The 49,982-nt window shown below is 66.9% G+C and carries 47 protein-coding genes; 17 read left to right on the top strand and 30 right to left on the bottom strand.

Going from position 1 to position 49,982, the window contains the following annotated elements:
- Window positions 1–468 precede the first annotated feature (468 nt).
- The 8 genes from ACESMO_RS07770 to ACESMO_RS07735 all read right to left on the bottom strand — a co-directional run bounded on the left by ACESMO_RS07770 (window position 469) and on the right by ACESMO_RS07735 (window position 8,614).
- Entirely contained in the window at window positions 469–951 is a 483-nt protein-coding gene (locus ACESMO_RS07770) for a DoxX family protein (protein WP_372707591.1), read from the bottom strand.
- A gap of 163 nt (window positions 952–1,114) precedes the next feature.
- On the bottom strand, window positions 1,115–2,677 hold the full coding sequence (locus ACESMO_RS07765; protein ID WP_372707590.1) for a protein adenylyltransferase SelO family protein: 1,563 nt from the start codon (window positions 2,675–2,677) through the stop codon (window positions 1,115–1,117).
- Window positions 2,678–2,679: 2 nt separating this feature from the next.
- Entirely contained in the window at window positions 2,680–3,102 is a 423-nt protein-coding gene (locus ACESMO_RS07760; RefSeq protein ID WP_372707589.1) for a Na+/H+ antiporter subunit G, read from the bottom strand.
- Window positions 3,099–3,380 (bottom strand): K+/H+ antiporter subunit F, encoded by a 282-nt coding sequence (locus ACESMO_RS07755; protein WP_372707588.1) that lies wholly within the window; start codon window positions 3,378–3,380, stop codon window positions 3,099–3,101. Before ACESMO_RS07755 ends, ACESMO_RS07760 begins: the two co-directional genes overlap by 4 nt.
- On the bottom strand, window positions 3,377–3,868 hold the full coding sequence (locus ACESMO_RS07750; RefSeq protein WP_372707587.1) for a Na+/H+ antiporter subunit E: 492 nt from the start codon (window positions 3,866–3,868) through the stop codon (window positions 3,377–3,379). The genes ACESMO_RS07755 and ACESMO_RS07750 overlap by 4 nt, the downstream gene beginning before the upstream one ends.
- Window positions 3,865–5,406 (bottom strand): monovalent cation/H+ antiporter subunit D, encoded by a 1,542-nt coding sequence (locus ACESMO_RS07745; protein WP_372707586.1) that lies wholly within the window; start codon window positions 5,404–5,406, stop codon window positions 3,865–3,867. The genes ACESMO_RS07750 and ACESMO_RS07745 overlap by 4 nt, the downstream gene beginning before the upstream one ends.
- Window positions 5,403–5,744 carry a Na+/H+ antiporter subunit C gene (locus ACESMO_RS07740; RefSeq protein ID WP_372707592.1) on the bottom strand — a complete coding sequence of 114 codons (342 nt, stop codon included), beginning with the start codon at window positions 5,742–5,744 and terminating at the stop codon, window positions 5,403–5,405. The genes ACESMO_RS07745 and ACESMO_RS07740 overlap by 4 nt, the downstream gene beginning before the upstream one ends.
- 2 nt (window positions 5,745–5,746) lie before the next feature.
- Window positions 5,747–8,614, bottom strand: a complete 2,868-nt coding sequence (locus ACESMO_RS07735; protein ID WP_372707585.1) for a monovalent cation/H+ antiporter subunit A — start codon at window positions 8,612–8,614, stop codon at window positions 5,747–5,749.
- Window positions 8,615–9,051: 437 nt separating this feature from the next.
- Between ACESMO_RS07735 and ACESMO_RS07730 the strand changes: the two genes are divergently transcribed.
- The 4 genes from ACESMO_RS07730 (at window position 9,052) to ACESMO_RS07715 (ending at window position 15,131) form a co-directional block, all read left to right on the top strand.
- Entirely contained in the window at window positions 9,052–11,682 is a 2,631-nt protein-coding gene (locus tag ACESMO_RS07730) for a TonB-dependent receptor (protein ID WP_372707584.1), read from the top strand.
- 582 nt (window positions 11,683–12,264) lie between these two features.
- Window positions 12,265–13,323: an NAD(P)-dependent alcohol dehydrogenase gene (locus ACESMO_RS07725; RefSeq protein ID WP_372707583.1), complete on the top strand. Its 1,059-nt coding sequence runs from the start codon at window positions 12,265–12,267 to the stop codon at window positions 13,321–13,323.
- A 230-nt stretch (window positions 13,324–13,553) separates the two neighbouring features.
- On the top strand, window positions 13,554–14,279 hold the full coding sequence (gene phbB / locus ACESMO_RS07720; RefSeq protein WP_372707581.1) for an acetoacetyl-CoA reductase: 726 nt from the start codon (window positions 13,554–13,556) through the stop codon (window positions 14,277–14,279).
- Window positions 14,280–14,378: 99 nt separating this feature from the next.
- Window positions 14,379–15,131: a DUF4908 domain-containing protein gene (locus ACESMO_RS07715; RefSeq protein WP_372707580.1), complete on the top strand. Its 753-nt coding sequence runs from the start codon at window positions 14,379–14,381 to the stop codon at window positions 15,129–15,131.
- Window positions 15,132–15,134: 3 nt separating this feature from the next.
- Here the strand turns inward: ACESMO_RS07715 and gloB are convergent, their stop codons facing one another.
- Window positions 15,135–15,863, bottom strand: a complete 729-nt coding sequence (gene gloB / locus ACESMO_RS07710; RefSeq protein WP_372707579.1) for a hydroxyacylglutathione hydrolase — start codon at window positions 15,861–15,863, stop codon at window positions 15,135–15,137.
- A gap of 45 nt (window positions 15,864–15,908) precedes the next feature.
- On the opposite strand from gloB, the gene ACESMO_RS07705 reads away from it, so the two are divergent.
- From ACESMO_RS07705 to ACESMO_RS07685, 5 genes are all read left to right on the top strand, one after another.
- Window positions 15,909–16,670 carry a class I SAM-dependent methyltransferase gene (locus ACESMO_RS07705; protein WP_372707578.1) on the top strand — a complete coding sequence of 254 codons (762 nt, stop codon included), beginning with the start codon at window positions 15,909–15,911 and terminating at the stop codon, window positions 16,668–16,670.
- A 92-nt stretch (window positions 16,671–16,762) separates the two neighbouring features.
- Complete coding sequence (locus ACESMO_RS07700) at window positions 16,763–17,263, top strand: histidine phosphatase family protein (protein WP_372707577.1); 501 nt, start codon at window positions 16,763–16,765, stop codon at window positions 17,261–17,263.
- Window positions 17,260–17,610, top strand: coding sequence for a DUF952 domain-containing protein (locus ACESMO_RS07695; RefSeq protein WP_372707576.1), 351 nt, complete (start codon window positions 17,260–17,262; stop codon window positions 17,608–17,610). Before ACESMO_RS07700 ends, ACESMO_RS07695 begins: the two co-directional genes overlap by 4 nt.
- Complete coding sequence (locus ACESMO_RS07690) at window positions 17,601–18,638, top strand: quinone-dependent dihydroorotate dehydrogenase (protein WP_372707575.1); 1,038 nt, start codon at window positions 17,601–17,603, stop codon at window positions 18,636–18,638. Before ACESMO_RS07695 ends, ACESMO_RS07690 begins: the two co-directional genes overlap by 10 nt.
- A gap of 67 nt (window positions 18,639–18,705) precedes the next feature.
- Entirely contained in the window at window positions 18,706–20,673 is a 1,968-nt protein-coding gene (locus ACESMO_RS07685) for an ATP-binding protein (protein ID WP_372707574.1), read from the top strand.
- On the opposite strand, the gene ACESMO_RS07680 is transcribed toward ACESMO_RS07685, so the two are convergent.
- Window positions 20,670–21,155 carry a peroxiredoxin gene (locus tag ACESMO_RS07680; protein WP_372707573.1) on the bottom strand — a complete coding sequence of 162 codons (486 nt, stop codon included), beginning with the start codon at window positions 21,153–21,155 and terminating at the stop codon, window positions 20,670–20,672. The genes ACESMO_RS07685 and ACESMO_RS07680 overlap by 4 nt on opposite strands.
- A 115-nt stretch (window positions 21,156–21,270) precedes the next feature.
- Between ACESMO_RS07680 and ACESMO_RS07675 the strand changes: the two genes are divergently transcribed.
- Entirely contained in the window at window positions 21,271–21,840 is a 570-nt protein-coding gene (locus ACESMO_RS07675; protein WP_372707572.1) for a YqgE/AlgH family protein, read from the top strand.
- Window positions 21,841–22,035: 195 nt separating this feature from the next.
- Window positions 22,036–23,019: a calcium/sodium antiporter gene (locus ACESMO_RS07670; RefSeq protein WP_372707571.1), complete on the top strand. Its 984-nt coding sequence runs from the start codon at window positions 22,036–22,038 to the stop codon at window positions 23,017–23,019.
- Between the two features lie 272 nt (window positions 23,020–23,291).
- Here the strand turns inward: ACESMO_RS07670 and ACESMO_RS07665 are convergent, their stop codons facing one another.
- The 3 genes from ACESMO_RS07665 to ACESMO_RS07655 are packed head-to-tail and all read right to left on the bottom strand — an operon-like array spanning window position 23,292 to window position 25,842.
- A complete protein-coding gene (locus ACESMO_RS07665) occupies window positions 23,292–24,770 on the bottom strand; it encodes an NAD(P)-binding protein (RefSeq protein ID WP_372707570.1) in 1,479 nt (492 codons plus the stop codon).
- On the bottom strand, window positions 24,767–25,522 hold the full coding sequence (gene mddA, locus ACESMO_RS07660; protein WP_372707569.1) for a methanethiol S-methyltransferase: 756 nt from the start codon (window positions 25,520–25,522) through the stop codon (window positions 24,767–24,769). The genes ACESMO_RS07665 and mddA overlap by 4 nt, the downstream gene beginning before the upstream one ends.
- A 35-nt stretch (window positions 25,523–25,557) precedes the next feature.
- Entirely contained in the window at window positions 25,558–25,842 is a 285-nt protein-coding gene (locus ACESMO_RS07655) for a DUF4242 domain-containing protein (protein WP_372707568.1), read from the bottom strand.
- Between the two features lie 100 nt (window positions 25,843–25,942).
- On the opposite strand from ACESMO_RS07655, the gene ACESMO_RS07650 reads away from it, so the two are divergent.
- Entirely contained in the window at window positions 25,943–26,899 is a 957-nt protein-coding gene (locus ACESMO_RS07650) for a LysR family transcriptional regulator (RefSeq protein WP_372707567.1), read from the top strand.
- A gap of 124 nt (window positions 26,900–27,023) precedes the next feature.
- Here the strand turns inward: ACESMO_RS07650 and ACESMO_RS07645 are convergent, their stop codons facing one another.
- The 11 genes from ACESMO_RS07645 to coxB all read right to left on the bottom strand — a co-directional run bounded on the left by ACESMO_RS07645 (window position 27,024) and on the right by coxB (window position 37,397).
- The gene (locus ACESMO_RS07645; protein WP_372707566.1) at window positions 27,024–28,691 is read right to left on the bottom strand and encodes a putative bifunctional diguanylate cyclase/phosphodiesterase; all 1,668 of its coding nucleotides are present in this window, start codon (window positions 28,689–28,691) and stop codon (window positions 27,024–27,026) included.
- Window positions 28,688–29,314, bottom strand: a complete 627-nt coding sequence (locus tag ACESMO_RS07640) for a GNAT family N-acetyltransferase (protein ID WP_372707565.1) — start codon at window positions 29,312–29,314, stop codon at window positions 28,688–28,690. Before ACESMO_RS07640 ends, ACESMO_RS07645 begins: the two co-directional genes overlap by 4 nt.
- Window positions 29,315–29,376: 62 nt before the next feature.
- Entirely contained in the window at window positions 29,377–30,588 is a 1,212-nt protein-coding gene (locus ACESMO_RS07635) for a M16 family metallopeptidase (RefSeq protein WP_372707564.1), read from the bottom strand.
- Window positions 30,589–30,638: 50 nt separating this feature from the next.
- Window positions 30,639–31,328, bottom strand: coding sequence for an SURF1 family protein (locus ACESMO_RS07630; RefSeq protein ID WP_372707563.1), 690 nt, complete (start codon window positions 31,326–31,328; stop codon window positions 30,639–30,641).
- Complete coding sequence (locus ACESMO_RS07625; RefSeq protein ID WP_372707562.1) at window positions 31,329–31,877, bottom strand: DUF983 domain-containing protein; 549 nt, start codon at window positions 31,875–31,877, stop codon at window positions 31,329–31,331.
- Window positions 31,874–32,782, bottom strand: coding sequence for a cytochrome c oxidase subunit 3 (locus ACESMO_RS07620; RefSeq protein WP_372707561.1), 909 nt, complete (start codon window positions 32,780–32,782; stop codon window positions 31,874–31,876). The genes ACESMO_RS07625 and ACESMO_RS07620 overlap by 4 nt, the downstream gene beginning before the upstream one ends.
- Before the next feature lie 49 nt (window positions 32,783–32,831).
- Window positions 32,832–33,398, bottom strand: a complete 567-nt coding sequence (locus ACESMO_RS07615; RefSeq protein WP_372707560.1) for a cytochrome c oxidase assembly protein — start codon at window positions 33,396–33,398, stop codon at window positions 32,832–32,834.
- A complete protein-coding gene (locus ACESMO_RS07610) occupies window positions 33,395–33,574 on the bottom strand; it encodes a hypothetical protein (protein ID WP_372707559.1) in 180 nt (59 codons plus the stop codon). The genes ACESMO_RS07615 and ACESMO_RS07610 overlap by 4 nt, the downstream gene beginning before the upstream one ends.
- Window positions 33,575–33,578: 4 nt before the next feature.
- Complete coding sequence (gene cyoE, locus ACESMO_RS07605) at window positions 33,579–34,547, bottom strand: heme o synthase (RefSeq protein WP_372707558.1); 969 nt, start codon at window positions 34,545–34,547, stop codon at window positions 33,579–33,581.
- A 166-nt stretch (window positions 34,548–34,713) separates the two neighbouring features.
- On the bottom strand, window positions 34,714–36,384 hold the full coding sequence (gene ctaD / locus ACESMO_RS07600) for a cytochrome c oxidase subunit I (RefSeq protein ID WP_372707557.1): 1,671 nt from the start codon (window positions 36,382–36,384) through the stop codon (window positions 34,714–34,716).
- A 23-nt stretch (window positions 36,385–36,407) separates the two neighbouring features.
- On the bottom strand, window positions 36,408–37,397 hold the full coding sequence (gene coxB / locus ACESMO_RS07595; RefSeq protein WP_372707556.1) for a cytochrome c oxidase subunit II: 990 nt from the start codon (window positions 37,395–37,397) through the stop codon (window positions 36,408–36,410).
- 254 nt (window positions 37,398–37,651) lie between these two features.
- Here coxB and ACESMO_RS07590 point away from each other — a divergent pair, with 254 nt between their 5' ends.
- The 4 genes from ACESMO_RS07590 (at window position 37,652) to tldD (ending at window position 40,887) form a co-directional block, all read left to right on the top strand.
- Entirely contained in the window at window positions 37,652–38,044 is a 393-nt protein-coding gene (locus tag ACESMO_RS07590) for a PadR family transcriptional regulator (protein WP_372707555.1), read from the top strand.
- Window positions 38,041–38,628, top strand: a complete 588-nt coding sequence (locus ACESMO_RS07585) for a DUF1700 domain-containing protein (protein ID WP_372707554.1) — start codon at window positions 38,041–38,043, stop codon at window positions 38,626–38,628. Before ACESMO_RS07590 ends, ACESMO_RS07585 begins: the two co-directional genes overlap by 4 nt.
- Window positions 38,625–39,374: a GIN domain-containing protein gene (locus ACESMO_RS07580; protein WP_372707553.1), complete on the top strand. Its 750-nt coding sequence runs from the start codon at window positions 38,625–38,627 to the stop codon at window positions 39,372–39,374. The genes ACESMO_RS07585 and ACESMO_RS07580 overlap by 4 nt, the downstream gene beginning before the upstream one ends.
- A gap of 82 nt (window positions 39,375–39,456) precedes the next feature.
- A complete protein-coding gene (gene tldD / locus ACESMO_RS07575; protein WP_372707552.1) occupies window positions 39,457–40,887 on the top strand; it encodes a metalloprotease TldD in 1,431 nt (476 codons plus the stop codon).
- 14 nt (window positions 40,888–40,901) lie between these two features.
- Here tldD and ACESMO_RS07570 read toward each other — a convergent pair whose 3' ends face one another.
- The 6 genes from ACESMO_RS07570 to ACESMO_RS07545 all read right to left on the bottom strand — a co-directional run bounded on the left by ACESMO_RS07570 (window position 40,902) and on the right by ACESMO_RS07545 (window position 49,049).
- Complete coding sequence (locus ACESMO_RS07570; protein WP_372707551.1) at window positions 40,902–41,837, bottom strand: TraB/GumN family protein; 936 nt, start codon at window positions 41,835–41,837, stop codon at window positions 40,902–40,904.
- Between the two features lie 5 nt (window positions 41,838–41,842).
- Entirely contained in the window at window positions 41,843–42,823 is a 981-nt protein-coding gene (locus ACESMO_RS07565; RefSeq protein WP_372707550.1) for a TraB/GumN family protein, read from the bottom strand.
- A 261-nt stretch (window positions 42,824–43,084) separates the two neighbouring features.
- Window positions 43,085–44,755, bottom strand: coding sequence for an amidohydrolase (locus ACESMO_RS07560; protein WP_372707549.1), 1,671 nt, complete (start codon window positions 44,753–44,755; stop codon window positions 43,085–43,087).
- 95 nt (window positions 44,756–44,850) lie between these two features.
- Window positions 44,851–47,034, bottom strand: a complete 2,184-nt coding sequence (locus ACESMO_RS07555; protein WP_372707548.1) for a 3-hydroxyacyl-CoA dehydrogenase NAD-binding domain-containing protein — start codon at window positions 47,032–47,034, stop codon at window positions 44,851–44,853.
- A 137-nt stretch (window positions 47,035–47,171) separates the two neighbouring features.
- Window positions 47,172–48,377 carry an acetyl-CoA C-acetyltransferase gene (locus ACESMO_RS07550; protein ID WP_372707547.1) on the bottom strand — a complete coding sequence of 402 codons (1,206 nt, stop codon included), beginning with the start codon at window positions 48,375–48,377 and terminating at the stop codon, window positions 47,172–47,174.
- Between the two features lie 171 nt (window positions 48,378–48,548).
- Window positions 48,549–49,049, bottom strand: a complete 501-nt coding sequence (locus ACESMO_RS07545) for a ferritin-like domain-containing protein (protein WP_372707546.1) — start codon at window positions 49,047–49,049, stop codon at window positions 48,549–48,551.
- A 196-nt stretch (window positions 49,050–49,245) separates the two neighbouring features.
- On the opposite strand from ACESMO_RS07545, the gene ACESMO_RS07540 reads away from it, so the two are divergent.
- A complete protein-coding gene (locus ACESMO_RS07540; RefSeq protein ID WP_372707545.1) occupies window positions 49,246–49,845 on the top strand; it encodes a CAP domain-containing protein in 600 nt (199 codons plus the stop codon).
- The last annotated feature ends 137 nt before the right edge of the window (window positions 49,846–49,982 follow it).

The raw sequence follows: 49,982 nt of genomic DNA, 5'->3' as shown, positions 1-49,982 counted from the left end.
GACAGCGGGAAATATGGCTTGATCCGACGCATCTGCTTGTTCGTCAGCCAAAACAGATCACTCATGACAGGCTCCTCCTGCCACCAGTGAATCAGATCGCCACGACCGTGTGAATCCCTTTAATGGGTCCTGAGCCTAGCGCCAGAGTTCCGTGGAAGCGCTGGGCGTCGACAACCCCAGCGTCGGCTTTCCACCCAACTAGGTCATCCGGAATGTCCGCTCGTCGTCGGGAATAGCGACCAGCGTCAATCGACGTTCAGGTGTCGTTACCCGCAGCCCTGCCGCCGTCGTTCCGGGGCTGGGACCGGCGTTGCCGGGAACAGAATCCGGAACCCAGGGGGCTGGACCCGGCAGTCGAGAGGGTGGCGGACGGCCGAGTCCGGACATCTGGGTTCCGGGTTCCGCTGCGCGGCCCCGGAATGACGGGTTTGGGAGAAGGTGAGCGGCTCTGCTGACTGTCGATTGGGCCTAACGGACCTCACGCGCCCGGAACCAGACCACCGGCGCGGTCATGGCGATCAGGACCAGATTGGTCACGGCCGGGCCGACGTCGGCGCCGGTCAGGTGCACGGCCAGCATCACGGTCTCCAGCGCCAGCAGGCCGCTGGCCGCGACCACCAGCAGGGCACGACCGTGCTTCCGGGACACCAGGGGTGCCAGCAGCAGGACGGCCAGGATGATTTCGGAGACGCCGAGGCCGCGCACCATGTTCTGGTCGACGAGGGCGGGCCAGCGCATCAGTGCGACCAGATTGACGAGCGGCTCGCTGAGTTTGGCGTAGCCGGCGGCGACGAAGAACATCGCCAGCCAGCCCTGGAGCGTCCAGAGGGTGAGATTGCGATAGCTGGCGTTCAGACGCGAGCGTGACGGGGAGAGGGATTGGGAGGTCATGGTCTCTACGCCGGGAAGGACGCTCTTGTGATTGGCAACAGTGGCGATTTCGGATCGCATCAGCCATCCCGCAAGGGCGCGAAACGTGACCGTAACCATCCGTGACCGCCTTCTGAGAGAGCTGTGGGGCCGAAGCGTGGCCGTATGCACAATTCCCTGTAATGCGAGCAAGGTTGAAGGGGGGTTAAGGCCGGCCCGCGGACGCCCTGCTCCCAACCGGCTGTCAGCCGCCCGCCGGGCCCCACGCAGTTCCGGCCTGGCGCAGACGCTCGAGCTTGGTCGTCAGCAGACTCCAGTCGTCGCTTGAGTCGATGGCGGCCCAGATCGCCTCGACCTCGTCGATCAGCATTTCCTCGGGCTCGGGCCGCGAGAACATCGGCTGCTCCAGCCGCTCGGGGCGGTCGGGTTCATGCTCGAACAGGGCGAAGCGGAAGGCGTCGAAGGTCTCGCCCTGATAGAGTTTGCCGCGTGGCCCGCCCAGCGCGCGGGCCGACGAGGCGAAGCCGCCGAACCAGTCGAAGAACAGCGGCTCCCAGCGCAGCGCCTCTCCGCCCTGGCGCAGCATGGCGAGGGCGGTGTCCAGCAGGCGCTGGTCAGCGGCCTCGCCGAGGCTCAGGACGCCCAGTCGCGTCAGGAAGGCGGCCCTCAGTTCGCGGATATAGGCCGGGCCGAAACCGTTCAGGGCCTCGGTCAGGGGTTCGGCATCGGCAACCAGCTTCAAGGCTCCGCCGAGCTGGGTCAGGGCCCAGAACACCGCCTCGGGCTGGCGGGCGAAGGCGTAGAGGCCGGTCCGGTCGAAATAGGCGGCGGTGAAGCCGGGCTCATAGTGCGGCAGGAACCGCCACGGGCCGTAGTCGAAACTCTCGCCGGTGACGTTGAGATTGTCGGTATTCAGCACGCCGTGGACGAAGCCGGCGGCGATCCAGCGGGCGGTCAGGCGCGCCGAAGCCTGGACCACCGCGCCCAACAGACCGGCCACGTCGCCGCCGGCGACGTCAGGGTGATAGAGGGCACGCGCGTGCTCGACGAGGGCGGCGACCATGTCGGGCCGCTCCAGATACGCCGCCCGCTGGAAGGTGCCGAAGCGGATATGGCTGTGCGAGAGCCGCGTCAGCACGGCCGAACGCGTCGGCGACGGCTCGTCTCCGCGCTCGAGGGCCTCGCCGGTCTCGATCAGCGAGAAGGCGCGGCTGGTCGGCACGCCCAGCGTTTCCAGCATGGCGGCGGCCAGCACCTCGCGCACGCCGCCCTTCAGCGTCAACCGGCCGTCTCCGGCCCGCGACCACGGCGTCTGGCCGGATCCTTTTGTTCCCAGGTCGAGGAGCCGACTTTTGGGCGCGCTATCGCTCGCGACGCGGTCGCTCTCTGCTTGAGCGCCGAAGGGCGCGCTATCGCTCGCGACGCGGTCGCTCTCTGCTTGAGCGCCGAAGGGCGCGCTATCGCTCGCGACGCGGTCGCTCTCTGCTTGAGCGCCGAGGGGCGCTTCGCGCATCTGGGCCGCGAGAAAGCCGCGGCCGTCGCCCAGATCGGGATTGTAGGTGCGGAACTGGTGGCCGTGATAGCGCATGGCGATCGGTCCGGGCTGGCCCGGCAGCGGCTCGAACCGGCCGAAATGGGCGATCCATTCGGCATCGGTCAGCATCTCCAGCCCCACGCTCGCGGCCGCGCGGTCGTTGCGGACCCGCAGGATCGTCTGCGGAAAGTCCGCCGCCCGGACCGGATCGCCATAGTCCTCGCCCAGATCGGGGAAACGCGGCTCGGGGTGATAGGCGGGGGAGACGGGCAAAATCAGTCCCGCGGAAGATTCGGTAGTTTGGCGGGCTCGGCGGCGCCGCCCTGGAAGGTCGCCCAGTCCCCGCCGTCCGGCGGCACCGGCAAGCCCGAAACGATGTCGTCGGTCGGATTGGCATCGATGCCATGCCCCTGACGATGCAGATGCGCCTTGGCGATCATATTGGCCGAGATGGGCGCCGTCAGCAGCAGGAAGATCGTGATCAGCAACTCGTGCGCCGACCAGGCCTGCCCCGAGGCCGGGAAATAGACCATCGAGGCGATCAGGCAGCCTCCGACGCCCAGGGTGGTGGCCTTGGTCGGACCATGCAGCCGGGTCATCAGGGACGGCAGCCGGGCCAGGCCCCAGGACCCGACCAGGGTGAACGCCCCGCCGAAGACCAGCAGGACGGCGATGAGAATTTCTGCGGCCAGGCTCATTCGACGATGTCTCCCCGAAGCAGGAATTTGCAGTAGGCGACCGTGGCCACGAAGGCGACCATGGCCAGCAACAGGGCCGACTCGAAATAGGTCGCTGTCGCCTCGGCAACACCGAACAACATGATCAGGGCGATGACATTGATCGTCAGGGTGTCGACCGCGAGGATGCGGTCCGCCGAGGTCGGACCCCGCACCAACCGGAACAGGCTGAGCAGGATCGCCAGACTGACGCAGGCCAGGGCGAAGGCCAGCGACCAGGACAGGATTGAGCCGGTCATCGGAACACCTTCAGCAGACGGGCCTCATAGCGTTGTTTGATGCGCGCGACCTCGGCCTCGGGGTCGGCGACGTCGAGGGCGTGAACCAGCAGGGCCCGGCCGTCGGCGGAGACGTCGCTGCTCACCGTCCCCGGGGTCAGGCTGATCGTGCCGGCCAGCACGGTGATGGCCTCGGCGGAGCGCAGTTCGATCGGCACCACCAGCCAGCGCGAACGCAGGTCGCGGTTGCGCCGGGTCAGGATGATCCAGGCGACATGGAAATTGGCCACGACAATGTCGAACAGGACGATCGCGAGATAGGCCATCAGATCGGGGCCGAAGCGGATACGCGGCCGGTCGGGCCAGTAGCGGCTGGTGATCAACGGAATCAGCACTGCGAACACCAGGGCCAGAAACAGCGCACCGAAGCTCAACTCGTTGACCAGCAGCATCCAGAACACCAGCAGCAGGACGCTCAGGGCCGGGTGGGGCAACAGACGGCGGATCATCGGCGGCCTCCCGCGGTCTCGCCGAGGACGGCGGCGATATACTGCTGTGGCTCGAACAACTGGGCGGCGGTCGCCTCGGTATAGGCCGTCACCGGCCCGCCCAGCACAGTCAGGGCCGCCAGCCCCGCCAGCAGGCTGGCCACCGTCAGCACGCCGGCCGTCCGGCCGCGCAGGTCCCGCTGAGGTATCTCACCTTCGATCGAGGCGCTCTTCCAGAATATCCGGCTCCCCGCGCGGGCGAAGGCCAGCACCCCGATCAAGGTTGTGATCAGGATCGTCGCCCAGATCCAGGCCGCCTCCGGTGCCGCTCGCACGCCGTCGAGGATCAGCAGCTTGCCGATGAAGCCCGACAACGGCGGCAGGCCGACGACGCCGATCGCCGCCAGCAAGAACAGCCCGGACAGCAGTTCCGACTGACAGAACCGCGGGCCGACGGTCAGGGCGTCCCCGTGCTGGCCCCGCCGCTTGGCGATCAGATCGACGACAAGGAACAGGGCCGCCCCCGCGAGGGTCGAATGCAGCACATAGTAGAGGGCCGGGCCCATGGCCTCGACTCGGAAGACCGAGATGGCGCTGAGCAACACACCCATCGAGCCGATCACCGACCAGGCGGCCATCTCCCTGAGAGTGCGGGCGGCGAACAGGCCGAGGAAGCCGACCACGATCGTGATCAGGGCCGCCGGCAGCAGCCAGGGCCCGGCCAGGAAGGCGAGCGGGCCGGCGTCCTCGCCGAAGATCAGGGTTCCCGTGCGGATGAGGGCATAGGCCCCGACCTTGGTCATGATGGCGAACAGGGCGGCGACGGCGCAGGTCGTCGCCGCATAGGCCCCGGGCAGCCAGAAATGCAGCGGGACCAGCGCCGCCTTGAGGGCGAACACCACCGTCAGCATCAGGCCCGCAGCCGCGATCAGCCCCTGGTCTCCCGGCGGCGCGGCTGCGATTCGAACCGCCAGATCCGCCATGTTCAGCGTGCCGGTGACGCCGTAAAACAGTCCGACGCCGACCAGGAACAGGCTCGAGCCGACCAGGTTGATGACGACATAGTGCACGCCCGCCTTCAATCGCTGCGGACCCTGCCCGTGCAGCAGCAGGCCATAGGAGGCGATCAGCAGCACCTCGAAGAAGACGAACAGGTTGAACAGGTCGCCGGTCAGAAAGGCGCCGTTCAGGCCCAGCAGCTGGAACTGGAACAGGGGGTGGAAATGCCAGCCCTTGCGATCCACGCCGGTGACCACGGCATAGATCATGACCGCCAGCGCCAGGACTGCGGTCAGCAGCAGCATCATGGCCGACAGCCGGTCCAGCACCAGCACGATGCCGAATGGTGCGCGCCAGTTGCCGAGGGCATAACTCTCGGTCGCGCCGCCCGCGGCGTGAACCGTCAGAGTCGCGGCGATGGCGACGAGCGCCGCACACGAGCCGAGCGAGATCAGGCGCGAGAGGGCCAGCCGGTGCCTGAGGGCCAGCAGGGTGACCGACCCCAGCACCGTCGGCAGGATCACAGCGGCGACGACGAGGGTGGAGATGGCGGGGCTCACGGCCGGTCCCCCCCGCCTTCGCGTCCGTCGACCTGGTCGGTGCCGATCTCGAGGTAGGTCCTGAGCGCCAGCACGACCACGAAGGCGGTCATGCCAAAGGCGATGACGATGGCGGTCAGCACCAGGGCCTGGGGCAGGGGATCGGTATAACTCTCGGCTGCCTTGTCGTAGATCGGCGGCCGGTTAATCACGAGCCGTCCCATGGCGAACAGGAACAGATTGATGGCGTAAGACAGGAAGGCCAGTCCCAGCACCACCGGGAAGGTTCGCCCGCGCAGCACCAGATAGACGCCGGCGGCGGTCAGAACGGCGATGGCCGAGGCGACGAGCAACTCCAAGGTCATCGGCCGGCCTCCGTCGGCGCGGCGGCCGGTTCGTTGCGCCCCGGATCGACGTCCATGGCCGTCAGGGTCTCCGACGGCGGCTGCTTCTCGGCCCGCTGGGCGACCTGTGACAGTTGGGCCAGGGCCAGCATCACCGCGCCGATGACGGTCAGGGCCACGCCGATGTCGAACAGTATGGCCGTGGCCAGCTCGAACTCTCCGATCAGCGGCAGGCTGAAATAGTCAAAGGCGCTGGTCAGGAAGGGAGCCCCGAACGCCATCGCGCCGAGCCCGGTGAGCGCGGCGATCAGCACCCCGGCCCCGATCATGGAGTGGTGGTCGGCGCGCAGGCGCTGGTCGGCGAAGGTGAAACCCGAGGCCATGTACTGCATCAGGATGGCGATCGAGAAGACCAGGCCGGCGATGAAGCCGCCGCCGGGCTGGTTGTGTCCACGCAGGAAGATGAAGAGTCCGACCATCACCGCCAGCGGCAGCAGCAGGCGGGTGGCCACGACCACCATCATCGGATGGTGTTCGGGCGACCGCACCGTGTCCGGCTTCCAGCGGTCCAGCCGCCGGCCGCTGGCCCCCATCTCGACACTCTCCAGCATGGCGAAGATGCCGAGCGCGGCGATCCCCAGCACGATAATCTCGCCGAAGGTGTCGAAGCCGCGGAAGTCGACCAGGATGACGTTGACGACATTGGTGCCGCCACCGCCAGAGTAGGCATTGTCCCAGAAATAGCCCGAGATGCTGTCCAGCGGCCGGGTCATAACCGCCCAGGCGGCACCGCCAACGCCCAGACCGGCGGCCACCGCGACCCCGCCGTCGCGAATTCGCCGCCATGGCCGGCTCTCGACCGGTGTCTCCTTGGGCAGCAGGTTCAGCGCCAGCAACATCAGCAGAATGGTGACCACCTCGACCGAAATCTGCGTCAGGGCCAGGTCCGGGGCCGACAGATGGACGAAGGCCAGGGAGATGATCAGGCCGATGATGCCGATGTAGATCAGCGAGATGTAGCGCGCCCGGTGGGTCAGGACGACCAGGGCGGTGGCTGTGACGAGGGCGATCCAGGCCACCACGGCGACGGGCGAAGCGGGCACGCCGGCCCGGCGGCCGGCGACGTAGTCTCCGGTCAGAAAGCCCGCAAAACCCACCACGACGGCGGTCCCGATCAGCGCCGCCATCGCCCGCTGGAGCGAGCCGTTTTGAAGCGCGTCGACGCCGCGTCTGCTGGCCACTGCGGCCGACGCAACGGCTTGGTCGAACAAGCATTTGGCGTCGGGCAGGCGGGCGGCGATCCACAGCCGCTCCAGCCGCCTGTGGTTCATCAGGGCCAGAACACCGAGGCCGATGGCGGCGAGGCTCATGAACAGGGCCGGCTTCACCCCATGCCAGAGCGCAAGCTCGACATAGGGCAGCGCGCCGTTGGTCACCGCGCCCGCGACCCGGTTCACCAGCGGTCCGGCCACGAGGGCGGGGGCCAGGCCGATCACCACCACCAGGGCCGCCAGCACAGCCGGCGGGCCCCAAAGACCGATGCCCGGATCGTGCGGCGTCTTCGGATAGTCGTCGCGGCGCGGTCCGAAATAGACGTGCACAATATAGCGCAGGGAATAGGCCACCGACAGCGTCGCCCCCAGTGTAGCCAGCACCGGAAAGACCCAGGCCTGGCCGAGCCAGCTTGTGTAGGTGGCCTCCGCCAGCATCATTTCCTTCGAAATAAAACCGTTCAGCGGGGGGAAGCCGGCCATCGACAGGCCCGCCACCAGCGCCAGCGTGCCGGCTATCGGCATCAGGCCGAACAGCCCGCCCAGCCGTTTGAGATCGCGGGTTCCGGCCTCATGGTCGACGATGCCGGCGTTGAGGAACAGGGCGGCCTTGAACGTGGCGTGGTTGATAATGTGAAACACCCCGACCAGCGCCGCCATCGGGGTGCCGATGCCGAACAGCATGGTCAGGAACCCGAGGTGGCTGATGGTCGAATAGGCGAGCAGGCCTTTCAGATCGTCCTTGAACAGGGCCACGCAGGCGGCGAACACCATGGTCACCAGGCCGGTGGTGGCCACGATCAGGAACCAGGCCTCGGTCCCCGCCAGCACCGGCCACAGCCGGGCCAGCATGAAGATACCAGCCTTCACCATCGTCGCCGAATGCAGATAGGCGCTGACAGGCGTCGGCGCGGACATGGCGTGCGGCAGCCAGAAATGGAACGGGAACTGCGCCGACTTGGTGAAACAGCCCACGAGGATCAGCAGCAGGGCCGGCAGGTAGAGCGGCGAGGCCTGGATCGCCTCGCCCTGCTGCAGGATCACTGTCAGGTCATAGGAGCCGGCGATATTGCCGAGGATCAGCAGCCCCGCGATCAGGGCCAGACCGCCGCCGCCGGTGACGAACAGCGCCATCCGCGCGCCCTGCCGCGCCTCGGGCAGATGCCGCCAGAAGCCGATCAGCAGGAAGGACGTCAGACTGGTCAGTTCCCAGAAGATCAGCAGCAGCAGAATGTTGTCTGAAATCACGATGCCCAGCATCGCGCCCTGGAACAGCAACAGATAGGTGAAGAACCGCCCCATCGGATCGGCCGCCGACAAATAGAAACGGGCATAGACGATGACCAGCAGGCCGATGCCGAGGATCATGCCCGCGAACATCAGCCCCAGCGGATCGAGGAACAGGCTGGCGTTCAGCCCCAGCGCGGGAATCCACGGCACACTGGCCTGGATCGTCTCGCCCGCCATCACCGTCGGCACCATGCTGGCCAGCACGATCAGGGCCGTAAGCGTCACCGCCCCTGCGGCGAGGGCGGCGACGTTCCGGCCGAACCGAATGGCAAGGGCTGGAGCCAGGGCCCCCAGCAGAGGCAGAAGAGCGAGTACAAACAGCAAGTATCGGCCTCGGAATCGGGGGCAGGCGGGGCGCTACCCGTCCTTGTTAGAACGTGACGGCTACGATTTCTCCCCCGCTTGAAAAATTGTCGCAGTCCGAGTCGGTGCCGGACGGCGGGGCCGCGATCCCTACACCGCTTCATCGGCCGGGAAGCTCGGAGATTGTGCGGATTTTGCCCACCCGCGACCGGATACTGCGGAATAGCGGGCCAATATTGACGTAAGGTCATCCGCTTTTGTCGCTTTTACGTCACAGTCACGGCCGGGGCGGGGCGGAAACAGGGCCGCGGCGAGCGTGGCTGCTTGTGGGTATGCGCGGCTTGGACTACGCCGGAAGCTGGTTTTCCGCGCTCCGCAAGAAGAGTTCGGACCAGGGATCAGGAAACGCCGCGGTCGACCGTCGCTGACGGAGTCCCGGCCCATGTCGGGGAGCGACCATGCGCCTTACCAACCTTCTTCGCACCACTGTGTCGGCGGCCGTCGTCGGTGCCTGCGCCTTCGGCTTCGCCGGCGTCGCCTCGGCCCAGTCGGCACCAGAGGAACGCGCGACGACGATCGACGACATCATCGTCACCGCCCAGAAACGCGAGCAGAACCTGCAGGACGTGCCGATCGTGGTCACCACCCTGTCGGCTGAAACCCTTCAGGACGCCGGCGTGCGCGACATCAAGGACCTGCAGATCCTGACGCCCGGCCTGGTGGTCACCTCTACCTCGTCGGAAGCTTCGACCACCGCCCGCATCCGCGGCGTCGGCACCGTCGGCGACAACCCCGGCCTGGAAAGTTCCGTCGGCATCGTCATCGACGGTGTTTATCGCTCGCGCAACTCGGTCGGCTTCGGCGATCTGGGCGAACTTGCCCGCATCGAAGTCCTGAAGGGTCCGCAAGGCACGCTGTTCGGCAAGAACACCTCGGCGGGCGTCATCAACATCATCACCCAGGCGCCGTCGTTCACGCCTGGCTTCAATGCCGAGATCACCGGCGGCAACTATGGCCAGTTGGGCGTCTCGGGGTCGGTGACCGGCCCGATCAGCGACACTCTGGCCTTCCGCCTCTACGCCGGACGTCGCGTGCGAGATGGTTTCTACGAAGTGAACACGGGCGACGGCCCGCGTCCCGAAACCACGGACAACAACTCGGACTACGGCACCGTCCGCGGACAACTGCTGTGGTTGCCGAACGACAACACCTCTATTCGCCTGATTGCCGACTATTCGACCCGCGACGAGTTCTGCTGCGCCGCCGTGCAGATCCGCACCGGCCCGACCTTTCCGTTCATTGACGGGCTCTCAATCGGCACGGGGCAAACCCCGCCGGCCGCCGGCTTCGGTCCGCTGCCATTCACGCGGCAAGCCTTCACCAACCGTTCAACCTATCAGTCGATTGAGGATCGCGGTATCTCGCTTGAAGCCAACATCGACATCCCGTCCATGTTCGGCGGCGCGACGCTGACCTCGGTCACCTCGGCCCGCAAGTGGAGCACCTCGAACGGCCAGGACGCCGACTTCACTGGCGCGGACATTGCCTACCGCGTCGAGGACGGACAGTTTGGCGCCACCGTCGATAACCTGACCCAAGAACTGCGTCTGGCCGGTTCCAGCGATCGCCTTGACTGGCTGGTCGGTTTCTTCGCCACCAAGGAAGACATCGAGCGCGGCGACACCTTCTACCTGGGTGCCGACTACACGCCGATGTTGTCCTTCCTGCTGTCGGCTGCGTTCAATGCCGGGAACCCGGCCATTCCGATCAGCCCAGGCATCATCGGCTGCTTTACCCGCCCCGGTCAGACCGCCGCCTTCCTCGGCGGATGCCTGGGCACCGGCGGCAGCCAACCCGTCGCCAGCCCGCTGGCCGCGACCGGCCCTGTGTTCACCGTCGGGCAGACCTTCAACGATGACTACACGCAGGAATCGACGTCCTTCGCGTTCTTCACCAACAACACCTGGCGCGTGACCGACGCTTTCGACATCACGTTGGGCCTGCGCTACACGATCGACGACAAGAGCCTGGAAGGAACGCAGGTCAACACCAACGGCAACGGTGCGACCTGCAACGCGGCCCTGGTCAACGCGGCCGCCATCGGCGGTGTGTTTGGCGCCGCTGCCCCGGGCATCATCGGCCGTTTCTGCCTGCCGTGGACCAACTCGGCCTTCAACAACCGCGTCGTCAACGAACAGACGGACGACGGTGAACTGTCGGGCACGATCAAGGCCGCCTACCGCCTGAACGACCAGATCTTGACCTATGTGTCCTATGCCCGCGGCTACAAGAGCTTCGGCTACAACCTGGATCGGGTGCAGACCGGAATCACGCCGGCCGCCTCGCTGTTCTTCCCGTCCGAGATCGTCGACAGCTACGAAGCCGGGGTGAAGACGACGCTGCTGAACCGCACCCTGCTGCTGAACGCCACCTACTACGATCAGACATTCTCGAACTTCCAGCTCAACACCTTCCTCGGCACCTCCTTCGTCGTCGAGACCATCCCCGAGCTGACCTCGCGCGGCGTTGACGCCGACTTCGTCTGGTTCAGCCCGATCGAGGGCCTGAGCTTCCAGGGCGGCGTCACCTACACCAAGGCCGAGTACAGCGACTTCACCGCCGCCGACCTGTTCAATCCTGGCAACTTCCCGCAGCTGTCTCTGCTGCCGGGCGCAACGGCGTCCTTCGCGCCCGAGTTTTCGGGCTCGCTCTCGATCAACTTCGATCGCGGCATCGGCAACGGCCTGCGCACCGGCTTCAGCCTGGCCGCCAAATACATGGACGACTACAACACCGGCTCGGACCTGCTGCCCTTCAAGCTGCAGGAAGGCTTCACGACAGTGAACGGCCGGATCATGCTGGGCACGGAAGACGAGCGCTGGACTATGGAGTTCTTCGTCCAGAACCTGACCGACGAAGAGTACACCCAGGTCACCTTCAACGGCTTCCTGCAGGGCGACGCCTTCCCCAACCGGACGACCGCCCAGCCTAACGGGACCTTCTACAATCCGGCGACGGACACCCAGACCTACAACGCCTTCCTCGGCGCCCCGCGCACATATGGCGCGACCCTGCGCTTCAAATACTAGCACCGACCGTCCCAAGGCGGACGACGGAGCCGGCCGGGGGCAACCCCGGCCGGTTTTCTTTTGGCCGGCGCGCGCTTCCCGCAGCGAGGGACGAACCCGAGGATCGCCGTATGAGCGGAACCCTCAGAGTGGGTATCGGCGGCTGGACCTGCGCGCCGTAACGCGGGGTATTCCAGCCCTGGCCATGGAGCCAGAAGCGCAAGCTGGAGTCCGCGTCCGGCAAGCCGGCCTCGATCAAGATCAACGGCACCTGTTTTTACGGCTTCGGGCCCGAGACCTGGATGATGTGGCGCGCCGAGGCGCCGGAGCGGCCGTGCATCGAACAGGAAACCTCTGATCTCAGATACGCGCGTCCGATGTCGAGCCGCGAGGACGAGCCGACCGGTATGACCGCCGAGCTCGACGTGGCACCGAGCAGACCCGGGGCCGGGCGAAGAGCGGCGATGTGTTCGCCTATTTCATCGCCGCAGCGCAGGTGGGGAACCCTGGCGCGGCGCAGGCGCTGATCAGAACGCTCGGCTGAGACCATTGCGCCGCCCCGTCCGCGCGCTCAATTGAGCCCGGCCATCCAGGAGCCTCCCCATGCCCATCGCCACCCGCGCCTTCGCCGCCACGTCCAGCGACGCCCCGCTGTCGCCGTTCAGCCTCGATCGGCGCGATCCGGGTCCGGACGATGTGGCCATCGAGATCAAATTCGCGGGCGTCTGCCACTCGGACCTGCACATCGTGAAGAACGATCTGGGCAATACGACCTATCCGATCGTGCCGGGTCACGAGATCGCGGGCGTGGTGACGTCGGTGGGCGGGAACGTCTCCCGCTTCAAGGTCGGCGACCGGGTCGGTGTCGGCTGCATGGTCGACAGCTGCCGGCAGTGCACACCCTGTCTGGACGGCGAGGAGCAATACTGCGTCCCCGGCATGACGCAGACCTATGGCTCGCCCGATCCCAAGGGTGAGGCGGTGGGCCAGAAGATCACACAGGGCGGATACGCCACCGCCATCGTGGTCGACCAGAACTATGTCGTGACCATCCCCGACAGCATTCCGCTGGACGCCGCCGCGCCGCTGTTGTGCGCCGGGATCACCACCTATTCGCCGTTGCGGTACTGGAAGGTGGGTCCAGGCTCGAAGGTCGCCGTCGTCGGACTAGGCGGTCTGGGCCATATGGCGGTCAAACAGGCGGCGGCCATGGGGGCGGAGGTCACCGTGCTGTCGACCTCGGACCGCAAGAAGGCGGACGCCGAGCGGATGGGGGCCAAACATTTCCTGATCAACTCCGACAAGGCGGCGATGCAGGCGGCGGGCGAGAGCTTCGACCTGATCATCAACACCGTTTCGGCCACGCACGAGATCGCCAGCCATGTGAACCTGCTGGCCAAGGACGGCACCATGGTCATGCTGGGCCTGACCACCGAGGGCCTGCCGGTCTATGCCATGGGCCTGTTGTGGCGGCGCCGGGCGGTGGCCGGATCGCTGATCGGCGGCATCCGCGAGACCCAGGAGATGCTGGACTTTTGCGCCGAGCACGGCCTGGCCTGCGACATCGAGGTGATCGCCCCGGATCAGATCAACGACGCCTATGCGCGGCTGCAGAAGTCCGATGTGCGGTATCGGTTCGTGCTGGATATGGCGAAGATCTAATCCTGCAATCCTCCCCCATCGGGGGAGGTGGCGCGGCGCGCCTCTGCGCCGTGACGGAGGGGGCCGACCGCAAATGCGGCGTTTGAGCTTAGCCCCCTCCACCGCTTCGCGGTCCCCCTCCCCCGATGGGGGAGGATTTGCTCCACCCTTTCCGCGCCACTCCGCACCCGCTACACCTCTCGCTGAACAGGCCCCGCGTCAGACGGGGCCGTCAGGGACAGGAAACGCATATGGCTCGAGTGGCTCTGGTCACGGGCGGCACCCGCGGCATCGGCAAGGCGATTGTGCAGCGGTTGAAGGAAGACGGCATGTCCGTCGCCGCCGGCTATTCCGGCAATGTGGAGGCGGCCGAGGCCACCGCGCGCGCGCTGGGCGTCATGGTGGTCAAGGGCAACGTCGGCTCCTATGACGACTGTGCCCGCGCCGTCGCTGACGTGGAGGCCGAGCTGGGCCCCATCGACGTGCTGATCAACAACGCCGGCATCACTCGCGACGGCTTCTTCCACAAGATGAGCGCCGACCAGTGGTCCGACGTCATCCGCGTCAACATGGACAGCGTCTTCAACATGACGCGTCACGTGATCAACGGCATGCGCGACCGGGGCTTCGGCCGGATCGTCAACATCTCCTCGATCAACGGCCAGAAGGGCCAGATCGGCCAGACCAACTATTCCGCCGCCAAGGCCGGGATGATCGGCTTCACCAAGGCGCTGGCGCTGGAGAACGCGCGAAAAGGCGTCACCGTCAACTGCATCGCCCCCGGCTATATCGACACCGAAATGGTCGGGGCCATGGACGAGAAGGTGCTGGCCGGCATCATCGCCCAGATCCCCGTGGGGCGGCTCGGCAAGGGCGAGGAGATCGCCGACATGGTGTCCTGGCTGTCAGGCGAGCGTGCCGGATATGTCACAGGCTGCACCCTGTCACTGAATGGCGGTCAGTATCTGGTCGGCTGACCCCGACCTGCCCAAAATCCGCCGCTCGACGGTTTCACGATTGACACCATGGAGTTGACGGCGAGGGTCAGAACGGCGCGAAGCCCGCTTCCGACCGCGATGGCTATGTCCGTCGTGGCCGTTGCCGCGTCGCTGTCGCTGCTCTTCGGGAGCGCTGCCCAGGCCCAGACGCGGGGCAACGCCCAGGCCGAGCAAAGCCGGACCCTGCGCGACCGCGCGACGGGGCCGGGCGCGACGCCCGACTCCGGTCGTTATGTCACCGATTCCGGCGAGGCCTTTATCCTCGACCGTTCGGGCCAGCGCCCCCTGCTGCGTTTTGACCGGCGCGACGAGACCTGGGTCCTGCGCCCCACCCCGGCACCGCGCGGCGACGTGGTCTATCGCAACGATGCGGGCGAGCAGGTCCTGCGGGTCACGCCGGGTGGCGGCCTGACGATCTACACGCCCCGCGCGCCCGGCGGTTCGCCCGCCTCCTTTGCCGGCGCGGGCCAGAGCCTGTCGCCGCCGACGCTGGGCCCGGCCCAACTGTTCCAGTTGATGACCCGGCGCAGCCACATGGTCAGCCAGTCGCTGGGCCGGCTGGTCGAGATCAATGTCGACACCAATCAGAACGCCGAAGGCCTCACGGTCGAGGCGCTGATCCTGTCCACCGATGCCATCCTGCGCATCGCGCGTTCGCCGACGGCGCGGGAGTCGCTGAACCAGTTGCGCCGGATCAGCATCGTCCAGGGCCCGCGCGCCTCGGTCGTCTATGCGCGCGGCGAGCTGCGGATCACCGTGTCGCCGAACGAGGGCACAGCCGGCCGCCCCTCCTCGCTCCGCGTCGTCCGGGCCTTCCTGCCCCAACCCTGAAGCTCAGCCTGCGAAGCCGTCCTTGGCTTTCCGCAGGGCCGCGAATTCCGCGAGGTCCCGGGCGCGCAGAAAGGGATTGAAAGCCTTCTCCTGGCCGAGGGTGGTCGGCACGGTCGATTGCCGGCGTTCCGTGGCCGCGAAGATCGTCGCCGCCCGTGCCGCCAGCTCCGGCCTGTCGTCAAGGCTGAGCGCGAAACGGGCGTTCGAGGCGGAGTATTCGTGGGCGCACCAGATGACCGTCTCGTCCGGCCAGGCGGCCAAGGTCTGCAAACTGTCCCACATTTGATCGGGAGTGCCCTCGAACAGACGCCCGCAACCGAGCACGAACAACACGTCGCCGACGAAGGCCTGGCTGTCCGCGACCGACCGGTAGACGATATGCCCCAAGGTGTGACCCGGGGTATCGGTCACCTCCAGCACGGTGTCGCCCAGCGCCACCGTGTCCCCGCCGGCCACGACCCGATCCAGAGGCGCAGCCTTGCGAACCTCTTCCGGGCCGGTGATCACACATCCCGTCTCGGCCTGAAGCCGCGCATTGCCCTGGGTGTGATCGGGGTGCCAGTGGGTGTTCAGGACGTGGTCCAGCCGCCCCCAGCCCGAGCGTTCGAGATCGGCCAGTATGGCCTCGGCGTCCGGTGAATCGATCGTGGCGACCGCGCCGGACCCGACGTCGCGGACCAGCAGGCCGTAGTTGTCGTTCAGACAGGCAAACAGGCGCACATCCAGGGTCATGACCGCATTCTAGCAGCGGCCCCTCGCCCGGCCTATGGTGACCGTATGCGACGCAGTATCGAGGACCTCCGCATCTTCTACGGCGAGCCCACCGGGGCGCTGGCGCGACGATTGCTGGCCCGCCGTCTGAACGACGCCTGGGGCGAGGCGACCAACAGCGACGTGCTGGGGCTGGGCTATGCGACGCCTTGGCTGGACGCCTTCGTCGGCGCCCGCCGGGTGGTGGCGGCCATGCCGGGCGGCCAAGGGGTCGAGCGGTGGCCCTCGGCCGGCAAGAACCGCGCGCTTCTGGTGGACGATCGCGCCCTGCCCTTCGCCGCCGGATCATTTGACCGCATCCTGCTGGTCCATGCGCTTGAGGAGGCCGACGATCCCAAGGCGCTTTTGCTCGAGGCCGTGCGGGCCCTGTCGCCGGCCGGTCGCATCATCCTGATCGCCGCGGCGCGGGGCGGGCTGTGGTCGCGCGTCGAAGCCACCCCGTTCGGTCACGGCCGCCCGTTCACGCGCCGCCAGCTGGAGCGGCTGGTTCGCGACGCGGGGCTGGAGCCGACGGCCTGGTCCCAGACCCTCTATGTCCCGCCCTGGGGTCCGCTGCTGCCGCTGGCGGACGGGTTCGAGCAGGTCGGACGGCGCGTCCTGCCGGGGGCTGCGGGCGTCATCTTGCTGGAGGCCGCGCGCCACGCCTATGCCCGGATCCGTCCGAGCGGCGCCGTGGCGGCCGCGCCGGTGCGGACGCCAGGTTTGCAGCCGCAGCCCGCCCAGCGGTCGCCACGCGATGCGGCACCCCGGAATGATGTTGGAGCCTGATTCACGGCATCGGCAAAATCGCGAAGCGATTCCTCCTCAACCGATCAGGCTCTCGCTGGCGCAAACGGCCGAACGGCCCTAAAGGGCGGGCCATGCAGCGACTGATCCTGATGCGTCACGGCGAGGCGGAACGGGCGGCGGGCTCCGGCCGCGACCGCGACCGCCCCCTGTCCAGCCGGGGCCGGGCCGACGCCGCCGCCATGGGACGCGCTCTGGCCGCTCGCGGGATGCGCCCCGATCTGGCCGTGATCTCTCCGGCGGCGCGCACGCTCCAGACCTGGGACCTGCTGCACGACGCCTTCGGCGACGTTCAGGTCCGCGCGGACGAACTCCTCTACAATGGCGGCTCCGAAATCCTTCGACGCTTCATCGAGGCGGCCGAGGACGAGGCGGGTTGCCTGATGGTGGTGGCCCACAATCCGGGCGTCCACCTGCTGGCCCTGGAATATCTGACCGAGAGCGCGGCCTCGCCGTCGATTCTGGACCGGATGACCGGGGGCTTCCCGCCCGGCGCGGCGGCGATCTTCGCGGTCGATCCGGCGGGGCGATGCGTATTCGAGGGTTATCTCCAGCCACGTGATCTGGTCGAATGAGCGACATCGCCTACAAGCTGGTGGACCGCGCCGAATGGGAGGCGTCCGGCGACCCCTACGCCGGATCGGCTGTGGATCGGGCCGACGGCTACATCCACTTGTCGACGTCCGGGCAGTTGGCCGAAACGGCCGCCAGACACTATCGCGACAGGGGCGACCTGCTGCTGGTGGCCGTCGATCTGTCGGTGCTGGGCGAGACCCTGAAACTGGAGCCGTCGCGTGGCGGTGACCTGTTCCCGCACATCCACGGCGTCCTGCCCCACGCGGCGGTTCCGGGGCTGCGATCCCTGTCCGTGGATGGGGAGGGCGTGATGCGTTTCGACGACGGAGCGGTGGGATGGCCCTGAGCGATCTCGGAACCGCCCTGCTGCGCTGGATGGACGCGGAAACCGCGCATGAGCTGGCGATTCGCGCCATTCAGGTCCTGCCCCTGCCCGCGCCCGTCGCCGACGATCCGGTCCTGGCCACGGCCGTAGGCCCATTGGAACTGCCCAACCCCGTCGGTCTGGCAGCCGGGCTGGACAAGAACGGCGTGGCGCTGCGGGGCTTGTCGCGACTGGGCTTCGGCTTCGTCGAATGTGGCTCGGTGACGCCACGCGCCCAGCCGGGCAATCCCAAGCCGCGCCTGTTCCGCCTGAGCGAAGACCGGGCGATCATCAACCGGATGGGCTTTAACAACGCGGGTCTGGAGGCCTTTGCCGTCCGGCTGGCGGCGCGCCCCGCAAACGCCGTGATCGGGGCAAATCTGGGCGCCAACAAGGATACAGAGGACAAGGCGGCGGACTATGTGGCCGGCCTGATCAGGTTGAAGGGCCTGGCCGACTATGTGACGGTCAACGTCTCTTCGCCCAACACGCCGGGACTGCGCGCCTTGCAGGGACGGACGGCGCTGGACGACCTGCTGGGCCGTTTGGCCGAGGCGCGCGGCGGCGACGCGACCCCTGTCTTCCTCAAGATCGCCCCCGATCTGACCGCCGCGGAGATCGCCATGGTGGTCGAGGCCGCCCTGGATCACCGCATCGACGCCCTGATCGTGTCCAACACCACGCTGGATCGGCCGGCGACCCTGCGCTCGCCCCATCGCGACGAGGCCGGCGGCCTGTCGGGCGAAGCGCTGAAGGACCGGGCCATGGCCGCCCTGCGCGCGGCAGCGGATGCCTCGGACCGCCGGCTGCCTTTGATCGCCGTCGGCGGCATCGGGTCGGGACAGGACGCCTGGGACCGGATTCGCGCCGGCGCCTGCGCCGTTCAAATCTATTCCGCCCTGATCTACGAGGGTCCAGGACTGGTCGGGCGCATCAAGCTCGACCTCGCCGCCCGTCTGCGCGCCGAGGGGTTTTCCACAGTCTCCGAGGCCGCCTCAACCCCGCGTTGACGGAGCGTTAGGGCAAGCCGGGTCATGATGGCGGGAAGGGCTGTAACGCCCATCCTCGGGGACCTGCATGGCGATCGCCCAAGCCGACATGCCTTCCGCCGCGTCCGACGACTGGACAGCGGCCATCCGCCAGCGGCGCAAGGCGCTGTTGCAGCGGATGAGCATGGCCGCGGCCGTCGCTCTGGTCTTCAGCCCGATCCTGAGCTGGACCCTCTGCGTCGGCTGGGTCCTCGGCTATTTCACTATTCAGCTTCTCGAACTCTGGCTTTTTTCGCCGGTCAACCAGGGCAAGGTCGAGCGTCTGCGCGGCGCGCGTTTCCTGGCCGCCAACGTCCTCCTGCTGGGCAATGTATTTTATTTCGGCAGCCTGTCGGTGCCGCTGTGGTTGGTGGGCGGGCCCATGGGCGGCATCTGCGCGGCCATGCTGCTGTCGGCGGGCACGATCTATGCGATGATCAACGCGCCTCGTTCGAAGGCGGTGTTGGCCCTGACGGTCACGCCGCACTTCCTCTACCTGGCCGCCACGCCGGTTTTCATGGCCATGTTCGGAGCGTCTCCCGGCTTCGTGACCGCCGCCGCCATCGCGGTCGGCGTCTTCATCACCTATTGCCTGTCAACCTGGCAGCGCATGAACCATGCGCGCGTCGCCGAAAGCGCGGCCCGCGTCGAAGCCGAAGAGAAGTGCGCCGGCGCCGAGCGGATCATGGAAGGCCGGGGTGCCTTCCTGGCCGCCATCGGCCATGATCTTCGCACCCCGATCAGCGCCATTCTGACCGGATCGGCCGAACTGGAGCGCGGCGCGAAGGACAACTCGGCCCGGGAACAGGCCCGGCTGATCAGCGACGCGGGCTTCATGATGAAGGCCCTGCTCGACGACCTGCTGGATCACGCCAAGCTGGACGCCGGCCACATGACGGTGGACGCCATCGACTTCGATCTGCGCGACCTGCTGAACCAGAGCGCCCGTTTCTGGCGCGGCCCCGTTCGCAGCAAGGGCCTCAAGCTGCGAATCGAGGGCGCAGCCAGCGTGCCACGCAGCGTGCGCGGTGATCCGATGCGTTTGCGTCAGGTGCTGAACAACCTGATCTCCAACGCGCTCAAATTCACCGCCGAAGGCGCCATCACCCTGCGCTTCAGCGCCTGGGCGGAAGACAACGGCGGCCATGCCGTGCTGATCGAGGTCTCCGATACCGGCCCGGGCATGAGCGCCGAACAGCTGACGCGCCTGTTCACCCCCTACGACCAGACCGACCCGGGCGTCAGCGCCCGCTTCGGCGGCACCGGCCTGGGCCTGGCCATCAGCCGTCAGCTGGCAGACCTGATGGGTGGACGCCTGACCGCCCGCAGCGAAGCGGGCAAGGGCGCGAGCTTCACCCTCGCGCTGCGCCTCGAGGCGGCGGAGATCGGCGACGTCGCGCCCTCGTCGGTTCTGGATCGGGAAAGCCGTGACGCCGTCGCCCGCGTGCTGTCTTCGCGGCCGAACAGCCCCTCGACGCCCCCGCCGCTGCCGCAAAGCCTGATGCAGCAAGAGCCGGCCACGGATCCCGTCAGCCCGAACGCGGACCCTACGGTCGAAGACCCGGTCGAGGACGACGACGAAGGGCGCCCGATGCGGGTCCTGGTCGTCGACGACCACGACATCAACCGCCGCGCCATCCAGCTGATCCTCCAGCCGCTGGGCTGCGACATCGCCACCGCCGCCGACGGCATGGCTGCGCTGAAGATCTGCGAGACCACCGACTTCGACCTGATCTTCATGGACGTCCGCATGCCGGAGCTGGACGGCCGCGAGACCACGCGCCGCATCCGCGCGGGAGGCGGCCCCAATGCCCTGGCCCCCATCATTGCCGTCACGGCGGACACGTCGCCCGATGACATCGCGGCCTGCACCGACGCGGGCATGACCTATTTCGTGCCCAAGCCGATCACGCCGCCCATGCTGCTGGGGGCCATAACCCATGTGATGACGATGGCCCAGTCTGAGGCGGGGCCTGAAGCCCAGTCTGAAGTGGGGCCCGAGACCGCCGCGGCTTAAAGCTGGGTCAGCAGGTGTTCGGCGGACGACACCTTGAACTCGCCGCCCTGTTCGATGTTCAGCTGTTCGACCACGCCGTCCCTGACCAGCATCGAATAGCGCTGCGAGCGCTCGCCCATGCCGAAGCCCTTGGCGTCCATCGACAGGCCCAGGGCCCGGGTGAAGTCGCCGTTGCCGTCGCCCAGCATGACGATGTCGTCCTTGCCGATGCCCTGGCTGTCGGCCCAGGCCCCCATGACGAAGGCGTCGTTCACCGAGACGCAGGCCACTGTATCCACCCCCTTGCCGGCCAGGTCGGCGCGATGGTCCTTGAACCCCGGCAGGTGGCGGACGGAGCATGTCGGCGTGAAGGCGCCCGGAACGGCGAACAGGGCCACGGTCTTGCCGGAGAAGACGTCATCCGTGGTGACGGGCTTGGGGCCTTCCTCGGTGGCGCGGGTCAGGTTGGCCGAGGGAATGCGGTCGCCGATCTGGACGGTCATGGCAGGCTCCGGGAAAGGGGGGACGATATCGTCCCGCGTCAGATAGAGAACCGATGCGCCCGCGCCAAGCCCGCGCCGTCTTGCATCGGCTGCTCCCCGTCCCGATGATGGGGACATGGCTGAGTTCCAATCCCTCGTCGGTCGGCTTCTGGTGGCCATGCCCGGCATCGGCGACCCCCGGTTCGAGCACGCCGTCATCCTGGTCTGCGCCCACGAGCCCGACCATGCCATGGGCCTGCGACTCGACCGCCCGGCGCCGGGCGTCAATCTGAGGGCGGTCCTGACCAAGCTGGAGACCGAAGCCCCCCAAGGCGCGGCGGACCGCGCCGTTCTGGTCGGCGGCCCGGTGGAACGGGAACGCGGCTTCGTGCTGCACACGGACGACTGGATCGCGCCGGACGCCACCATGCCCTTTGGCGAGGGCCTGGCCATGACCGCGACGCGCGAGGCGCTGGCCGCCATGGTGGACCCCGAAACCGGGCCACGCCGCTCCGTCCTGCTACTCGGCTACGCCGGGTGGGGCGAGGGACAGCTGGAGGAAGAGCTGGGCGAGAACGTCTGGCTGACCGCCGACGCCGACCCGGACCTGATCTTCGACCCGGACTACCCCGCCAAATGGACGCGGGCCCTGGCCGGACTGGGCATCGACCCGGCACAGCTGTCTGGGCAGAGCGGGCGGGCTTAGGGCGCGGAGACCACATTCGGCCCGTTTCGGACGCGGCCGCTTCTGGTGGGTTCGTCCTGGCAGGCTCCGATTCAACGGAAGGCTCCAGGGCAGTAGATCGTGGCCTCCGATGCGCTGGCAAAAACCCGGTGACAGGTGAAGGGCACCAAACTAATAGCTGACAGCCAATCTCCCCACCAAGGGTTCTCTCACACCATGCTCGCGGATTCGCTGTTCCTGTTGCTGGGCCTTGTCCTGCTGATCGCGGGCGGTGACCTGCTGGTGCGCGGGGCCGTGCGGATCGCCGAGCGGCTGCGTCTTTCGCCGATGCTGATCGGCCTGACAGTGGTCGGCATGGGCACTTCGATGCCCGAACTGGCCGCCAGCGTGCAGGCCAGCCTCGCCGGATCTCCGGGCATTGCCATCGGCAATATCGTCGGATCGAACATCGCAAATACCTTGCTTATCCTCGGAATAGCGGCGTTGATCGCACCCATCGCGGTCAAGACGCGCGCCCTGTGGCGCGACGGCGGCGTCGGAACCCTGGCTGCCCTGGCGCTGCTCGCGGCGGGCGCGACCGTCGGCCTGTCCCGCGAGGTGGGCATCGCCTTTCTGATCGCGATGGCGGGATACATCTATTACGCCTTTCGTCAGGAACGTGCGGGAACCTCCCACAGTGCCGCCTACGACCGCGCCATGGCCATGGAGAATCTCGACCCGGCCCTGGTTCCGCAGGGAAAGCCGGGCGGCAAGCTGTCGATCGCCATTCTGCTGTTCCTCGCCGGTCTCGTGCTGATCGTGGGCGGCGGCACCCTTCTGGTGAATGCCGCCATCGCGATGGCCGAAATGCTTGGGGTGAGCGACGCCATCATCGGGCTGACCATAGTGGCGGTCGGCACGTCCTTCCCGGAACTTGTCACTTCCGCCGTCGCGGCCTATCGCAAACAGGGCGACATTGCGCTGGGCAATGTGCTCGGGTCCAATATCTACAACATCCTGTTCATCGGCGGCATCACTGGCGCGGTCGCGCCCACGGGTGTGCCGGCCAGCATCATGGCCTTCGACCTCTGGTTCCTGGTGGGCGTGTCTGTCGTTGTCATGCTGTTGGCCCTCACCGGCCGGCGGCTGAGCCGGAAAGAAGGCCTGGTCCTCGTCGCAGCCTATCTCGCTTACACCGCCTACACCGTCGGCCTGTTCTGAAGGTCGGCGCGTCGACTGTCTTCACCGGCCGGGTTCATCTGCGCTTACAGCCAGTTGCCCCGGAGGTGACGGCAGTGGATGCCATGGGCGTCGACCCCTCACAGCTGTCGGTGCAGAGCGGGCGGGCTTAGGGGGCGGAGGCGGCGGTTGAGACGTCGCGTACATGGCGATGGGCTGTCGCGGGTGGCTCGATCTGACTCACAGCGGCGGTTCGGAGGGTCCCCCATCGGTCGTGTTCGCTGAAGCCCGACCTCGCGGGGGGTTGAACTGCGTCAGCCACCCGGAAGCGACGCCGTTGTTGCACCCACCTGCGGTCGCCCCGAAGAGACCCACTCACTCATCCTTGCGTAGCCGGGCTGCAGGGCGCGTCTGTAGCGATCCAGAACGGCGGCCTGGGCGGGGGTCGGATTGGCGGCAACGCGGGTGATCATCTTGCCGAAACCGTCGAGCCGGGAGGTGGCGAGCCAAGTGCGAAGCTCGGGCACGCCGTTCCAGCGGAGACGATTGCGCCCCTCGATCAGATGCGCCTGAACCCAGTGCGCCGGTTCATCGACCATCGGCACGGTCTGGCAGAGATCGTTCTTCTCGGCGTCGGTCAGGTTCAGCGCCTCGATGCGCGCGATCATGGCGGCCGCGAACACGGGCGCGCAGCGGCGAACATACTGAGGGACGATCCGGTCTTTCTGAAAGATCGGCACCGGCGTCTTTCTCGGCACACCGTCTGCGGTGCAATGCACATGGACGCGATCACGGTCGAACATGAGGACGCCGTGTTCGAGCACCATCCGATCGGGCTCCAGGGCCATGACATGACCCAGGCGCACGACGTCGCGTACCGAACGCAACGCCTCGACCTCGCGCTCACCGGCGATCGCACAACGGAACATGGTCGGGACGACAGCGCGGTCCAGCCGCAGGACGACACCGGCCGCTTCCAGCTTCAGGAAGAACTCGTCGACGGAACCGGCCTGGCTCGCGGCCTCCATCTCGTCGGCCAAGCCTCCGACGGTATCCTCGAAGAAGGGCTCGGCCGGTTGCAGCCGCCTGCAATTCAGAAGCCACGGCTCGCGCGGCCGGACCCACGCGATGTCGTCCGGATCGACACCTTGCGAGAGCAGGTGCAACGCCACGTCCATCGCCGTCTTGCCGGCACCGATCACCGTATAGCCGGACGCGCCGTCGGCCCTGACCTCCAGCGCATCGGGGCTGATGCACCGGACGCCCAGGGCCACAGGGAAGCCAGGGCCATGGGTCTTGGGAAGCCGCGCGTCGGTAAAGGTCGCATCGACGACCCGGCGGCGCGCCCGGATGCTCAAAGCCTTGCCGTCGACCAGAGATACGGCGACGCCTTCAGGCCTGTAGTCATGCTCTGGAAGCCACCTGACCCGTCCGCTCGCCAGCAGCGTCTCTCGAAACACCGTGTCGTAATAGTCGAGGATCTCGGTCAGGCCCGCCCGCTCCATGCAGCCGGCGTCGAGCCCCGTCGTGTCAAGCGCGCCGGAGCCCAGCGGCCTGGAGTTCACCCCATACAGCGCCGATACATTGTGAAGCCTGACGAACGGATAGGCGTCGCGCCAGTGACCGCCCGGTTCAGCGCGCCGGTCGATCAGCAGGATATCGGCGTCGGTCTGGTCCAGCAGGACATCGACGAAAGCCAGTCCCACCGCGCCAGCGCCGACCACGACATAATCCGCTTCCAGGATCGACACCGTGCTCGAAGTGGTCTCCGGCAGCGGTGCCCGCTCCGTCATGCAGGACGCTTGTCGCGGGACCGGCTGGCACGTTTCGGGATCAGCATCCCCACGGTCTCGCGATACTGCCGATATCGGTCACCGAACTGGGCGACCAGATCGCGCTCCTCTAGCCAGATGCCGATCAGGATGTAGCCTGTCGTGCCGATCGCGAACACCAGATGCCCCAGGCTCATGTTGGGGGTCGCCCAGAAGGCGATGATGAAGCCCGCATAGATGGGATGCCGCAGCCAGCGGTACAGGAACGGCGTCGTGAACGCGGCGTCGCCGTGGCCCGTTCGGCGGAGAATCCTGGCAAAACCTTGTGACAGGCCGAACAGGTGAAAGTGGCTGATCAGGAAGGTGCTGACGAGCACCATGCCCCAGCCAAACCAGGCGACGGCCATAAGGCCGGCAGAGAGAACAGGGTCCTCCAGCGACCACACGGTCTGCGGAAGCGGCCGCCACTGCCAGTACAGAAGCAGGAGGGCCAGGCTTGCGAACAGGACATAGGTGCTGCGCTCGCTCTCGGCCGGAACGAGGCGGGTCCAGACCCTCTTGAACGCCGGCCGCGCCATGACCGAGTGCTGGACCGCGAATACGCCCAACAGGACCAGGTTGATCAGAAGCGAGGGCAGGAGCGGACCTGCCACCCCGCTGTCGATCGTTTTCGGAACGACGGCATTCTGAACAAAGCCGATCGCGTAGAGAAAGCTGCCGAAAAAGACGACGTAAGCGAACACACTGTAAACAGCTGAGCTCAGGCCTCGCATGACGACTCTCCCGGGTTCGGCCCATGGGCCATGGGTCAGTTGTTGGCGGTGAGGGGATCGATGATCAGGGGCACTTCCGTGATGCGGGTCGCCGGGATGCCGCTCAGCTCTGCGTGTTTGCGCACGGCGTCTTCGCTGCCGGCCAAATAGATGCAGAAGGACTTATCCCCGGCGACATAGCTGTGCTGCCACTGAACCGCGCCGCCGAGTTGCTCGATCGCGCCATTGGATGCCCGTGCGGCCCCGCACAGTTCGACCACGGACATGCCTCCGATGCCGGGGATGTCGCGTTCGATCAGATATCGTTTCTGCTGGCTCATCACATGCTCCTTGTTTTCTGGATGCAGCATCAGATGAACAGGCGCGCCAGGGAAGCTAAACTTTCTTGTCGATGCTAAAGCCTGCCTTTAGTATCGGATCATGGTCGCCCCCACCCATCTCCGTTCATTTCAGGCGCTGGACGCCGCCTTGCGATACGGCTCTCTGACGGCAGCGGCGGACAAGCTTTCCATCACCCCGGCGGCCGTTGGACAGCGCATCAAGGTGCTGGAGGACTATCTGGGCGTGGATCTGCTCACGCGTGGCCGTTCCGGGCTGTCACCCAGTCCAGCCGTCCACCCCTCCGTGGATCGCCTGCGGACGGCCTTTCGCGAACTGGAGGCGGTGGCCGAGGCGCTTGATCTTCAGCGCGGGCATGAGATCCATGTCGCGGCGCTGACCGATGTCGCCGAGTTGTGGCTGAAGCCTCGGCTGCATCGCTTTCGAGCCCAGCACCCGAACATCCTGTTCTGCATCAACGGCGAAGGCGAGGCCCCGTTGCGGCTCGGGTCGGTCGATTGCGAGATCAACTTTGACCAGGCCGCGGACGAGCCCAACCGGGATGTCCTTTTCCGGGATTTCATCATCCCCGTCGGTTCACCAGAGAACATTCTCCGGATCGCAGGGACGCTCGAGCGAGACAGGCTCGAGGGGTTCCCCCTGCTGCACCTCGACTTCTACAAGGATGATCCTGCCGCGCCGGACTGGGCCGACTGGGTGTGCGTCCAGGGCTTCCGCCGTACCTCGCCGGAACGCGGCTTGCGCTTCCAGCGGATCGCTCCGGTGCTTGAGGCGGTCCGTGCCAACGCGGGCCTGACCCTCTGCGGCCTCGCACTGATCGGTGAAGGCCTGGACGACGGGACGCTGTCGCTACCCTTCTCCCTGTCGACCGGGTGCTGGACTGACCATGCCTTCCAGGCCCGGTTTCGGCCAGACTCCCTGGCCCGGCCCCAGGTTCGGCGGTTCCGGCATTGGCTGGCCGAAGAGGCGCGGACGACGAGAAACCGGCTGCAGCTCAGGTTGGAGGGCTCGGCAATCGCAGCCGGAATAACCCGATGATGAAGGTCCACACGCAGAGGCTGCCCGTGAATAACTTCTTCGCCGGCGCTTGACGGTTTCTGTTCCCGTTCGTCCAGATCCCGGATTCGCATCCATGGCGGACATCAGCCTCTGGCTCCGCGACCTACGCCGACCGCGCCCTGATCGGGGCCGTGCCGTCGGCGAGGGACTCGTTCAGATAGACCTCGGCCTCCTGGGCCGGCAGGGCCTGGGCATAGCCGAAGCCCTGGCCGTAGTGACACTGGGCGTCCAGCAGCAGGCTGGCCAGGACCGCGTTCTCGACGCCCTCGGCGACAACTTCCAGCGACAGGTCGCGGCCCAGGTTGACGACCGATTTGACAATCTTGGCCGAGCCCTCGTCCTTGTCCATCGTCAGCACGAAATAGCGGTCGATCTTGAGCGTGTCGAAGGGCAGGCGCGCCAGATAGCTGAGTGAGCTGAAACCGGTGCCGAAGTCGTCCAGCGCCAGCGAGGCGCCGGCGTCACGCAGCTTCTTCAGGGTGTCGGCGGCGCGGGTGGTGTCGCGCATGATGTCGCCTTCGGTCACCTCCAGCTTCAGCGCGCCCTTGGGCAGGCCGGCCTCGGAGATGATGCGGGCGACGTCCTCGACCAGATTTGGCCGCTCGATTTCGCCGACCGACAGATTGACGCTGCAGAACAGGTTTCCGGCCGCAGGATGCCGCTCCAGCCACTCGGCCAGCTGGTGGGCGGCGCGGGTCATCATCAGCAGGCCCAGATCATTCATCAGGCCCATTTCGTCGGTCAGGCCGAGGAACTCATCCGGCGGCACCAGACCGCGCTTGGGGTGACGCCAGCGCGCCAGCGCCTCGAACCCGGCGACGGCGCCGGTAACCAGATTGACGATGGGTTGATAGAAGGGCTCGATCTCGCCGCGCACGAAGGCGTTGCGCAGGTCGGCCTCCAGAGCGAGACGGGACAGGCTGTCGCTTTCCAGCGCGCGTCCGTAGGCGGCGGCCCCGCCGCGCCCCGCGGTCTTGGCCTGTTCCACGGCCAGTTCGACGCGGCGCAGCAATTCGGCCGGATCGGCCGCGTCCGGCCCGCCCTCGACCGCCACGGCGCCGATGGACAGGGTCGGATAGATGTCGAAGCCGGCGACGCGCAGCGGCTGTTCGAGCGCCTCGCGCAGCCGTTCCGCGGCCGCGCCGGCGCCGCGGGGCACCAGAATGGCGAACTCGTCCTCGCCGATCCGCGCCGCATGGGCGTCATGGGCGAAGGCGGCGTTCAGGCGCGACCCCAGCGCCGCCAGCACCAGATCGGCCCGCTCGTGGCCCAGGGCCTCGTTCAGGCGACGCAGGCGATCCACGTCGGCCACCACCAGCTCATAGTCGCCGGGCTGGGTCAGCACCTCTCCGACGCGCACGAGAAAGGTCCGCCGGTCCAGCAGGCCGGTCAGGTGATCCCGGTGCGAGGCCGCGAACTTCGTTTCCAGCGCCACCACGCCGGCGGCGCGCAGACCGTCCTCCAGCCAGACGCCGCGCCACAGGCAGGTTTCGGAGTCCCGCATGCGCAGGCGGATGGCGACCTCGCTCCCCTCTTCCTGCGGCTTGAGGATGCGCTCGGCCAGCGACCGGTCCTGCGGGATGGCGACCGCGGTGAAGGCGGCGCCCGAGCATTCGGGGGCCAGTGGCCCGAGGCCCAAAGCCCGCGTCGCGCCCGTGAACCGCATCTGGTCGTCCGACGGACTCCAGATCCACAGTGCCGTGTCTGCGGCGGCCAGCGCCTCGATGGCGGTCGTCGCGTCCCAGGCCAGACTTCTGGAGCGAGTGTTCAAAAGCTTTGACCGGTCCTGTCAGGGCGACTGGAATCAGCCACCGCGCCCGACCCGTCATCGACGATGCCGAACAGCAGATGGTCTGCCCATGCGCCGTTAATTTTCAAATAAGCCCGGGCCTCGCCCTCGAGAGTGAAGCCCGCCTTTTCCAGCACCCGGCGCGACCCGACGTTAGTCGGCACGCAGGCCGCTTCCACCCGATGCAGGCGCAATTCCGTGAAGGCATGGTGGACCACGGCGCGCACGGCGGCGGTCGCGTGGCCGCGCCCGGCGTGCGGCTGACCGATCCAGTAGCCGACGGTGCCGGTCTCGGCGACGCCGCGTCGGACGTTGGACAGGGTTATCGCCCCGACCAGCGCCTGATCCGCCTCGGCGAAGATGAGAAGTGGCCAGGCGTGGCCCGCCTCCATCTCGCGCGCATAGATCGCCAGTCGACGTTTGAAGGCCGGCCGGGTCAGGTCGTCCTCGGGCCAGGACGGCTCCCACGGCTGCAGATAGGCGAATGACAGCTGGCGCAGGGTGGCCCAGGCTTCGTAGTCGCCGGCGCGGGGCGGTCTCAGGGCGATGCCCTCGCCCTTGACGACCGGTCCGGTGACCTCGCTTATCCAGTCGAGCAGCGCCATGCCGGGAGATTAGCGTCCCGCGCCAAGGTTTGGAAAGCTGGCGATTCCGCTTTTCCCGTCATTCAGCCGAACAGGGCGTCGCGGAATGCGGGACCCGCGAGCGCGGCGGCTTTCGGCCCCAGGACGGCGGTCGCGGCCTTTCCGGCCGACAGACAGCCCGCGGCGGCGCGCCGGATGTCCTCGACGGTCTGGCTCAGGGTGCGGTCGGCCATGGTCTGGGAGGAGATGGGTGCGCCGAAAATCAGCACCTGGGCCGCCGCCCGGCCCGCGCGCGCCGCCGGACTTTCGTCCGACATCCACAGGCCCGCGTTCATCACCGCCTTGGCGCGGGACAGTTCCGCCGGCGTCGGCCCGGTCTCGGCCAGTGCCTTCAGCTCGGCCGCGCAGACCTGGGCCAGTTCGACCGCGCGGTCGGCGGACGCCCCGGCGAAGATGCCGAGGATGCCAGCGTCCTCATAGGGCTCATGATAGGCGTCGATGGCATAGGCCAGGCCGCGCTCCTCGCGGGCGCTCTGGAACAGTCGCGAGGCCATGCCCCCGCCGAGGATTTCGGTCATCAGCCGCGCCGCCGGATAGGCGGGGTCCCGGGCCGACGGGGCCGGCAGCTGGAAGACGATGTTGGCCTGTTCGATCCGCCGCGACAGGGCCGCGTCGCCACCGGTGAAGCGCGGCGCGTCAGGGGTCCGGGCGGGTGTCGGGGTCTGGTCGCCGAACCAGCACTCGGCCAGGGCCAGCAGCTCGGCCTCATCCACCGCGCCGGACACGGCCACGACCATGCGGTCGGGCGAATACAGCCGCGCCCGCCAGTCGGCGATGGAAGCCCGCGTGATCGGCTTCAGGCTCTTGACCGAACCCAGGATCGGCCGGCCCAATGGCTGGCCGGCCCAGGCCTTGGTCTGGGCCATTTCGAAGACATGGTCGTCGGGCGTGTCGAAGGCCTCGGCGATCTCCTGCGCCACGACGTCCTTCTCGCGCTCGATCTCGCCGGAATCGAGCGTGGGGCGGAAGACCAGGTCCGACACCACCTGCATGGCCAGCGGCAGGGAGCCGTGCAGCGCCCGCACCTCGAAACTGGTCCGCTCATAACCCGTGGCGGCGTTCAGCGACCCGCCCTCGGCCTCGATGCGTTCGACGATCTCGCGCGCGCCCATGTCGCCCGCGCCCTTGAAGACGAGATGTTCGAGACAATGGGACCATCCCGACGTCGCTTCGGTTTCCCATTTCGCGCCGCCGCGGACGGCGATGGTCAGGGCGAGCGTGCGCAACCCCGGCATCGGGTCGCAGACGACGCGGACGCCGTTAGACAGGGTGTGAAGCTTGGCGGTCAGGAGGTTAGCCTTCGACGGAGCAGAACGATGTAGAAACCCACCAGCGCCAGCGCCAGCCCGAACCAGGTCAGGGCATAGCCGAGGTGGTTTTTGGAGAAGGCGGCGGGGGGCGCGGACGGCTTGAGCGCCGACCATTCCGGATTGGAGGAGATGGTCGCATAGACCATCATCGGCATGACATTCGGACGGACGCCCAGCGCCTCGGCCATCGCCGTGTGATCACGCGCGAAGAACCGGTTTCCCTCTGGCGGCAGGGCCATGGGTCCGGGCGGCGCGGGTTGTCGCAACTGGCCCTCGATGCGTGTCGGGACGGTCGTCGCCACGACCTGCGGCCGGGCGGAAACAGTCTCGGAAACGAAGCCTCGATCGACGAGAACGGCTGACGAAAAGTTCGCGGGACGGCAGGCTGAAATTAGCCGGACGCCAGCCTCACCATCGTGAATGGTCTGGAGTTCCACATAGGGGGCGGTCGCCAGTCCCGGACAATCCATCGCGACCCGAGCGAACTCGCCGCGCCGGAAGCCGGTCTTGATGTCCGACGCGGACAGACCGGCCACCGCGTCGGACATGGCGACCAGGTTGTTCTTCCACTGCATCCGCTCAACCTGCCAGACGCCGAGCGCGCACAGGGCGACGAACGCGACGGCGGCCGCGACCGTCAGGCCGAAAGGAAAGCGCGTGCGCATCTAGTCCTCCCCCTTCGGTGGAGGGGGACCGCCCGAAGGGTGGTGGAGGGGGCTGACGGCCGGCGACGGCGTCTGGGGCTGGCCCCCTCCACCGCTTCGCGGTTCCCCTCCCCCGGCGGGGGAGGAATGCGCCTGTCCCGCCTTGTTGCGCATCTGCAGGGCGATCATCACGCCCTTGCCCGGCCGCATCAGTCCGAGACACAGCGCCAGGACCAATGGCAGGGCCACGACCAGCAAGGCCCAGATCGGCGGGTTGTATGCGATCTGCACGAACAGGGCGCCGAACACCACGATGCCGCCGGCGATCTGCATGATGAAGATGGCCGCTCCATCGCCGGTGTTCATCCGGGTGAAGTCGAAGCCGCAGACGGCGCAGCGATCGACGACCTTGAGGAATCCCGCGAACAGCGGACCCTTGCCGCAGTTGGGACAACGACAAAGAAGACCGGCGCGGATCGGGTCGATCCGCCCAACCCCCTCAAGCAAAGAGGCGCGGGACTGTTCGTCCCGCGCCGGTTTGAGATCATGCCCTGAGGGGCCGTCAGTCACCCGTAGGTGACGTAGACAAAGGCAAACAGGAACAACCACACCACGTCCACGAAATGCCAGTACCAGGCCGCGGCTTCGAAGCCAAAATGCTTGGCGGGGCTCATCTGGCCCGCATAGAGGCGCAGCAGGCAGACGGCCAGGAAGATGGTGCCGATCAGGACGTGGAAGCCGTGGAAGCCCGTCGCCATGAAGAAGATCGACCCATACAGGCCCGAGTTGGCGGCGTCTTCGTTGAAGAACAGGTTCTCGTGCAGGATGTGGTAGTACTCATAGACCTGTACCCCGCTGAACAGGATGCCGAGCGCGACTGTGATTAACAGGCCCGTCTTGGCCGCCTTCCGGTCGCCCACCTGAAGCGCGTGGTGAGCCCAGGTCACGGTCGTGCCGGACAGCAGCAGGATCACGGTGTTGAGCAGCGGCAGCTGCCACGCATCCAGCGTCTCTACGCCCTTGGGCGGCCAGGTCGACCAGGCCGCGGCCGTGTCAGCCCACAGGGCCACTTCGGGGATGTGCGCACGGGCTTCGTTGAAGACCGCCATCTCGAAGAAAATCCAGAAAAACGCCGCGAAGAACATGACCTCCGAAGCGATGAACAGCACCATGCCGTAGCGCAGGCCGATCGACACGACCGGGGTGTGGTCGCCCGCCTTGCTTTCCTTGATAACGTCCGCCCACCAGCCGAACATGGACAACAGGACGCCGGCGAAACCGGCGAAGAACAGGGCCTTGTCGCCCTTGGCGAGCAATGCTCCGGCGACGGCGCCGGCGTCTTCGCCGACGAGGCCCTTCATCCACACCACGGCCCCGACCATCATCAGCGTCACGGCGGCCGAGGACACCAGCGGCCATGGGCTGGGATTGACCAGATGGTAGTCGTGGTGAGGAGCGGCGTGAGCGTCGGCCATCAGCGTCTCTTGAAGGGTCGAGAAGTATTGGTGTGGGCTATAGCGTCCGCTATCCGGCTGCGCCAGTGCCCGGCACGCCATTCACGGCCTCGTCGAAGCCCTGGGTGGGATAGAAGGTGTAGCTGAGGGTGATCTCGCGGACGCCCTGGCTCTCGCGGTCCGTCGCCATTTCCGGGGCCACGAAATACTGGACGGGGAAGGCCTTGGTTTCGCCAGGGGCGATGGTCTGTCCCTCGAAGCAGAAGCATTGCAGCTTCTGGAAATAGGGGCCCGTCCGTTCCGGCACGACGTTGTAGGAGGCCGTGGCGTGGATGATCTTCTCGCCGGTGTTGGTGACGTCGAACATGGCGATGCCCGTCTCGCCGATCCGCACCCTCTGGGTCACCTGTTTCGCCTTGAAGGCCATGGGCAGGTCCCCGCGCACATTGGTGTCGAACCGGATCAGGACGGTCTGGTCCAGCATCACTTCCGAGGGCTTGTCCGCCCTCATGGTGGTGCCGTCGAAACCCGTGACCTGACAGAACAGCCGGTACAGCGGCACGGCGGCGAAGGCCGCGCCGGTCATGGCCATAACGCCGAAGACGCAGGCCGCGGCGATGACGTGATTCGGCTTCATCCGGCGTAACCTACTGGCTGGCCCGCCGCGATGGCGTCGGCGCGGGCGTCGAAGTTGCGCTTCAGGTTCAGCACCGTCACGCCGAACACCAGCACGATGAAGACGACCAGCGCTGCGGCGATGGCCAGATTGCGCTTGCCGCGGGCGTTGAGCTCTTCGGAGGTGAGGCGGCGCATGCGGTCAAAGTCCCGGGACGGCGGCGAATCGGTCGACCAGAAGGGCGGCGAACAGGGCCATCAGATAGAGGATCGAAAAGGCGAACAGATCACGCGCCGGTTTGGCATCGGCGCGCACGTCATACAATGCGGCTTCTCGCCCCACGGCCTCGGCCTTGTCGGGCTGATCCCCCGCCCGCGAGCGCCACAGCCGGATCGCCAGACCGAGGAAGCCGAGACCGCCGAGGATCGAAACGACCAGATAGATCGGTCCGCCCAGTCCGGTCAGGCCGGGCGCGATGGCCACGGGCACAAAGACCAGGGTGTAGAGCAGGATCTGCAGGCGGGTGCTCTTGGCCCCGCGCGCCACGGGCATCATCGGGATGCCGGCCTTGGCGTAGTCCCCGGCGGAATAAAGGGCCAGTGCCCAGCTGTGTGGCGGGGTCCAGAGGAAGATGATCAGGAACAGCAGCCAAGCCTGCCACGGTGCCTGGCCGGTGGCCGCGGCCCAGCCGATGACCGGCGGAAAGGCCCCGGCTGCGCCGCCGATGACGATGTTCAGGGGTGTCCGGCGCTTGAGCAGCAGGGTGTAGAAGGCGGCGTAATAGACGATGGTCAGCAGCAACAGGCCGCCGGCCAGCCAGTTGGTCGCCATGCCCAGCAGCATGACCGAGAAGGCCGAGAGGATGACGCCGAAGGTCATCGCGTCGTTCTTGCGGACGCGCCCCGCCGCCACCGGCCGTCCGCGCGTGCGCCGCATCAGGGCGTCGGTTTCGCCTTCCAGCGCCATGTTCAGAGCTCCGGCCGCGCCGGCGCCGACGGCGATGCATAGGATGGCGATGCAGGCGGAAATCCAGTCGATGTCGCCGCCCGCGACCACCAGACCCGTCACGGCGGTGAAGACCACCAGCGACATCACGCGCGGCTTCAACAGCTGGAAGAAGTCTTCCGGCTGGGCGGTGGAGATCGCGGGTGCGCTTTCGGTCTGAGCCATTAGCCTCAATCTATCACCGTCACCCTCGGGCTTGACCCGAGGGCCGGGGGTGGGTCGGTAAGGACGGAACCCGGACGCATCGACGTCCGGGGCCTCTTGCCTCGATCTGTTTCGCACCACATCCGGTCCTCGGGTCAAGCCCGAGGATGACGGGTCTGGGTAGTCTCTAGTGTTCGTCGGCCTTCACCACCGGCAGTTCGTTGAACTGGTGGTGCGGCGGCGGCGAGGACAGGGTCCACTCCAGCGTGGTGGCACCTTCGCCCCACGGATTGGCGACGCCCTTGCGACGGCGGATGGCGGACTCGGCCAGCATGACCAGGAACACCAGCACGCCGACCGATGTGATCGCGTAGCCCACCGACGACACGTAGTTCCAGAAGGCAAAGCCGTCGGGGTAATCGACGTAACGGCGTGGCATGCCCTGCAGGCCCAGGAAATGCTGCGGGAAGAACACGATGTTCACGCCCACGAACATGATCCAGAAATGCAGGCAGCCGAGGAATTCGTTGTACTTCACCCCGAACATCTTTTCATACCAGTAGTAGAAGCCGCCGAAGATGGCGAAGACGGCACCCAGCGACAGCACATAGTGGAAATGGGCCACGACGTAGTAGGTGTCGTGCAGGGTGTAGTCGATGCCAGCGTTGGCCAGGACCACGCCGGTCACGCCGCCGACGGTGAACAGGAAGATGAAGCCGATCGCCCACAGCATGGGCGTCTTGAAGCTGATGGAGCCGCCCCACATGGTGGCGATCCAACTGAAGATCTTCACCCCCGTCGGCACCGCGATGATCATGGTCGCGGCGATGAAATAGGCTTGCAGGTTCACGCTCATGCCGACCGTGTACATGTGGTGGGCCCACACGATGAAGCCGACGAAGCCGATGGCGACCATGGCATAGGCCATGGCGAGATAGCCGAAGATCGGCTTCTTCGAGAAGGTCGAGACGATGTGGCTGACGATGCCGAAGCCCGGCAGGATCAGGATGTAGACCTCGGGGTGGCCGAAGAACCAGAACAGGTGCTGGAACATGACCGGGTCGCCGCCGCCGGCGGGGTCGAAGAAGGAGGTGCCAAAGTTGCGATCGGCCAGCAGCATGGTGATAGCGCCGGCCAGGACGGGCAGGCTCAGCAGCAGCAGGAAGGCGGTGATCAGCACCGACCAGGCGAACAGCGGCATCCGGTGAATGGTCATGCCCGGCGCGCGCATGTTGAAGATGGTGGTGATGAAGTTGATCGCGCCCAGGATCGAGCTGGCACCCGCCACGTGCAGCGAGAAGATCGCCAGATCCATCGCCGGGCCGGTGTGGCCGGTGGTCGAGAGCGGCGGATAGATGGTCCAGCCGCCGCCGAACCCCTTGCCCGGTCCGCCGTCGACGAACATCGACAGGATCAGCAGGATCCAGGCCGAGACCAGCAGCCAGAACGAGACGTTGTTCATGCGCGGGAAGGCCATGTCCGGCGCGCCGATCATGATCGGCACGAACCAGTTTCCGAACCCGCCGATCATTGCCGGCATCACCATGAAGAAGATCATGATCAGGGCGTGGGCAGTGACGGTGACGTTGTAGCCGTGCTTGGAGGCCTCGACGAAGCCGAGTTGCTGGATGATCCCGCCCTCGACGAAATACTGGATGCCGGGCTCGGCCAGTTCCATACGGATCAGGCCGGACAGCGCGCCGCCGACCAGGCCTGCCATGATGGCGAACAGCAGGTACAGCGTGCCGATGTCCTTGTGGTTGGTCGACAGGAACCAGCGGGTGAAGAAGCCCGGCTTGTGGTCGTGATCGTCATGACCGTCGTGGTCATGAGCGAGGTTTTCGGCTGCGGTGGCCATGTCTGTAGGGCTCTCGCGGTTCTTTATTGAGCGGCCGGAGCGGCGGCGGACGCCGTCGCCGGCGCAACGGTTTGCGGGGTGGTCGCCGTCTGGGCGGTCGGGATATCGGTGACGGTCGGGGCGCCGGTGGTGCCTGCGGCGACCTGGGCGACGGTGCCGCCCGGCGCTTCAGCAGCGGTCTTTGGCGTCATGGAACCGCCCTTGGAGCCGACCCAGGTGGCGAATTCGGCCTCGGTGACGACGTTGATCTGGATCGGCATGAAGGCGTGGTCGGTGCCGCACAGTTCCGAGCACTGGCCGTAGTAGATGCCGACGCGATCGGCGCGGAACCAGGTCTCGTTGACGCGGCCGGGGATGGCATCGGTCTTCAGGCCGAAGGCCGGCAGGGCGAAGGCGTGGATGACGTCCGCGGCGGTCACCAGCACGCGGACGGTCTTTCCGACCGGCACGACGATCGGTTCGTCGGCGGCGAGGCGATACAGGCTGTGCGGCATGCCGCGCGCGGCCAGTTCGTCCTCGGGCAGCATGTTGGAGACGTATTCGGCGATGCCCTGGTCCGGATACTCATAGCCCCAGTTCCACTGGTTGCCAGTCGCCTTGATGGTCAGGTCGGGCGTGGGCATGTCGTGGTAGGCGAACAGCAGGCGGAACGAGAACAGCGAAATGCCGACCAGGATCAACACCGGCAGGACGGTCCAGACGACTTCCACCAGGGTGTTGTGGCTCCATTTGGCCGGGACCGGGTTGGCCTTCTTGTTGTAACGGATGCAGATCCAGATGATCAGGCCCAGGACCAGCAGGGTGATGAAGCTGATCACCGGCATCAGGATGACGTCGTGGAAGAAGGTCGTCTGAACCTTCAGCGGCGAGGCCGACGGCTGCAGGCCGATGTTGCCGTCGGTCGGCTGACCGACCAGCGGCCGGGCCCATGACGGCGTGGCGAAGAATACGGCCAGGCAGAGGGCGGTGAGACCACCGCCGATCGACGCCCGGGCGCGCGTGCCCATCCCCATGCGAGACATCCTCATAAAATCGTTTCGTCGCAGTCGCTTGCGAGTGGATCGCAAGCCGGCGCCGGGACTCATGGCCCATTGCGCGTCTTCGCGCGGTGCATATCGCCCCGTCCGGCGCTTGCCAAGCGATCAGCGAGAGATTGGGAAGGGATGCGGCCATCGGTCCAAGGATTAAATCTCCGTCATGTTATGACAGCTACCTTGCGTCGACAGATACCTTGCGGTACCCCTTGGGCATCACAGGAGGCCCAGAGGTGCCAGAGACCATCGAGATACAATTGAAGAAGGGAGTGCTGACGCTGTGCGTTCTGGCCCTCCTGAACCGACGCGACAGCTATGCCTACGAGATCGCTTCGACCCTGTCGGTCGCTATCGATATGGGAGAGGGCACGATCTATCCGTTGATGCGACGGATGCAGTCCGACGGCCAGGTGGAAACCTATCTGGTCGAGTCCAGCGCCGGACCGTCGCGCAAATACTATCGACTGACCGACGCCGGTCGTCGGGCCTTCGCGGCCCAGACGACGGAGTGGCGCGCCTTCGTGGAGGCCGTCGAGGGCGTCATCGACGCCGCCGCGCGGCCTGTCGAACCATCCGACGCGGCGCCTGCCGTCGTCGACACCGCTGAAAGGGGAGCTGAACAATGAACCGCGCCGAATTCATGTCGAGTCTGCGCCGCGGACTGGTGGGCCTGCCCATCACGACCGCCAACGAGATCGCTTCGGACTATGAGACCCATTTCGAGGACGGGCTGGCCGCCGGCCGCACCGACGCCGAGGTGGCCGAGGCCCTGGGCAATCCCGACCGCCTAGCCCGCGAACTGCGTGCGGAAGCCGGGGCCCGTCGCTGGGACCAGGAGAAGAACCCGTCCGCTGCCGCCGCCGCCATCTTCGCGGTGCTGGGGCTGGGCGCGATCGACATCCTGATCCTGCTGCCCATTCTGATGGGCGTGGTGGGGGCCCTGTTCGGCTTCATCATGGCCGCGATCGGCCTGTTCATCGGTGGCGGTGTCGTCATGGTCGCCGGTCCGTTCGCGGGCTTCCCCGGCGGTCCCTTCGCGGCGATCCTCGGGGGTCTGGCGCTGATAGCCGGAGCCACCGCCATCGGCGCCCTGACGGCTGTGGTGACCATCCTGCTGGTCAATGCCACCGTCTGGTACGCCCGTCTGCACTACCGGCTGTTGAAGCCGGCCCTTCAACCCCAAGCCCAGGCCTCAGGAGATCTGACATGATCCGCACCCTTCTGATCATCACCGGCGCCAGCCTCGTGCTCTGCGCCGCCGCCGCCGCCGGTGCCGCCGCCCTCGGCGGCACCGACCTGGCCCGCAACGGCTGGGCCTGGACCCTCCGCGATGCCGAGAAAAACCAAACGGTCACTTTCGAACGCAGTGACAAGGGCCCGACCGTGGTCCGCAACCTGCCCTGGACGGGCGGCGACCGGCTAACGATCGAGATTCCCGGAGACATCATCTACGTCCAGGGCTCGACTCCCTCGGTCGTCCTGACCGGCCAGCAGTCGATGGTCGACCGGGTTCGCCTCGTCGACGGTCGATTGACGTATGTCGACGGCGATGACGTCGGTCACGTCGTCTTCGGCTGGAGTGTCCACGACCGTCTCAAGGTGGTCGTCACCGCGCCTTCGGTCCGGACCTTCCAGCTCGACAGTTCGGCCGACCTGTCGATCCGCGACTACGACCAGCCTGCGCTGAATCTGACGATCTCGGGTTTCGGTGAGGTCGACGCCACGGGTCGAACCGATACCCTCACGCTGGACGTCTCCGGGTCGGGCGGGGCCGATCTCGATAGCCTGACCACCAAGGACGCGACTATTGACGTCAACGGCTTCGGCGACGTGCGGGTGGCTCCGACCGGCAAGGCCGAGATCAATATCTCGGGTTCCGGCGACGTGACCCTCACCGAGCGACCCGCCGAGCTGACCCAGAGGATCTCCGGATTCGGCGAGGTTCGACAGGACTGAACATGGCTCCTCTCCTTCCTTCCGCACGGGAGGAAGGAGAGGAGACCGTGACGCGACGCTCCGCACACCCTATCTGGAGCTCATGACCGTTCACGTCTCCCCGCCCGCCATCCTCGATTCCGCCGACGTCGCCCCCGACGAGGCCCTGTCCATCCTTCAGTCGGCGTTGGCCGGAGCGGATGACGGTGAGCTGTTCCTGGAACGCTCCGAATCGGAATCGCTCGTCTTCGACGACGGCCGGCTGAAGTCCGCCGCCTATGACGCCGCCGAAGGTTTCGGCCTGAGGGTCGTGGCGGGCGAGACCGCCGGCTATGCCCACGCCAATGAGATCACCGGGCCTGCGCTGCGTCGCGCGGCCGACAGCGCGGCGCTGGCCAAGGCCGGTCACGCTGGCGTCTCCGCGGATGCCCCGCGCGCGACCAATCAGGTGCTGTACGAGGCGGTCGATCCGCTGGCGTCGCCGGCCTTCTCCGACAAAATCGCCCTGCTGTCCGAGATCGACGCCTGGGCCCGCGCCCGCGACCCCCGCGTGGTGCAGGTCTCGGCCTCGCTGATCGGCGAACGCCGCCAGATCGAGATCCTGCGCGGAGACGGCCGCCGCGTGTCGGACCTTCGCCCACTCGTCCGGCTGAACGTGTCGGTAACCGTCGAGAAGGACGGCCGCCGCGAAAGCGCGCAGTCCGGCGCCGGCGGTCGCGCCGGGTTCGAGACGTGGATCACGCCCGACAGCTGGAAGGGTCAGGTGGACGACGCCCTGCGGCAGGCCCTGATCAATCTCGACGCCGTCGACTGCCCGGCCGGGGAAATGGACGTGGTGCTCGGCGCCGGCTGGCCCGGCGTGCTGCTGCATGAGGCTATCGGCCACGGCTTCGAGGGCGACTTCCACCGCAAGGGTTCGTCAGTGTTCACCGGCATGATGGGCAAGCGCGTCGCCGCGCCGGGCGTCACCGTCGTCGACGACGGCTCCATCGCCGGTCGCCGGGGCTCGCTGTCGATTGATGACGAGGGCACGCCGACGTCGCGCACGGTCCTGATCGAGGACGGCGTCATGGTCGGGCTGATGCATGACCGGCTCAGCGCCCGCCAGCTGGGCACGCGCGCCACCGGCAACGGGCGGCGCCAGTCGTTCGCCCACATGCCGATGCCGCGCATGACCAACACCTTCATGGAGGGCGGCAGGGACACCCAGGCCGACATGATCGCCAATACGAAACGCGGCCTCTACGCCGCCAATTTCGGCGGCGGCCAGGTCGATATCACCAACGGCAAATTCGTCTTCCAGTGCACCGAGGCTTATCTGATCGAGGACGGCAAGATCACCGCGCCGGTGCGGGGCGCGACCCTGATCGGCGACGGGGCCACGGCCCTGACCAACATCAGCATGATCGGCGACGACTTCGCCTTCGATCCCGGCGTCGGCGTTTGCGGCAAGGGCGGACAGGGCGTGCCAGTCGGAATCGGCCAGCCCAGCGTCAAGATCGGCGGTTTGACGGTGGGCGGCACGGCGGTCTGAGGGACGATCAGGCTCTAGTCGGCGGTCCAGAGCGGGCCGACGACGGTCAGCCCGCGGGCTTCGATCTGATCCAGCAAGCCGCCGGCCTCGGCCACAGTCGAGATCGGCGCGACCACCATTGTCGTGCCAGCCAGGCCCAGGGCGTCGACGACGGCTTCTGACCATTGCGCGCGCGCTTCGTTGATCAGGGTCTCATCGGCGAACCACTGGCAGCGATCCCGGGCCCGCTCGACCGGGCTTGAGAGCACGGCGGGAACGTCCTGGCGCGTCCACGCCAGGCCGCGCGCCCGGACCGCCTCCACGCCGGCTTCATTGGCTTCGATCGCCGCCGTGAGACACGCCACCTGGGCCGCGTCGGGAACGGCCACGGCTTCGTCGACGTGGTGCCCGCTCATGTTGCCGACTTCATCGACCGGGAGCCGCGCTCTGCGCGCCGCCGACCGCACGACCGCATGGGCCGATCGGCCCGTTCCAGGTCGATAGCGGAGCCTGTCGCCCGTGAGATCAGCGGCGATCCAGGTCAGGCCGCGTTCGGCATAGGCCTGCCCATGAACGCGTTCGCGCCCGATCAGACGGGCCTGCCAGTCCGGCGTCAGATAGTCGGCGGTGGTCGTGCCTTCCGGCAGACGCGCCCGCGCGCGACGCATCCTGAAAAAATCGCCGAGGCTCATCGTGGCCGATTGCGACAGGATTACGAAGTCCGCCTTGGCGACCGCCGCTTCCAGCGCTTCGGGCCGCCAAGGGGTGTCGGCCGGTACATCGGACAGCGACCCCACGACGATGACAGTCGCATCCCCGTTCTGCACCCGCCAGACCGGCGCACCCGACCGCCGGGCGATGACGACGATGTCTTCGAGCGTCGCAGTGGACGGTTGCGGCTCCTGGGCCAGAGCCGGCAGCGCGGTGGCTGCGCCCGCTACCGCCAGCAGTCCCATGAACATGTTTCGCATAGCGTCTAGTCCCCTGTTGCCGCGGCCGGGTTGCCGAACTTCCATTCCGGCCCCCGCACCTCGAACCCCTGCGCTTCAAGCCCGTCGAGAACGCCACCCGGCTCGGCCAGAAGCCTCAGCGGCGCGACGGCCAGGCTCACCCCCGGCTGGTCGAGGGCACCGGACAGCGCCGTCAGCCACTGAGTTCTCAACTGCGGCCCGATCTCGGGATCGCCCCATGGCCAGCACTGGCCGAGCGCAGCATCCAGGGGATTGCCGATCACCTCGGGAACCCGCAGTCCGCGCCAGTCCTCGGCGCGATCGGTAAACGTCGTCGGTCCCGCTTCTGCAGCCAGAACAGCCGCCGCGATACAGGGGGCGGATGCCGCAGGCGAGGCGGTGAGCAGGTCATCGACCAGTTCGTCACCCCGAACGAAGCCGACGGACTCGCCCTGAATGCGGGCTCCGCGTGCGGCGCGCCTCACCACGTCATCGACGTCCCGACCGCCGCGGCTGAAGCCGGCCTTGTTCTGAAGCAGGCTGAACTGCATCAGGAAGAATCCCTGGACACGCCAGTCTTCGTTGCGTTCGTCGGCCATCACGGCCTCAAGCCGGGCCTGGGTTTCGGCGGGCAGCCAGTCGGCCGTGGTGGTGCCCTCCGGCAGACGCGCCACTGAACGGCCACGCCAGATCAGGCGGATGATGTCAGCTGGCGATACGCGGCCCTCGGGCGGGTAAAGAATCCTGTCCGCGCGCACGGTCGCGGCCTCCAGTCCGGTCGGGCTCCATTCGAAGTCGCGCGGCAACCCCCGAATAGCACCGACCAGGATCAGAGACCGGCCTCCCCGGCTGACCTCCCAGATCGGGGTCTGGGACCGCCGCGCGACGACGATGATGTCGTCGAGTGTCGATTCCTCGGCCACGGGCGTCTGGGCCAGAACGATGGTCGGGCCCGTCACGCCGGCCAGCAAGGCGAAAGCAGACAAAGCGGATGCGAGGAATTTCAAAGCTATACCCTTCTCACCTTCTTGCCCTGAGTAACTACAAGACTAACTCCAAACACAAGCATGACATCTCTGTAATGGTGTCTCCGATTTAATCTACCTGTCTGTCTTGTAACTGGAGAGGCAGGAAAAGCGCCGCCAAAACCCTCGTGGAGACGCGCGACGTCGATCCGCGCACCTTCTACCAGATCCGCCTGCGCAAGACGTTCTGAGGCCCATCGAGGCCACTAGGACCCCGCCGGCACGAGCCGGCGGGGTCTCTTGTCAGTCGGCGCGGTGCACGACGACGCCGTCCACCATCGTCAGCACGGCCCTGCCCTTGGGAATCTCGGCGAAGGGCGCGGTCATCAGATCGACGTTGAAGGCGGTGAAGTCGGCCCGTTTGCCGACCTCGATCGTGCCCAGTTCGGCCTCGCGGAAGCTGGCGTAAGCGGGCCAGAGGGTGAACATCTTGAGCGCGGTCTGGCGGTCCACCGCCTCGTTCGCCCGCCAGTCGGGACCCTGGAAGCCCTCCAGATCGGCGCGGGCGACGGCGGCGTAGAATTCGATCAGGGGCGAACCTCGCTCGACCGGGGCGTCCGAGCCGCCGACGACGATCACACCCATGTCGACCAGACTGTGCCACGCATAGGCTCCGTCGAGCCGCGCATCGCCGAGGCGGGCGGGGGCGAAATACAGGTCGCCGATGGCGTGGCTGGGCTGCATCGAAGCGATGATCAGCAGGTCCTTGAACCAGTGATAGTCGGAGGGCCGCAGGATCTGGGCGTGTTCGATGCGCCAACGCACGTCGGCTCCGTTGCGCCATTCGGCGGCGGGAACGTTCTTCATGGCCCCGGCGTACCAGCCCGCCACCGAGGCATTGCCCCGATCGCCGATGGCATGGGTTGCGATCTGGATGCCCGAGCGCAAGGCCTGCTCGTACAGAGGCACGGCCTCGGCCTCGGTCGTCTGCATCAGGCCGCTGGTCTCCGGCCGGTCGGAATAGGGTTCGAACAGCGCCGCGCCGCGCGAGCCCAACGCGCCGTCGGCGTAGTATTTGACCGCCCGGGTGATGATCCGGCCGTCGGCGACGCTGCGCGGGCCAGAGGCGAACAGGGCCTGGGCGCCGTCGGGGGTGACGTTATTGTAGACGCGGATCGAGGCTTCACCCGCCTCGGCCATCTGCTCCATCAGCGGCACGTCCTTCCAGGGCGCGCTCATGAAGTGAAGACCGGTCCAGCCATATTCCGCCTCGACGCGGAAGCCGGCGCGATAGGCCTCGCGCAGGGCGATGGGATCGGCTTGGGGCATCAGGCCGGCGATCAGCTGCTCGGCGGCATCGACCAGCAGGCCTGTGGGCTTGCCGTCGGGACCCTTGAGGATTTCGCCGCCCGACGGGGCGACGGTCGAGGCGTCGATACCCGCCGCCAGCAGGGCAGGGGTGGAGGCGACGACCGCGTGTCCATCGGCGCGGCTCAGCAACACGACCCGCCCCGGGGCCGCAGCGTCGAGGTCGGCCGCCGTCAGGAAGCGCGCGCCGTTGGCGGATTCGGGCCAGCGGGTCTCGATCCAGCCTCGCCCGACGATGGGGCCTTCGGGATGAGCCTCGGCCCAGGCCGTCACCTTGGCCATGGCGTCGACGACCGAGGTCGAGCCTTCGAGGTTCAGCGTCAGCTCGCGCCAGCCGATGCCGTCCAGGTGGGCGTGGCCGTCGGTGAAGCCGGGGAACATGGCCGCGCCCTTCAGGTCGATGGTCGGAGTTTCCGTCGACACAGCGGGCTGATCGGCCAAGCTGCCGACCCAGACGACCCGCCCGTCGCGCACCAGCACCGCCTCGGCGGTCGGGGCGGCGTCGACGCCGGTGTAGATGGGGCCGCCCCGGATCAGCATGTCCTGCGCCCGCGCCGAGGCGGCGACCCCGACGAACAGCAGGGCGAGGGCGAGGAAACGGATCATTGTGCGGCTCCGGTTGGGGCGACCGGAGGGGTGGAGCCGAAAGCCGCCGGCGTCAAGCGGACCCCGAACCCTCTCCCCTGCGGGAGAGGAAAAGCCTACGCCGCCGCCTTCTGCTTGCCTTCGAAATTGCCGTAGAAGGTCTCACCCTTCACGGCCATGTCGCGGAGCAGCTGCGGGACCTTGAAGCGGTCGCCGTAGGTGGCGGTCAGTCGGTCAGCCGTCTCGACGAAGGCCTTCAGTCCCGTCTGGTCGATCATCGTGATCGGGCCGCCGGTCCAGGGCGCGAAGCCCCAGCCGAGAATGGCGCCCAGATCGGCCTCGCGCGGGTCGTCGATGACCCCCTCTTCCCAGCAGCGCGCGACCTCGACGGCTTGGCGGTACAGCAGCCGGGTCTTCAGTTCGGCCACCAGGTCGGGATCCGAGTCATTGATGGTCGGAGCCACCAGTTCGGACAGGCCTTTCCAGAGGGTCTTGGGCGAACCCTTCTCGGCCGGATAGTCGTAGAAGCCCTTGCCGTTCTTGCGCCCGAAGCGGCCGCCCTCGACCATGGCGGCGACCATGTCCTCGCCCGGATTGGGAACGTATTTGTCGCCGAGGTCGGCGCGGGTCTGTTTGCCGATCTTGTAGGACAGGTCCAGCGCGACGTCGTCATGCATCTCCAGCGGGCCACGCGGCATGCCGGTCATCCGCCCGACGTTGTCGATCATGGCCGGAGCATAGCCCTCGTTCAGCATCGCCATACCCTCGGTCAGGAAGGTAGAGAAACAGCGTGAGGTGTAGAAGCCTCTGGAATCGTTGACAACGATCGGGGTCTTCTTGATCTTCAGAACGTAGTCGAGCGTCCTGGCGATCGCGGCCTGACCGGTCTTTTCGCCGAGGATGATCTCGACCAGCATCATCTTATCGACGGGCGAGAAGAAGTGGATGCCGATGAAGTCCTCGGGGCGGATCGAGGCCTCGGCCAGGCCGGTGATCGGCAGGGTCGAGGTGTTGGAACCGAAGATGGCACCGACGTCCAGCTGGGCCTCGGCCTTCTTCGTCACGTCGGCCTTGATCTCGCGGCTTTCGAACACGGCCTCGACGACCAGATCACTGCCCTTCACATGAGCGTAGTCGGTGGTGGCGGTGACCATGGCCAGCAGGGCGTCGTACTTGTCCTGGGTCATCTGGCCGCGCTTGAGGCGTTTGCCCAGCAGGTCGGCGACGTGGGCCTTGCCCTTGTCGGCGGCTTCCTGGGTGGTGTCGATCAGCACGGTTTCGATGCCGGCCATGACCTGCACATAGGCGATGCCCGCGCCCATCATGCCTGCGCCAATTACCGTCACCTTGCGCGGATCGGACTTGGGCACGCCTGCGGGGCGGACGGCTCCCTTGTCGAGTTCCTGTTTGGACAGGAACAGGCTGCGGATCATGGCCTGGGCCTGCGGCGTCATCAGGGTCTTGATGAAATAGCGGGTCTCGATGCGCAGGGCCGCGTCCATGGGGACCTGAACGCCCTCATAGACGGCCTTCATCAGGTTCGTCGCGGCGGGATAGTTGCCGTAGGTCTGCTTGCGGATCATCGCATTGCCGACGAGGAAATTCTGGATGCCGACCGGGTGGAAGGGGCCGCCGCCGGGCAGTTTGAAGGCCTTGTCGTCCCACGGCTGGACAGCTTTTCCGCCGCCTTTGATCCAGGCCTTGGCGGCCTCGACTTCGCCGCCCTTGGCCACGACCTCATTGACGAAGCCGGCGCCCTTGGCGTCGTTCGGACGGAAGGACTTGCCCTCGGTCATGGCCATCATGGCCTGCTGGACGCCGATCAGGCGCGTCAGGCGCTGGGTGCCGCCGCCGCCGGGGAACAGGCCGACCTTGATCTCGGGCAGCCCGAGCTGGATCTTGTTGTCGTCGCCGACCACGCGGTAGTGGCAGGCCAGGGTGAGCTCAAGCCCGCCGCCGAGGGCCAGGCCGTTGATCGCCGCGGCCACCGGCTTGCCGCAGGTCTCAAGCGCGCGCAGGGCCCCGTTCAGCTTCCAGCCCGCATCGTAGGCTTCCTGAAGCGAGCCGCCGGCCAGCATGCCGCCCGCCATGTCGCCCAGATCGGCGCCGGCGCAGAACCCCGAAGCCTTGCCCGAGGTCAGTACCGCGCCCTTGATGCCGTCATCGGTCCTGATGCGTTCGACCCATTCGGGGATCTCCTTCATGACGCCCGAGGTCAGGGTGTTCATCGACCGTCCGGGGACGTCGAAGGTGATCAGAGCGATGCCGTCGGCGTCGACGTCGATCTTGAAGTTTTCCATGGCTTGTTCCTCAAATCCTCCCCCGTCGGGGAGGGGGACCGCGAAGCGGTGGAGGGGGCCCACCGCAGACTCTGGCGTTCGGGGCCAGCCCCCTCAGTCAGCTTCGCTGACAGCTCCCCGTACGGGGGAGCAATGGATCAGACGCGCTCGATCACCGTGGCGGTGCCCATACCGCCACCGATGCACAGGGTAATCAGGGCGGTGGACTTGTTGGATCGCTCCAGTTCGTCCAGGGCGATACCGGTGATCATGGCACCGGTGGCACCCAGTGGGTGGCCCATCGAGATACCGCCGCCGTTGACGTTCATCTTGTCGTGCGGGATGTCGAGCGCCTGCATGTAGCGCAGCACCACGGCGGCAAAGGCCTCGTTCAATTCCCACACGTCGATGTCGGCGGTGGTCATGCCCAGCTTGGCCAGCAGCTTCTTCGTGACAAACTCCGGACCGGTCAGCATGATCGACGGCTCCGACCCGATCGAGGCGGCGCCGACGACGCGGGCGCGGGGCTTGAGGCCCAGGGCCTTGCCGGCTTCCAGCGTGCCGATCAGCACCCCGGCCGAGCCGTCGACGATACCCGAGGAGTTGCCCGGGGTGTGGACGTGGTTGACCCGCTCGACCTCGGGGTAGCGCTGGTTGATCACGGCGTCGAAGGCCATGTCGCCCATCATCTGGAACGACGGGTTCAGGGCACCGAGCGTCTGCATGTCCGTGTTCGGACGAATAGTCTCGTCGCGGTCGAGGATGGTCAGGCCCAGCTGGTCCCTGACCGGCACCACCGACTTCGAGAACCGGCCGTCAGCCCAGGCGGCGGCGGCGCGCTTGTGGCTCTCCATCGAATAGGCGTCGACGTCGTCGCGGGAGAAACCCCATTTGGTGGCGATCATGTCGGCCGAGACGCCCTGCGGCACGAAATAGGTCGGGAAGGCCGAGGACGGATCGACCGGCCAGGCCCCGCCGTCCGAACCCATGGGAACGCGGCTCATGGCCTCGATGCCGCCGCCGACAGCGAAATCGGCCTCGCCGGATTTCACCTTGGCGGTCGCCATGTTCACGGCCTCGAGGCCAGAGGCGCAGAAACGGTTGATCTGGACGCCCGCCACACTCTGGGCCCAACCCGCCGACAGCACGGCGGTGCGGGCGATGTCCGCGCCCAGTTCGCCGATCGGGGTGACGCAGCCGAGGATGACGTCATCGACCTTGGACGTGTCGAGGTGGTTCCTGTCCCGGAGCGCTTCCAGCACCTGGGTCGCCAGGCTCAGCCCGGTGATCTCGTGCAGCGATCCATCCTTCTTGCCCTTGCCGCGCGGGGTGCGGACCGCGTCATAGATATAGGCCTCGGCCATGGGAGCAGGTCTCCAATAAGGACGGATTCTGAGGGTGGTCGTCACAAGCCCTACGTTTACGTCAACGTCAAGTAATGGTTACTCCCCCGCAATCCAGCGGGACCCCGCCGACACACGAAACCCGGCGGGAACAGGTCCCGCCGGGTTCATGCATTTCACGTTGAACGCGGATCAGGCCGCGGCGGCCATGGCCTCTGCATTGACGGTGGCGTCGGCGAGCGTCGTCAGGTCCTCGTCGGTCTGGGACTCTTCCTGCAGGGTCTCATCCAGCAGGGCGGCGGCATTGTCCAGACCCAGGACAAGTGCCCAACGCTTCAGCGTGCCGTAGCGCGTGATCTCATAGTGTTCGACGGCCTGGGCTGCCGCCAGCAGTCCGGCGTCAAGCGCCGCCGTTCCCTTGTATTCCTCGGCGATCTCATCGCCTTCGGCCAGGATGCCTTCGATGGCCTCGCAGGTCTTGCCACGGGCGGGCTTGCCGATGATCTCGAACACCTGTTGAAGGCGCTCAATCTGGCCTTCAGTCTGGCCGATATGCTTTTCAAAGGCCGCCTTCAAATCCGGTGATTGGGCCGCCCGAACCATCTTGGGGAGGGACTTAAGGATCTTGCGCTCGGCGTAATAGATGTCCTCGAGCGTATCGTGGAACAGGGTGTCGAGAGTCTTGTCGGCCATGATCGGCTCCTATTTTGTGGTGCGCCCGGCGCGCACCCCATCAAAGCAAAACCGGCGCGGTCGGTTCCTGCTGCCGGAAACGGAATTTGCAGCGGCCACAAACTTGGGGTCCGGCGGAACGCCTCACCCCTGAAGAGACGAAGGGAACGGCGCGGGAGCGGACACGCTATGTCCCCGACCCGACCAAGGAGGCTTCATGCGCCGATCCCTGATTTTGATTCTGGCCGGCCTGCTACCGGCAGCCGCCGCCTGCGCGGACGGCTATGCGCCGCAGGCGGCTCGGGCACCGCTGATCGAATCGGCGTCGCAGTCCGCGCGACAGGTGGTCCCCATCGTCCCGCCCCGCAGCTCCAGACCCTCGGACCCGATCGAGTCGCGATTGCTCCAGGCCCACAACTTCGAGCGGGCCCGGGTCGATGTTCCGCCACTGGTCTGGAGCGACGAATTGGAATCCGAGGCGCGGGGCTGGGCCGAAGAGCTGATTGTCACCGGTCGTTTCGCCCACGACCCGTCCCTGCACGGCCATGGCGAGAACCTGTGGAGCGGCTGGGGCGGTCACACCTTCACACCGGACGACATGGTCGGCGAATGGATCGCCAAAAAGGCGCAGTACCGCCCCGGCGTCTTCCCGAACGTCAGCCGCAGCGGAAACTGGACCGATGTGGGTCATTACACCCAACTGGTCTGGAGCGGCACGACGCATGTCGGTTGCGCCATCGCGGCCCGGGGCGACCGGTCCGTTCTGGCCTGCCGTTACGCACCGCCAGGCAATATCGACGGCCGCCGCGCCTTCTAGATGTTTGGTCCCGGAGTTTGATGGTGCAATCTTTTCCTTGAAATGGAAGGAGGCATTATGGGTCAGGTTCTTCACGGGAGCGCCACAACGACTGAGGCGGTCCGTCGAGCGATACAGCATAGTCAAGAGAGCCTGAG

This window comes from Brevundimonas sp., from assembly GCF_041688735.1.
GTDB lineage: Bacteria > Pseudomonadota > Alphaproteobacteria > Caulobacterales > Caulobacteraceae > Brevundimonas.
This window is presented reverse-complemented; position numbering and strand designations above follow the sequence as displayed.

What these genes read in the sequence shown, in the direction of transcription:
- ACESMO_RS07665 (WP_372707570.1), bottom strand. Translation starts at nt 24,770, where the DNA reads ATGACGGAGCGGGCACCGCTGCCGGAGACCACTTCGAGCACGGTGTCG.
- ACESMO_RS07750 (WP_372707587.1), bottom strand. Translation starts at nt 3,868, where the DNA reads ATGATCCGCCGTCTGTTGCCCCACCCGGCCCTGAGCGTCCTGCTGCTG.
- ACESMO_RS07650 (WP_372707567.1), top strand. Translation starts at nt 25,943, where the DNA reads ATGGTCGCCCCCACCCATCTCCGTTCATTTCAGGCGCTGGACGCCGCC.
- phbB (WP_372707581.1), top strand. Translation starts at nt 13,554, where the DNA reads ATGGCTCGAGTGGCTCTGGTCACGGGCGGCACCCGCGGCATCGGCAAG.
- ACESMO_RS07670 (WP_372707571.1), top strand. Translation starts at nt 22,036, where the DNA reads ATGCTCGCGGATTCGCTGTTCCTGTTGCTGGGCCTTGTCCTGCTGATC.
- ACESMO_RS07540 (WP_372707545.1), top strand. Translation starts at nt 49,246, where the DNA reads ATGCGCCGATCCCTGATTTTGATTCTGGCCGGCCTGCTACCGGCAGCC.
- ACESMO_RS07725 (WP_372707583.1), top strand. Translation starts at nt 12,265, where the DNA reads ATGCCCATCGCCACCCGCGCCTTCGCCGCCACGTCCAGCGACGCCCCG.
- ACESMO_RS07545 (WP_372707546.1), bottom strand. Translation starts at nt 49,049, where the DNA reads ATGGCCGACAAGACTCTCGACACCCTGTTCCACGATACGCTCGAGGAC.
- ACESMO_RS07570 (WP_372707551.1), bottom strand. Translation starts at nt 41,837, where the DNA reads ATGCGAAACATGTTCATGGGACTGCTGGCGGTAGCGGGCGCAGCCACC.
- ACESMO_RS07610 (WP_372707559.1), bottom strand. Translation starts at nt 33,574, where the DNA reads ATGCGCCGCCTCACCTCCGAAGAGCTCAACGCCCGCGGCAAGCGCAAT.
- ACESMO_RS07675 (WP_372707572.1), top strand. Translation starts at nt 21,271, where the DNA reads ATGGCTGAGTTCCAATCCCTCGTCGGTCGGCTTCTGGTGGCCATGCCC.
- ACESMO_RS07555 (WP_372707548.1), bottom strand. Translation starts at nt 47,034, where the DNA reads ATGGAAAACTTCAAGATCGACGTCGACGCCGACGGCATCGCTCTGATC.
- ACESMO_RS07620 (WP_372707561.1), bottom strand. Translation starts at nt 32,782, where the DNA reads ATGGCCGACGCTCACGCCGCTCCTCACCACGACTACCATCTGGTCAAT.
- ACESMO_RS07705 (WP_372707578.1), top strand. Translation starts at nt 15,909, where the DNA reads ATGCGACGCAGTATCGAGGACCTCCGCATCTTCTACGGCGAGCCCACC.
- coxB (WP_372707556.1), bottom strand. Translation starts at nt 37,397, where the DNA reads ATGGGGATGGGCACGCGCGCCCGGGCGTCGATCGGCGGTGGTCTCACC.
- ACESMO_RS07695 (WP_372707576.1), top strand. Translation starts at nt 17,260, where the DNA reads ATGAGCGACATCGCCTACAAGCTGGTGGACCGCGCCGAATGGGAGGCG.
- ACESMO_RS07630 (WP_372707563.1), bottom strand. Translation starts at nt 31,328, where the DNA reads ATGCGCACGCGCTTTCCTTTCGGCCTGACGGTCGCGGCCGCCGTCGCG.
- ACESMO_RS07760 (WP_372707589.1), bottom strand. Translation starts at nt 3,102, where the DNA reads ATGAGCCTGGCCGCAGAAATTCTCATCGCCGTCCTGCTGGTCTTCGGC.
- mddA (WP_372707569.1), bottom strand. Translation starts at nt 25,522, where the DNA reads ATGCGAGGCCTGAGCTCAGCTGTTTACAGTGTGTTCGCTTACGTCGTC.
- ACESMO_RS07635 (WP_372707564.1), bottom strand. Translation starts at nt 30,588, where the DNA reads ATGCCGGGGTTGCGCACGCTCGCCCTGACCATCGCCGTCCGCGGCGGC.
- ACESMO_RS07690 (WP_372707575.1), top strand. Translation starts at nt 17,601, where the DNA reads ATGGCCCTGAGCGATCTCGGAACCGCCCTGCTGCGCTGGATGGACGCG.
- ACESMO_RS07655 (WP_372707568.1), bottom strand. Translation starts at nt 25,842, where the DNA reads ATGAGCCAGCAGAAACGATATCTGATCGAACGCGACATCCCCGGCATC.
- ACESMO_RS07715 (WP_372707580.1), top strand. Translation starts at nt 14,379, where the DNA reads ATGGCTATGTCCGTCGTGGCCGTTGCCGCGTCGCTGTCGCTGCTCTTC.
- ACESMO_RS07580 (WP_372707553.1), top strand. Translation starts at nt 38,625, where the DNA reads ATGATCCGCACCCTTCTGATCATCACCGGCGCCAGCCTCGTGCTCTGC.
- ctaD (WP_372707557.1), bottom strand. Translation starts at nt 36,384, where the DNA reads ATGGCCACCGCAGCCGAAAACCTCGCTCATGACCACGACGGTCATGAC.
- ACESMO_RS07685 (WP_372707574.1), top strand. Translation starts at nt 18,706, where the DNA reads ATGGCGATCGCCCAAGCCGACATGCCTTCCGCCGCGTCCGACGACTGG.
- ACESMO_RS07550 (WP_372707547.1), bottom strand. Translation starts at nt 48,377, where the DNA reads ATGGCCGAGGCCTATATCTATGACGCGGTCCGCACCCCGCGCGGCAAG.
- ACESMO_RS07730 (WP_372707584.1), top strand. Translation starts at nt 9,052, where the DNA reads ATGCGCCTTACCAACCTTCTTCGCACCACTGTGTCGGCGGCCGTCGTC.
- ACESMO_RS07560 (WP_372707549.1), bottom strand. Translation starts at nt 44,755, where the DNA reads ATGATCCGTTTCCTCGCCCTCGCCCTGCTGTTCGTCGGGGTCGCCGCC.
- ACESMO_RS07700 (WP_372707577.1), top strand. Translation starts at nt 16,763, where the DNA reads ATGCAGCGACTGATCCTGATGCGTCACGGCGAGGCGGAACGGGCGGCG.
- tldD (WP_372707552.1), top strand. Translation starts at nt 39,457, where the DNA reads ATGACCGTTCACGTCTCCCCGCCCGCCATCCTCGATTCCGCCGACGTC.
- cyoE (WP_372707558.1), bottom strand. Translation starts at nt 34,547, where the DNA reads ATGGCTCAGACCGAAAGCGCACCCGCGATCTCCACCGCCCAGCCGGAA.
- ACESMO_RS07770 (WP_372707591.1), bottom strand. Translation starts at nt 951, where the DNA reads ATGCGATCCGAAATCGCCACTGTTGCCAATCACAAGAGCGTCCTTCCC.
- ACESMO_RS07680 (WP_372707573.1), bottom strand. Translation starts at nt 21,155, where the DNA reads ATGACCGTCCAGATCGGCGACCGCATTCCCTCGGCCAACCTGACCCGC.
- gloB (WP_372707579.1), bottom strand. Translation starts at nt 15,863, where the DNA reads ATGACCCTGGATGTGCGCCTGTTTGCCTGTCTGAACGACAACTACGGC.
- ACESMO_RS07615 (WP_372707560.1), bottom strand. Translation starts at nt 33,398, where the DNA reads ATGAAGCCGAATCACGTCATCGCCGCGGCCTGCGTCTTCGGCGTTATG.
- ACESMO_RS07585 (WP_372707554.1), top strand. Translation starts at nt 38,041, where the DNA reads ATGAACCGCGCCGAATTCATGTCGAGTCTGCGCCGCGGACTGGTGGGC.
- ACESMO_RS07640 (WP_372707565.1), bottom strand. Translation starts at nt 29,314, where the DNA reads ATGGCGCTGCTCGACTGGATAAGCGAGGTCACCGGACCGGTCGTCAAG.
- ACESMO_RS07755 (WP_372707588.1), bottom strand. Translation starts at nt 3,380, where the DNA reads ATGACCGGCTCAATCCTGTCCTGGTCGCTGGCCTTCGCCCTGGCCTGC.